Here is a 57,671-nt window from a genome sequence, read left to right as displayed (position 1 = left end):
GGGAAGCTCTCGGAGATCTATGCGGCGCCGCCCGTGCTGAGGCGCAAGGACGATCAGCAGGTGCTGTCCGGACCGATCGCGCTGCTCGACGCGGTCTTCGCGGCCGGCCGCAAGGGCCTTAGCATGCAGCGCTACAAGGGGCTCGGCGAAATGAATGCCGAGCAGCTCTGGGAGACGACGCTCGACCCGAACGCGCGCTCGCTGCTGAGGGTCACGGTCTCCGATGCCGTGGATGCCGGCGATCTCTTCACTCGCCTGATGGGCGACGAGGTCGAGCCGCGCCGCGAGTTCATCCAGGAGAACGCGCTGTCCGTCGCCAACCTCGACGTGTAGCGCGCTGACAAAGCCGCCCTCAGCTATTCAAGGTCTCCATGCAGCAAGATTGCGCTCAGCCCATTCTTCCGAAGGGCTATTCGGCAGTTCCGGACGGACATATCGCTGCAGTCGTGACCAGTCTGGAAATGCTCAAGCGTCCCGAATGCCTCGCCCAGCGCAGGTTCCCGCCCGGCTTCTCTCTGGTGTCTCTTGGTCAACCTTCCTTGGACAGATACCGCGCACTCTATCGTGAGGTCGGTGAGGATTGGCTGTGGTATTCCAGGCTGGTGATGCCCGATGACGGACTTCGGGCGATCCTCGACGATCCTCGCGTAGAATTTTTCGCCCTCCAGGACGGAAGGCGCGATGTGGGCATCCTGGAACTCGATTTCCGGGAGCCAAATACCTGTGAACTGGCATTCTTCGGCCTGGCGGGCGATGCCATCGGCAAAGGTGTCGGGCGGACCCTGATGAACGAGGCAATCAAACGCGCATGGTCGCGGCCCATCGAGCGTTTTTGGGTGCATACGTGCACGCTCGACCATCCGGCGGCGCTGGGCTTTTACGTCCGCTCGGGCTTCACCCCCTGTGGATTTCAGGTCGAGGTCGATGTAGACCCTCGCTTGACCGGGGTCATACCTCGGCATTGCGCGCCGCATGTCCCGCTCATCGATTAAAAGATTCCGTCGCCGCCTGGAGGTGTAGCGCACGCCTCAGTGGTTCCAGGCACCTGCGGCGCCGCCGGTCAGAACTTATAGCCGATTGAAAACTCGCCGGTTTGGGTCGTGCTGTCGGCTCCAAAGCTGCCGCGATAACCGCCGCTGAAGGTCAGGCCTCGGTCGAAGGAAAGGTCGAGCCTGGCTTCCAGTGCGAGGCGGTTGCCGTCGAGATCCACGCCCGAGATCGTGTATCCCGGTCCGACGACGAAAGCCAGGCTCTGGTCGGGCGCGCCGCCAAAGCCGCGCTCGTAGGCTGCGCCCACTTCGGCGCTGAGGCGCGCCTCGCCATCGAGTTGCCATTGCTGGCCGAGAGCCAGGCCGGCGGCCAGTGTCCCAGCGGCGTAGTCTGCCGGATCGATGGTGAGGTTCAGCACACCGGCGCCCGACTCTGTCGCGCCGTTGCTGTGCACATAAGCCGCGTCCACCCCGGTGAAGGGCGAGACGGTCAGGTTCCCGACCTCGAGCCGGTACCGGGCCGCAGCCGACACGCCGAGGCTCTGTGCGCCATAGCTGGCGGTGGCCGTGCCACCTACGCCGCCGATGACCGCATCGCGGCTGGTTTCCAAATTGTGCAGCCCGAAATGCGTGGCAGCCGTCAGCAGCAAAGGGCCGCTTTCCATCGCCGCGTAGACGCCGACATGACCGCTATCGACCTCGGCATCCGACGAGAGCTGCGAAGCCCGCGTGTGCACATAGCCGAAGGCGAGGCCCGCGGAGAAGCCCGAATCGCTTTCCAGGATTTCGGCTCCCGCCGCAACACCGCCGAGCGTGAGGTCGAGATCTGCAGCAGCGCCATCGCCATCGATCGAGGCGCTGCCGGCGATCATTTGTCCCCACAGGCCATGGGCTGCGCCCGATGCGGCCGGAGGGAACGGCGCGCCGGTCCCGCGCACGGCCAAAGGAGTCGAAGCATAGGCCAGCGGCTCTCCGGCGGGCGTGACTGTCGGCGGCAGGCCGGCATGCATGCGCAGTACCCGGCCGAAGCCGATGCTGGAGTTCGCGAGCGCCGTCTGCAAGTCCGCATAAATCTCGCCCGATGCGGCGTCGAAATCGGCTTGCGCCTCCTCGGCTGTCCGGGCGAACAGGATGCTGTTGTAGACGCTCTGGGCATCGGGATCGGAACTCCCGCCAAAAGCGAAAAGGCTGCGGGCAACTGCCGCTTGATTGGCGGTTGCCGCCGCGCTGTCGAACGAGGTGACGTCGGTCTCGATCGCCACCTGTGTCGGCGTGTTGGCAAAGGCGAAATCGAGGAATATGGAGTCGAACCGCTTCTCGATCCGATCGAATCCGCCCTGGAGCCCGCCGGCGGCATCCAGGATAACGAAACGCTGTCCGTCGACGAATACCCCGCTCGAGGGAACCGCATTGACGACGACCGTGCCTCCATCAACCGCGGCACTACCGGCCGCGATCCTGTCGGACTTTCCGTTCGCCGCTACATCGACAAGGAAGCGGCTGCCGGCCCCGAAATCGGCTGAGCCTTGGGACGTGAGAAGGCCGATTTCGCCCGCCTTCCCAGGCGCTGCCGTCGCACCCGAGCCGAACACGAAGGAACCTGCGGTGCCGTCGCCGGCGAGGGTGGCTCCGGAGCCGACGGCAAAAGTCATGCCCGGCAGCCGCGCGTTCAGCGCCACAGTGCCTTGGTCCACCGCAAAATCGGCGACGCCATTATTGCTGCCCGTCAGCTCGAGGACCGAAGTGCCCGTCTTGGCGAAGGCGTCGAAGCCTAGGAAATCCGCACCCGGAACCCCTGTTCCTCCGATGTCGACACGCGTCATGTCGAAGGCCATATCCGCGCTTCCGGTTCCGGCAGCCGAACCGCCGAAAGCCAGCGTGTCGAAGCCGAGACCGGCGTCCACCTTGCCTTTCACCTCCCAGCCCGGTTGCAGCTCGAGCCGGTCGTCGAAGACATTGGCCGTGTCGAAGCGGATCGCGTAACCGCCGCCTCCCATTACGGATCCGGCCACCGTTACATTGGCCTGGCCGCCAATCTCGATCGCGTCGTCGTCGGTAGTCGTTCCCTGGCTGGTGACGGTCGCGCCCCTGAGGATCGACAGCCGGCTCCCCTGGCCGCCCGAAAGAAAGATGCCGTCATCCCCCGAACCTAGGACATCTCCACCGATGGTCACCGTCGTGGCGCCCGTGCCCGTGTTGACGGCGCTGATGCCGCTAACGCCCTCGATGGTCGACCCTGCGGCCGTGGAAACTGTGAGATCGGTGGCGGTGACTCCATTGCCGACATTGACGGCTACGCCGTATGTCGATGTGATGTGGCCGGCCAATGCAACCGTCGTGCCACCTGTGCCCGTGTTGAAAGCCGATATGCCGGCCAATCGGCCGCTGATCGTGCTTTGGGCTCCCGCGGTGACAATCAGATTACTTGCGCCGGCGCCGTTAAAGGCCCGCACGCCCGAGTCGGTAGTGCCGATCACGTCTCCGTTGACGAGGATCTCCGTCTCGCCTCCGGCATCGTTCTGCGCGTTGATGCCGTATTTGTTGCCCGCGACGCGCCCCGATCGGCCAACGGTCACGGCGATACCCGCGGCGCTGCCGGAATTGTGGACGTAGATGCCGTGCTCCAGGTAGGCGCTCACATTGCCGTTGACGGCAACGGTCGAAACCCCGGTCCCGCCGTTCGAGACGATGATGCCGCTCGAACGGCCTTCTATGTTGCTGCCCGCCTGCGTGATGACCGTGGCATCTCCGGCGTTCGCTCCATTGCTGACGACGACAGTGCTGTCGAACGTATGGTTGGACAGAACGTCGCCGCTGACCACGACCAGCGAGTCGCCCCGCCCGCGATTGTCCAGACTGATGCCCCTGGCTCCGGTAACCACCGAACCGGCAGCCGTGGTGATGACGAGGTCCCCCGCGTTGTTCTGACCCCGCAGCAGGACGCCGTACTGGCCCGTGCCGGTGACCTTGCCGCCGACATCGATCCGCGCCGTCCCCGACCCGACGTGCCTGGCGAAGATGCCTGTAAGGCCCAGGACCTCGGAATCGGCGCCGGTCGTGATCGACATGTCGCTGCCGAGCGGGGTGTTGATCACGGCGATCGCCTGTCCGGCGGACCCGACATAGCCGTCGACTTTCACGACCGTCGGACCGCTGCCGGTGTTGATCGCAGAAAGCCCGGATGTATCGCCCGTGATATAGGCGTTTTTCCCGGCGGTGATGAAGAGGCCCCCGGCGCTCGCCACGCTGCGCGCACTGAGGCCGACATTAGTGCCGATAGCCGTGCCGTCGAAGTGGATCGTGGCTGCGCCATTGCCGTAGTTGACGGCGTTGATGCCGTATCGCCCGACAAAATAACCGCTTGTCTCGACGAACACCGAGCCGGGCGTCGTTCCGATATCGCCCGTCGAGATTATGCTGAGGCCATTGGTCTCGCCGGAAAGGACAACATAGCTGCCGGGTGAGCTGACGAACCGGATATCGCCGCCGCCGGATATGGAAATAGCGTTGCCGCCGTTTCCTCCCTTGACCGGATCGGTCTCGATGACCACCGAGTTTCCCGCCTCGACGTTCGCATTATCTGATATGATCGACTGGGTGTCGCTGCTGGTCCCTTCGCAAAGATAGTGCGTGCCACCCGCCGGCAGGCATATTGGTTGCGCATAGGCTTCACGCCCATATTTGGCAGAGCTTCCTGCCAGAAGCGAAACGGACAAGAGAAGCTGCCTTCGGCGCATCGCGTCGATGCGCAACCGGTCCATGGCCAGAAACGTCATTGCCCACCCTGGTTACAGAAACCGGCCGGGTGTCGACGCGACCCTCAGCCCCCTACCATGTAGAACCATTTTTTCGATAACTCGTAAAGGGATTGGATGCCCTTTGATGGCTTTGCACACGCCACATATACGCGTGTTGCCGCCAGGGATCCGATGCCTTAGAGCAGGATGAATTGGAGCGGACTCACGGAGTGATTCATCCCACTATAACTCTTTGTTTTCTCAGATGATCTTAGCCAAGAGCTCCGCAACTTTCCGCTGCGCTGGCCTTCGGTTCGGGATCATGCTTTAGCTTGCGCGACAATGGCAGACTACAGCGAAGTTCTTCGCCTTTTTCCAGCATCCCGCCACTACGTCCGCCAGCGCCGCTGGGCGCGGCGCGGCGACGTGCTGGCTTACGCCGCCAACCTCGAGACAGATGTCTTTTCGACCGACGCCTACGGCTTCCGGCACGGCGACATGGACGGTCAACGCTACGGGCTTGCCACAGCCCTGTCGGGAGCCCCTTACGGGCTTGTACTGGGTGCGTCGAACGTCTTCGGCTTCGGGCTGGAATCGGACGCACAGACCATCCCCTCCCGTCTTTCGCAGCTATCCGGCCTGCATTACCTCAATATCTCCTTCCCGGAGGCCGACCTGCGCACCCTCCATGCGGCCGCGACACGCATCGTCTCGGAAACCCCGCGGATGCCGGCATTGATCGTCTGCTTTGCCGGCGGGACGCTCTCGCGCTACGGCTATGGGCGCCGCTGCGATCCTCTGTTCGGCTCGCCCGATTTCCTGAGCGAAAACACTGGGAGCCCCCCGTCCGGCACGCCCGAGGAAGCGGTAGCCTTCGCCAACCTGCTCGTCTTTACGCGCTTCTGGCTCGAACAAATCTCGTCTCTAGCGGGCCGATGCGGATGTCCGCTCGCTCTCTACGACGAGACCTCGGCTTTCGAGAAGACGCGGCTCAACGAGGAGGAGTCCGCCTGCGCTCTGACGCAGCCTGGCAGCGAGGATAGGGAACGCTTTGCCACACACCGCCTGCGCTACACGGCGTTCCGGCAAAACCTGCTCACGGGGGCGAAAAACGGAATTCACGTCGTTTCGGGCACTCCCGATGAGCTTTCCTTCATCGACGAGTTCCACTACACGGCGGCGGCATCCGAGCGCATAGCTCGGGACATCGCACGGAGCTTGCAGTGCGCGGCGGATCGGGGCGTGGTGGATGCCTGAGCGGAATACTTACGGCATAGAAGCTCAGCCGGCCGAACCCCTTTCGCCAGCCAGCCAGCCGACCCCAGAAGTCCGGTATTCGGCTTCGCCGGGGCTTGCGGCTTTCCTGGCACAGCAGGATGTTTCGCTGGCCTTTTCTTCCTATCAGTCGGGCAAGCTCTATCTGCTCGGCAGCCATCCAGACGGCAGGCTCCATGTCAATGAGCGCTTCTTCCAGAAAGCCATGGGCATCTGTGTCCAACACTCGGGCACGGGCCCGTCGATCCTCTTGGCGACCCTTTTCCAGATCCTCTGGTTCGAGAACGCCTTAAATCCCGGCGAACGCATCAACCACCAGCAGGATGCCTGCTTCGTGCCGCGCCGCAGCTTTGTGACCGGCGCGCTCGACGCCCACGATATCGGCGTGCTGGAAGACGGCCGCCCGGTTTTTGTGAACACGCTCTATAATTGCCTCGCCGTTCCCTCCGAGCGCCATTCGTTCAAGCCGGTCTGGAAGCCGCCTTTCATCTCGCGGATAATCCGCGAGGACCGCTGTCACCTCAACGGGCTGGCGATGGAAGCCGGGCGCCCCGCCTACGTCACCGCGGTCAGCCGATCGGACACGATCGACGGATGGCGCGATCGCCGTAGCGATGGCGGGGTCGTGATCGAGGTAGCGACGGGCCGGATCGTTGCGGAAGGCCTTTCGATGCCGCATTCGCCGCGCCTTCACCGGGGGCGGCTATGGGTGCTCAACTCAGGCACTGGCGAACTTGGCTGGATCGATAGCAACGCCACCCCGGCTGAAGCCTTTCGGCCACTGGTCTTCTGCCCGGGCTTCGCACGCGGCCTCGCCTTCCACGGCAATTATGCAGTGGTCGGGCTCTCCCGTCCTCGTTACGAGCGCTTCGAAGGCTTGGCGCTCGACCAGCGCCTCGCCGAAGTGGATTCCGAACCCTGGTGCGGTCTGCAGATCGTCGACCTTGCCACAGGCACTTGCGTGCACTGGTTCCGCATCGACGGCGCCGTCACCGAACTCTACGACATCGGCCTGCTTGCTGGCATTGTCTGCCCGATGGCGCTCGGCTTCGCCAAAGACGAAATCCTGAACTTTCTCACGCATGAGCCGCTGGAGGACTAGAGCATGATCCCGAAAAGTTGCAGACTTTTCGGGCAAGATCATGCTGCAAACAAGGAGCTAGAGCAGGATGAATGACTCTGCTTCAATTCATCCTGCTCTAGGGATTCCGCCCGGGACTGCACGCCGGCATGATCGGCGGCCGGCGCAGACTCCCTGAAATCATCACACAAACGTCACATTCCGCATATTGCCGCGCCGCAGCAAAGCGCCATGTGAAAGGGCTCTTGTGCCTCTGCTTAAGCACTTGCTTAAGCATTGGTGCTCGAAGCGAGGCGGTACTCGTCAGCCGAACGCTTAAGCGTCCGTGAGACGGGCTGGGCCTCCAGGATCCCCCGACAGCGAGCAAGCCGTCGGTTGGATCGATTGAACTCAATGGTCGGGCGGGGTGTAAGTGAGGTGTTCCTTGGCGGACCAGACGCCTGTCTCGATCATCATTTCGAACTACAATTATGCGCGCTTCCTCGGCCGCTCCATCGACAGCGCGCTGGAGCAAGGCCATCCGGATGTCGAGGTCATCGTCGTCGACGACGCTTCGACAGACGATTCAAGCGACGTCATAAACTCATACGGCGACAGGATTCGCCCTTGCCTGCGCGAGACCAATGGCGGTCATGCAGCGGCATTCAACTCAGGCTTTATCGCGTGCAAAGGCGATGTGGTCTTCTTCCTGGATGCCGACGACTACCTCTATCCGGAGGCCGTCTCGCACGTCGTGCACGCCTGGCGCGACCGGACCGCCGAATTCGAGTTCAGGCTGCATCTCGTCGACGAGGAAGAGCAAGTCAAGGATGTCTTCCCGCCGCCGGAAGCGCCTTTCGACCAGGGCGACGTGACGCCGGAACTGCTTCGACGGGGTCGTTACCAGACGACCGTCACCAGTGGCCTCGCCTTTGCGCGCTCGGCGCTGGAGACGATCATGCCCATACCGGAGACGGATTTCCGCCAGGGCGCGGACGGCTATCTGGCGACCCTCGCCCCGCTGCATGGCGAGGTGCAGGCCCTCGACGAGTGCCTGGGCGCCTACCGGATGCACGGCGCCAACCATTCGGTGTTCGGGCAAAAGCTCGCCGAACGGGCGAGGTGGCGCGTCGAGCACGACTTCCACCGCCTGGAGGCGCTGTCCGCGGAGACGGAGAACATCGGCCTGAAGATGCAGTCCGATCCGGCGCTGCACGATCCGGTCCATCTCGAGGAGCGCCTCGCTTCACTCTGCATCGACGAGTCCTCGCACCCGGTGCAAGGTGATTCCCGCTTGCGATTGGGTGCAGCAGGGGCGGCCGCCAGCCTTGCCATGCATTATTCGCTGCGCAGGCGCACAGTCCAGGCAGCGTGGTTTCTGGCCGTCGGCCTGCTTCCACGAGAGCCCGCCAAGCGGATACTCGCGTGGAAGCTCGACGTGTCGTCGCGTCCCGCGTGGCTGGAGCGGCTGTCGAAGGCTATCCGCCACGCAATGGGCTGAATTCACTACCCCTCGCCAGATCTCCACGGCCGGTCGCGAGAGGGTGTCTGGTTCTGAGGGCCGCGTTTGCCGGGAATGCTGGCGATCAGCACGGCGAGGATGCCGGTAACGAATATGCCGTCGAAGGTCCCGGCGCCGCCGATGGAGGCGACCGGAGCGCCGAGCCCCTGGAGATTGCCGAGATTGAGCAGGTCGGCCCCGATCAGCGTGCCAAGGCTGCCGCCGATATAGGCGAGCGGCGCGGCGTATTGCCGGGAAAGCAGCAGCGCCACGACGCCGGTCACGATGGCGGGAACGAATACCGGAAGCGCAATGCCAAGGCCCGGAACCGGACGGGCCAGCCAGTGGCACACGGCAGCGACTGCTGCGGTCGCCAGGATCCCGCGGCCCCACAGCTCGTTCCGGGCGAGCAGGTAGAGCGACATCAGGGTGGGGATCAGCGCGCCGCCGACATTGACCGCTATCACCGTGCCTGGCCAATCGACCACCACCGGCACGACGTAGCGCATCCCGAAATAATCGATCACTTCACGCGACAGAGCCTGCTGTCCGGGCAGTTCCGCAACCGGCAGATTGATGTAGCTGCCGATGAGAGACGCGAATAGAAGCAGGAGCGCGGCGCGGACGCTGATGCCGAGGCGGGTGTAGGCATAGTGCAGGGCTCCGAACTGGAGCAGCGCCACAAGCAGGAGGAACAGCAGCACCAGCAGCGAGAAGAACGGCGCCGAAAGGGGCAGATAATGGAGATGACTGGCGTGCATCGATTTCTCGCCGGGATGCCGCATAGTAGGTAGGGTCGGCGCGGGTGGAAGTCATCCGCTCGCCTGTTTGCGTAGACAAAAGGATGATCGAGGACCGCTGCCCGCGTCCTTTCACGTACCGGCGATTTCGGGGTCGAGCGTGAAAAGCTCCTGCGCCCGGCTGACGCCGCGCAGCGCGAAGCGGCCGACCGAGACGAAATCCTGCCGCTCGTCCGGCGACAGCCATTGCAGGAAATCCGAGGACAGGAGGAAATTGCGGCCGACGGAACTGCACATTGACGAGATGCGATGCGTCTCGTTGACGGCCGGGCCGACCACAGTGAAATCGAGCCGGTTCTTGGCGCCGATATTGCCGTAGAAGACGTCGCCTATGTGAAGCCCGAGATAGATCGAGGCGACCGGCGCGCCGGCTGCTGCACGACGTTGTTCCAGGGCCGCGAGACGTGAGCGCATGTCGCGTTCGGCCGCGAGCGCGGAGCGGCAGGCAGCAGTTGCCGATCCGCCCGCAGCAAATATCGCGAGCACACCGTCGCCGATCAGCTTCAGCACGTCGCCGCCGGCCCCATGAATAGCCGAGATGACAGCTTCCGCGTAGTCGTCGAGCAACGGGATCAGCTGGTCGGAGGGGAGCTTTTCCGAAATGGCGGTGAAGCCCTGCATGTCCGAAAACCAGAGCACGGCGTTGATGCTCTTTGTGGTGCCGCGCCTAATACGACCCTCCAGCACCCTGCGTCCGGCATCGCGCCCGAGATAGGCCTCGACCAGCGACTGGGCGACGCGCGCAAGCGAGCGCGACTTGATGGCGAGCCCGAGCGCCGCCGTAAGCCTTCTCAGCGCCGCGACATCGGCCTCGTCGAACCCGCCGGGCTGGTCGGTTACCCAGCGTGCCATGAAGGAGTCCATCTCGCCGATCACCGTTTCTTTCCCGAAACGGAAAATCAGCGCCAGGTAATCCGTTTGGCCCTCGGCACGAAGCTCCTCGACTGCCTCGAAGCTGCCGGTTTCGCCTTGCTCCACCAAGTCGCCGGTCTCCCCTTGCTCCAGGCGGAATCGCAGTTCGGATCTGCCGGTCGACCAGAGATAGAAGAACGGACTTTTCCGCCACGCCTCGGCGGCCGGACCTTCGCGGGTCGGCTCATAGGCCGAGACAGGGTTTTCGAGTTCCTTGTCGCGGCGCCAGGAGAAGACACGACCCTCATAGACGGGATCGAGCGTGTCGATAATGGCGACAGCGCGTGAGAGCGAGAGGCCGGCCTCGCAGCAGTACTCGCAAACGCCGTCGAGAAGCGTGATCTCATCGTCGCCGGCAAGCCCGCGAATGACGATCCAACTGTTGATGCGCTCGACACTTTCCGCCGCTATTGCCATCCCGAGCCATTCCTTCGAGCGGCGTGCGTTCAAGTTGGATCGCCAGGCCGCTCCATATCTTTATTTACGCATCGGATGGAGAAGCGCCTACTTATAGGGATCGGCCGCGTCTCTGAGCCCGTCTCCGAGAAAATTGAAGGCGAGGATGACCAGCACCACCGGGACCATCGGGAAGAGCAGCCAGGGGTAGAATGCGATCACGCTGACGTTCCTCGCCTCCGTGAGCAGGATGCCCCAGCTGGTGATCGGGGGGCGGAGGCCGAGGCCAAGGAAGGATAGCGCCGTCTCGCCGAGGATCATGCCGGGGATCGAGATTGTCGCAGTGGCGATCAGGTGCGACATGAAACCGGGGATGAGGTGCCGGCCGATGATGCGGCTGGTCCCCGCGCCCATCAGCTGCGCGGCCAGCACATAATCCTCCTCGCGCAGCGACAGCAGCTTGGATCGCACGGCGCGCGCGAGCCCGGTCCAGTCCAGCATGCCCAGGATGATGGTGATGCCGAAATAGACGATGATCGGGCTCCATGTCACCGGCATGATGGCGGCGAGCGCCATCCATAGGGGGATCGATGGCAGCGACTGCAGCACCTCGATGATGCGCTGGACGATGAGGTCGAACCAGCCGCCGTGATACCCGGCGAGCCCGCCGATCACGATGCCCAGGATGAAGCTGATCGAAATGCCGATCAGGCCGATGGTGAGCGATATCCGCGCGCCGTAGATGATGCGCGAGAGCACGTCACGGCCGAGCCGATCGGTGCCGAGCAGGAACATGTGCCCGCCTTCCGCCGGACAGACGAGGTGCAGATCGCTTTCCCACAGCCCCCAGAATCTGTACTTGTCGCCGCGGCAGAAGAAGCGGATGGGCTGCACGTCGGCGGTATTGTCGCTGTAGTTCCGCTTCAGCGTGTCCATGTCGAGCTGCATTGTGCGGCCATAGACGAACGGCCCGACGAAGCTGCCTTCGTGGAAGAGATGCACGCGCTGGGGCGGCGTGTGGATGAAGTCCATATGCCTGGTGTGCAGGTTGTAGGGCGCCAGGAACTCCGAGATCGTGATCATGGAGTAGAGCACGATAAGGAAGATCCCAGAGGCCAGCGCCAGCCTGTGGCGCCGGAATTTCCACCACATCAGCTTGAGTTGAGAGGCGAGGTAGACCTGGCTCTGCTCGTCGGTCGCAGCCTCGATCGACATGGGGTCGAAGGGGGCCGTCGAGATGTAGTGCGGCAGCGGCGCGCCGGGTGCGGGGATCGGCGAGGTCGGCGAGTTCATTTCCGGGCTCCGCCTTGTAGCCTGATGCGCGGATCGAGCACGGCGAGCGCGAGATCAGAGATGAGGACGCCGATAACGGTGAGAAAGGCGAGGAACATCAGGAACGAGCCGGCGAGGTACATGTCCTGACTCTGCAACGCCTTGATGAGCATCGGGCCGGTCGTCTCGAGCGACAGCACGATGGCGGTGATTTCGGCGCCGGAGATGATCGCCGGCAGGATCGAGCCGATGTCCGAGACGAAAAAGTTGAGCGCCATCCTCAGCGGATATTTCACCAGTGTTCTGAACGGGTGAAGCCCTTTGGCGCGGGCGGTCATGACATATTGCTTCTGCAATTCGTCGAGCAGGTTCGCGCGCAACCTGCGGATCATGCCGGCTGTGCCGGCCGTGCCGACGATGATGACCGGTATCCACAGATGTGCCAGGATCGATTGGGCTTTTGCCCAGCTCATCGGCTGGTTGAGAAATTCCGGCGCCATCAGATGGCCGATCGAGGTGCCGAACCAGACGTTGGCGAAATACATGAGGATCAGCGCCAGCATGAAATTGGGGATGGCGATGCCGATCAGGCCGAGAAAGGTCAGCCCGTAGTCGCCCCAGCTATACTGATGGGTGGCGGAATACATGCCGATCGGGAAGGCGATCAGCCAGGTGAAGACAATGGTTACGAAAGAGACGAGGACGGTCAGCCATAACCTGTCCCCGACCACGTCGCTCACCGGCAGCTCGTACTCGAAGGAATAGCCGAAATCGCCGTGGAGCATGCCGCCCACCCAGCGGAAATATCGGATCACCGGCGGCTGGTCGAAGCCATATTCCTTGCGCAGGAATTCGATCCGCTCCTGGTCAACCGTCTCGCCCGAGGCACGCAGGTCGGCAACGTAGCTCTCGAAATAGTCGCCGGGCGGCAATTCGATGATGGTGAAGACCAGCGCCGAGATGATGAGCAGTGTTGGCACCATCACGGCGATACGCCAGAGGATATAGCGCAACATGGTCAGCTCTCCTCCTGCTCGCCGAGCCAGAAGGTATCCGGCATATAGACGCCAAGGAAGGCGGTCGGCTCGAAGCCGAAGAGCCCCTTGTCGGGCAGGTTGTGGAGCCGACGGGCGGACACGATCGGCTGCAGAGTCGCATTCACGATGCCGATCGAGAAGACCTGGTCCGTGTAGAGCGCCAGCATCCGGTGCCAGACCGCCCTGCGTTCCTCGAGCGTTGTGCTTTTGCGCCATTTCTTGAGCAGCACGATCAGCTCGACGACTTCGGGGATGGTGGGCGCCGAGCCCTTCTCGCCATGCGTCAGGTAGTTGTTGCCCCACACCGGCCATTGCAGCTGGTCGTCATGGGTGGGCGCCAGCCATTCGGGGTTCATATCCGCGGTCGGCACGCCATTGTCGATGCCCGACCAGATCGCCATCATGATCTCGCCGCCCATGGCCCGGCTGCGGAAGACATCGCGCTGCGAGGTGCGCACGAAAAGTGCGAGGCCGATATCGCTCCAGTGATCGGTGATCAGCTCCAGCACGTCCGTCTCGAGCGTGTCCTCACCCGAGGATTCGACGATGATCTGGGCACGCCGCCCGTCGGGCAGCAGGCGGATGCCGTCACTGTCACGCTTGGTGAGGCCGATCTCGTCGAGCAGTGCATTGGCCCGATCGGGGTCGTGGGCAATCCAGGCGTTCTGGTATTCCGGCTCGTAGAGTGGGCTGTCAGGCAGGACGGCGTCGGCGCTTACCGTGGCTAGGCCATAGAAGACTGCCTTGTTGATTTCCTGTCGGTCGATGCCAAGTGAAAGCGCACGGCGGAAGCGCACGTCCTGCAGCAGCTTCCGCCATACGTCGTCGGCGCAATTGAGGTTGGGCAGCAGCGCGATGCGCGCGCCCTGCGTGCGCTTCCAGAGGTTCACCCTTATCGGAAAGCGCTTCTCGGCTTCCTTCAGGAATGTGTAGTCTTGAAAGTCGATACCAAGGAACTGAAGGTCACTCTCGCCCGCGCCGGTCTTGGCGGGAATGATAGCCGATGAGCTGACATTGAGGAGCCACCTGTCGACATACGGCAGCTGCAGCCCTTTCTCGTCGACTCGATGGAAGAAGGGGTTGCGCTCGAACACGAACTGTTCGGCCGGGGGCTTCGTGGTGTTGAGCCACGGATCAAGCGTGGGAAGGTCTGGATTCTCCGGGCGATATTGCCTGGCCATTCGCATATGGAGCGAAGCCCAGTTCTTGACCTTGCTCTTCTTGACCATCGCCTTGAGCTTGTCGGCGTCCTGGTACTTCTCGTGAAACTGCTTCATGTAGTGAGCCGGCAGGGTGAGGTAGAGCGGCTGCCCGCCTGCCAAGGCCGGAAGGAAATTCGGGTTCGGCGAGTCCCAGGAGTAGCGGACGGTGAGCTTGTCGATGACCTCGAAAACAGCGGGCTTGTCGTCGACCGTCAGCGCTGGTCCGTAACCGCCGGGCGACAGGTCCTCATGCGCCAGCACGTCCTCCCACATGTAGCGGAAATCTTCCGACGTGAACGGCTCGCCGTCGGACCATTTATGGCCGTCGCGGATCTTCAGCGTGTAGACGCGGTCTTCGACGGTCTCGAAGTTTTCGAGTATGTCCGGCTGGAAATTGAGCTTCTCGTCGAAGCCGACAAGGCGCGCATAGCCGTTGATCGTCATCAGCCGGATATCGCGCTGTCCGCTGATCAAGCTGCGTATGTCGCCGCCGTATCTGCCTGTCTTGCGGCCCATCGCCGAGAGATTGACGACACGCGGATTGAGGGGAAGTCGCTGCGCAAGCGCCGGAAGCTTGCCGGACTCGATGAGTGGCTTGAGGAAAGGCGGCTCGCGATCGTCGGCGCGGACCGCGACGGGGAGCAGCGTCGAGCCGAGCATGGCGAGCGCCGTGCGCCTGGTGATGTTCATGGTCGCAGCTCCCGCACATCGACCGATTTGCGGGCCAGCACGAGATGGCCGCCGCCGAGATCGGCCGGCAGCAGCGTACCTTCGCCGTCGTCACGGAACTGCGGCGCCCAGGCGCTGCTGTCCGAGGCGCCGCCAGGCTGCAGCGTCTTGTAGTCGAGCGGACGGTCGAGGTCAGGAAACGGCACTGCCGCAAGCAGCGAGCGCGTGTAAGGGTGGATCGGTCTCCTGAGGAGTATCTCGCGCGGTGCGAGCTCGACTATGCGGCCGCGCCACATCACCGCGATGCGGTCGGCCATATAGTCGACCACGGCGAGATTGTGCGAGATGAAGAGGTAGGTGAGCCCGAGTTCTTTCTGCAAATCCTTGAGCAGGTTCAGGATCTGCGCCTGTACGGAAACATCCAGCGCCGAGACGGGCTCGTCGCAGATGAGCAGTTCGGGGCCGAGCGCCAGCGCTCGGGCTATCCCGATACGCTGCCTCTGCCCGCCGGAGAAGCTGTGCGGGTAGCGGCTGAGGTGGCGCGGGTCGAGGCCGATGGCTCGCATCAGTCCCTTCACCGCGTCCTCGCGGCTCTTGGCGCCGCCACGCGCGTGAATTTCCAGCGGCTCGCTGAGGATGTTGCGCACCGTCATGCGCGGCGAGAGCGAGGAGACCGGATCCTGGAAGACCATCTGTATCTTGGTCCTGAGGCTCTGCAGCTCTTCGCCCCGGGCTGAAAGCACATCTATCGGCCCGTCGCCGTTATCGAACGTCACGCTGCCCGCTTCCGGCGTGACGGCCCGCATCAGGATCTTGCTGACCGTCGTCTTGCCGCAGCCGCTCTCGCCGACGAGCCCGAGACACTCGCCGCGCCTGATATCGAAGCTGACGCCGTCCACTGCCCGTACTGGCTTCTCGGCACTGGTTCCGAACCAGCCGGATTTCCGCGTGGAGAAGGATTTGGTGAGATCGCGCACCGACAGCAGGATATCCGGCCTGTTGCCGCTGCCCTGGTTTTGCTTGCCGAGCAGGCTGCCAGCGTCAACCGAAACGTCGCGCAGCCCCTTGAGCCGCTCGCCGGGTTTCATGTCGAAATGTGGCACGGCGGCCATCAGTCCCTTGAGATAAGGGTGGCTCGGTCTGCGGAAAATCGCCTCGACGGGCCCGGCCTCCATGATCTCGCCGTGATAGATGACGACGACCTCGTCGGCGGTATTGGCAACGACGCCCAGATCATGGGTGATCAGGAGCATCGCCATGTTGAGCTTTGCCTGCAGGTCCCGCAGCAGCTTCAGGATCTGGGCCTGGATCGTGACGTCGAGCGCGGTTGTAGGCTCGTCGGCGACCAGCAGGGCCGGCCGGCAGATCAGCGCCATGGCGATCATGGCCCGCTGGCGCATGCCGCCAGACAGTTCGAACGGGTACATGTCATAGGCGCGGGCCGGATTGGAAAAGCCGACCAGCCCGAGCATCTCGATGGTGCGCTCGCGTATTTCGGCCTTGTCGAGCGGGGTATGGATCCTCAGCACCTCGCCGATCTGGTTGCCGACCGTGTGCAGAGGCGAAAGCGATGTCATCGGCTCCTGGAAGATCTTGCCCATGCGGCTGCCGCGCAGCTCCCGGATTTCCGGACCGTCACGCGATAGCGTGAGGATGTCTGTCGTCGCCCAGTTCTTCTTCGGGTCGGAAAACAGGATGCGGCCGGTGACGGTGGCGGTCCTCGGCAGGATGCCCATCACCGCCTGGCTGATCACCGACTTGCCGGAGCCGGACTCGCCGACCAGCGCCGTCACCTTGCCAGGCAGGACGCGAAGATTGGCGCGCCGTACGGCCTGGATGCGACCGCCCAGCAGAGCAAAGGTGATGCTCAGATCCTCGATCCGCAACAGGTCCGAACCTGCACCCATACTCGCGTCGCCCTCCAGCGAGCGCGCAACTGCGCGCCCCTCCTTGGTCGGGAACGACACTAGCTCAGCATCTGCCGCGTGCCTAGAGCGAGTCGCGCGCAGCCGCACGCTCCTCGAAATCCGGGTGGACCGAGGTGAGTCGGTGCTGCGCAGCGGCTAGCGCCGGCTGCAGCTTACTGCAGCGCCTTCTTTGCGGGAGGTTCGTGCTCCGGGCTACGCTGGTCGCGATGCAACAGGATGACGTTCTCCGCGTCGGACAGCCCGTCATAGGCGGGCTCCGGAATGCTCTCCTCTTCTGCCGCCGGTATGCTCGTGATGTCAGGAGCAAGAATGGTGATCGCCTCGTCGACGCCGCGCAGCCTTTCCTCGCCGAGCGTCGTCCAGGCGCCGCCGCAGTAGTCGGCGAAGGCGCTGCTGGCGATGACGTTCTGTCGGTGCTTTTTGGTGAGCTCCTGCAGGCGCTGCACCTCATTGACCGAAGCGCCGAAGGCCGAGAAGGTAAGGCGGTCCTTCAGCCCGACATTGCCGAACATCACGTTGCCGACGTGCAGTCCGATGCCGTAGCCGATGGGGCCGAACCCATCGCGCTTTCTCTGCGCGTTGAGTTCCTGCATGCGCTTCGTCGCCTTGACGACGGCAGAGAACGCCGCCTGGCACGCGACCTGCGACGGTTCCTTGTGGCGGCCGCAGGGGTAGACCGCGAGGAAGCCGTCGCCGAGGAAGCTCAAAATTTCACCGCCGCCGCGATTGAACGGAGCGGCGATCGCATCGAAGAACTGGTTCAGCGTGTCGATATAGGTCTGGCGTCCGTCACGCTCCGCGAGCGCGGTCGATTTGCGCATGTCGGCCATCACGAGCGCGGCGCGGATAGTCTCGCCATCGCCGCGCTTGGTCTGGCCGGAAAGGACGCGCTTGCCTGCCCCGCCGCCGAGATAGGTGGTGAGCATGTTGTCGGCGAGCCGTCCGAGCACTGCCATCTTGGCCGCGACCGCCAGATGGTTCTGGACCTTGAGGAGGCCGCCGATCATGTCGTCGCTGAAGCCGTTGGGGTGATCGGTCGACCAGGAGCCGACCATGCCGCGCGACATGTCTCTCCCGAAGGAGTGGATGAACGCCATATAGTCGGTGACGCCCATGCCCTTCAGATCGTCGAAGACCGGGAATTCGGAAGCGGCGCTCGGATCGATGCGCCGTCGCAGATGATCGAGATTGTTGCTGAGCAGGTAGAAATAGGGGCTCTGCAGAAAGCGTTCCGGGCGCTCGGCCGACTTGGTGCGGAACTTCTCGACGCTGATGCCCCCGCCGCGCTCCCAGGTAAAGCCGAGCGCATCATAGAGCGGATGAAGCATCGAGAAACTCAGATGCACACGTCTCATGGGAAGACCCGCGGCGGTGAGCCGCTCGCAAAGGCCGCGCACGATGCTTTCAAGGTCCTCGCCGGCAAGCGCGGATTGCATCAGCCAGTCGGCCACGCGGTCGAGAAGGATGGATGAGACGTCTGCCATTTTATGCTCTTCTCAAGATTTTCGGCGTTGGACCTCGCAGCCAGTTCCCCTCAGGCCTTCACTACGTTCGGACTTGCGATCCCTCGACGAACAAAGACATTGCGCGTGTCGATGACGAGGCGCGCTGCGCGCGCCAACAGGTCATAGTTGATCGAATCGTGGTCGGTGGAAACGACAAGCGCATCATACGCTTCGATCGCAGCTTCGGTCATTGGAACAGACTTCCTGCCCTTGAGAGGCAGATGCTCGCGCGTCGCCGGAATCTCGGCGACGTAGGGGTCGTGATAATCTGCTTCGCCGCCGCGCTCCTCGATGAGCTCGATGATCTTGAAGGCCGGGCTCTCGCGAATGTCGGAAACGTTCTTCTTGTAGGCGAGGCCGACGACCAGGATGCGCGACCTGCCGAGCGCCTGCCGCACCGGCTGTCGAGGACTTCGGCAAGCCTGCCGACGACATGACGCGGCATCTGTGCGTTGATTTCGCCGGCGAGTTCGACGAAGCGCGTCGGCAAATCGTATTCGCGCGACTTCCAGGTGAGATAGAACGGATCGATCGGTATGCAGTGCCCGCCGAGGCCTGGGCCCGGATAGAAAGGCATGTAGCCGAACGGCTTGGTTTTCGCCGCTTCGATCACCTCCCAGACGTCGATGCCCATCGCGTCGTAGATCACCTTGAGCTCGTTGACGAGCGCGATGTTGACGGCACGGAAGATGTTTTCGGTAAGCTTCACGGCCTCGGCGGTGGCGGTCGTGGAGACGGGCACGACCTTCTCGACCACCGCGCTGTAGAAAGCCGAGATGAGCGATGCCGCCTGCGGGCCGTCCCCGGCCACGACCTTCGGAATGGTCGCTGTCTCGAAACGCTGATTGCCCGGGTCCTCACGCTCGGGCGAGAACCCGAGGAAGAAATCGCGGCCCGACTTGAGACCGGTTTCTTCGAGCAGCGGTCGCACGACCTCGTCCGTGGTGCCGGGATAGGTCGTCGATTCCAGCACGACCAGCTGACCGCGGCGGAGTGAGTGGGCGATCGCGCGGCTGGTTGCTTCGACGAAGGACAGGTCGGGGTCGCGATGGCGGCTGAGCGGCGTTGGCACGCAGATGATGATGATGTCGCACTCCGCCAATCCGGAAAAATCCGTGGTCGAACGAAAGCGCTTTGCTGCAGCCTGCTCGGATAACGTGTCGTCCGATACGCCGGCTATGTAAGATTTGCCTCGGTCCAAGGCGACGATCTTGTCAGGATCGATGTCGAAACCCGTGACCGAAAACCCTTTGCGCGCAATCGCCATGGCCAGCGGCAGCCCGACATAGCCGAGCCCGATCACCCCGGCACGCGCTGCGCGCGTCGAAATCCGCTCGAGGAGGCCGTCGAATATGGTGTTGGCGACGTTCAAACGAGTTCGTTCCGTGAAGAGGCCCAGCAGGCAGAGGGTGGCCGGCTATCGAATCCGGTCAAATCACACCCCGACTTTGCTTTTCGTGCGTCAGGTGGGCTCTAAGTTGTACCTCGTCAAGATGCCGAGCTGAAACTGCTGCCAATCGGCGTTCGGCAACCACAGGTTCAACTGCTGAGCGCTGCCTTCAGGTTGCGGGCGGCGACGGCATAGCCGCCGGCCGCGCCGTCGATGAAATGCATGTGATCGCGCGTGAACGGCGACGGTACGATGCAGGTCATCAGCGCCGATTTCTGCCGGTGCAACCCGTAGCGGCAATGGCCGGCGGCTACGGCCTCTTCCAGGCGCTTTTCGATTCTCGACAGGCGCTCGGTGTCGATATCGATCGTCATCTTCAACCCGTCATCGAATTTGCGGAAGTCCGAGTTGGTGGCGACGTCAGCCCTGTAGAATGCCGGGTCGAACCTTCCTGCCCTGAGGCCCAGCCTGCCGAGGACATGGGCGAGGGCAGTCTCCAGATATATGCGGACCCTGCGCCGCAGCCGCCCGCCAGCAGCCACCGCGCGAACCTCGTAGCCGACGCCCTTGGCGACAAGCGGGATCGCTGGCCCTTGCGCGGGCAATGGATGCCCGCCCTGTCCCCCTTCTCCGGCGATCGCCAGGATATCGGAAATGACTTTCTGGAATTCGGCGAAGGTTTCCCAGCCCTGCGGGACCACAATGATGGAGACGATCTCGCCATTGCGCGTCTCGATCGGATTCCAGCGGCACGACAGCCCTTCGAGATCCGGCCTGCTGCCGGGCGGCGCGGCTGCGACCGCGTAGCGGCCAGCCTTCATCTCGCGCTCGGCCCAACTGGCGCCGCCCCCCGTGAACATCGCGTAGGTGACCTCCGGGCCCGCCTGAAAGCGGGCAACGCGCACGTCGAGCCCATCGGCGCGTATGTCGGTCACGGGCACGAGCGCCGCCCGCAAGTCGAGCCCAAGCTCTTCGGCGACCCAGGTTTTCACGGCGGCAAGCGCTTGCCTCGTCGCTTCGATGCCGGAGCTCGGCACGGCAACGAGGGCGCCGTCGCCGCCGAAAGCAAACGGCAGGTCTCGCCGGCCGAGCGCGTTGAGGATCGCCGAGATCACGCCCGCGCCCGCCATGTTGACCACCTTGTAGCGCCCCGCTGCGATCGCCTCGCTGGAATTGACGATATCGGCAGCGGCGAGCATCCAGTCGTCGGGCAACGGGCGATAATTGTCGGCGTCGGCCACCTTCTCGAACTCGGCAAACGCGGGAGCAGTATCGAAGAAGGCGTCGCTGGTTGCTCGGTCGACTTCGGCAGGCAATGCATTCATGACGAGAACTTACCATGTTCTCGATCCGCCCGCGATCGAGATCGGCTGTCGATCGGTCGCCTTGTTGACTTCAAGAGTCGCCCTGCTGATAGGTTTCATCGATGCGGATCGCCTTCTACGCTCCCCTGAAATCTCCGAACCATCCCGTCCCCTCGGGCGACCGGCAGATGGCGCGCATGTTGGTTGCTGCACTCAGGTCTGCGGGACATGACGTCGAGATAGTTTCGGAGCTGCGCAGCTTCGCGGGGAGCCCTGCTTTCGGAGCGCATGACGAAGCCAGACAAGCCGCGGAGGTCGAGATTGCCCGCATTTCAGGGAGCTGGTCGGGCGCCTCGGCCCCCGATCTCTGGTTCTGTTACCATCCCTATTACAAGGCGCCGGACTTCATCGGGCCGACACTCTCGCGCCGCTTCCGCCTGCATTACGTCACCGCCGAAGCATCGTGGTCGCGGCGGCGCGCCGTCGGTGGATGGCGCGACAGCCAGGCTTTCATTGCGCAGGCCGTGCAGAACGCAACGCTCAACATCTGCTTTCGGGAGAAAGATCAGGCCGGGCTCTGGAGCATCGCTCCGGAAGCGAAATTCGCGATGCTCGACCCGTTCATAGATACCGGCCCGTTCCGCAGCGTCGTGCCGGAGCTGACGGGCCGGCGCATCGTGACGGTTGCCATGATGCGGCCGGGCGACAAGCTGGATAGCTACCGTTTGCTCGCACGCGCATTGGAGCGCATCGTGCACCTGCAATGGACCATCTCGATTGCCGGCGACGGACCGTGTCGCGATGATGTCAGGTCCGAATTCGCGCGCCTGGATCCCCTCCGGATAGAGTGGCTGGGCGAAAAAGCATCTGCAGAAATCCCCGAAGTCTACGCGAGGGGATGCCTCTATGCCTGGCCCGGTTTCGGCGAAGCTTACGGGCTTGCCTATCTCGAGGCGCAGGCCGCCGGATTGCCGGTTGTGGCCCAGGCCACCGACGGCGTTCCCAATGTTGTGCGTAACGGGAAAACCGGCCTGCTCACGGCGGCGGGTGACGCCCCTGACTTCGCTGACGCGCTTGCCCGACTGCTCGAAGACCCCCGGCTCAGGCGCTCGATGTCCGTAGAGGCGCGGCGCTTCGCGATCGAGGAGCGATCCTTCGAGGTGGCCGCGGCGCGGCTCGCTGCGATGTTACAGGCGATCGGGGACTAGGCGAAGATGGGGACCGACTGGCAGCCGCTTCACGCCGAGCTCGCATGTTGGGCAGAGGCCGGGCGCATCGCAGATTTCTGGCTGCGCGACGACGACGCGATCGAGCCGACCGCCGCGCTCGACCGGCTGCTTGCGGTATGCGCCAGGCACGCGATTGCCGTGACACTGGCGGTGATCCCGGCCGCCGCACGAAGGAGTCTCGCAGAGCGGCTCCAAGCCACGGACAAGGTCACCGTTGCCGTGCATGGCTGGGCCCATGAGAACCATGCGCCGGCAAACGAGAAGAAGGAGGAGCTTGGGCCGCATCGCCCGGAGCAGGTTGTGCTTCAGGAGCTCGCTGAAGCGAAGGTTATGATCGACCGGCTGTTTGGCGACAGGGCGCTGCCTGTGCTGGTGCCGCCATGGAATCGCATCGACAAAACGTTGCTGCCCGCGCTTGGCCGCCTGGGCTTCGCCGCTGTTTCGGTTTACGGCCGCGCGAGGCCTGCTCCGATCCGTGTCGTCAACACGCATATCGACCCGATCGACTGGCATGGCGGACGAGGCTGCAGGGATATCGGCGCGCTCATCGGGGAACTCACGACGGAGTTGCGCTGGCGACGGGAGGCCGGCAGCAACGAGCCGATCGGCATGCTCACGCACCATCTCGTGCACGACGAGCCGGTATGGGATTTCCTGGATGGCCTGCTCGAGGCTGCCGCTACGAACCCAGCGTGCCGCTGGCTATCGGCGCGCGAACTGATCTGATTTCAGAGTTGCGCGTGACCAGTTTCAGATCTCGACCACCAGATCATCGCGCGCGGCAAAGGCGCCGCTGAAACGTTTGCTTGCGTTTCGCTCGATGACGGCGAGCTGAGCGTCGGTCCGCCCCTTGTCGTGATGGAACAGCGCCAGTCGTCGCGCTCCGGCTGCTTCGCATAGCTTGATTCCCTGTTGCCAGGTGGAGTGACCCCAACCGCGGTAGCACTCCATCTCATCTTCTACGAAATTGGCGTCGTAGATGACGAGATCGGCATTGCTCATCAGGCTGAGCACATTGGGATCCAGGATGCCCGCGACATGCTCGGTGTCGCTGACCAGCGCGACGACCCGCCCCGCCCACTCGATGCGGTAGCCGACGCAATTGCCTGGGTGATTGAGGATGCCGGTTCGGATGGTCACGCCCTCGCGCGGCGTGAGCACGTCGTTGGCACGGAAGTCGTTGCAGGTGATGTTTGCGCGGCAGATGTCGAGCGGCACGGGAAACCATGGCGGCTGCATGAACGCCTTGAGCATCTCACGGGTCGTCATGATGCCGGCCAGATGACCGGACCAGACGGAGACGTGGAAGTTCGGCTTGTAGAGCGGGGCGAAGAAGGGCAGGCCCAGTATGTGATCGTAGTGGCAATGGGTGAAGAAGACGTCGAAATCCTCGATGCCTCGCTCGACCAGCGACCGCCCGGCGGGACGAAACCCCGAGCCGGCATCGAAGATCAGAGTGTGCGGGCCGCATCTTACCTCGATGCAGGCCGTGTTGCCGCCATAACGCAGGAACTCGCGACCGGAGACCGGGACACTGCCGCGCGTTCCCCAGAACCGGACCCAAAACTCATCGCTACTCATACCGTCCAGCTATCCACCTCTCCATCCCTAACATGCTAAACAAATGGTTTCCATTAAGCGAGGGCAGGAAATTCCTTGGATGCGAAGGCGACGATGCGCTGGAGCTGTGCCGGTCGAAAATCGCGAAAAGCGCTTTCTCCCGGCCTATTGCGTGGTCCGATGCCTGCTCCGCTCTTCGCTAAGCTCGGCTGTGGTGTGGCTCAGACGGTCGGCCAGGACACGCATGATCTCGACGGTCATCTCGGGATATTCGGCAAGCATGCGCAGGAAGTGGTCCTTGCGGATGCGCAGCGTCTCGACAGCGCTCATGGCGCGCACAGTCGCCGTTCGTGCCGCATTGCAAAGGATGGCGATCTCACCGACGATCGAGTTGGGCTCGAGCTCAGCCACCTTGATCTGCCCGCTCGGTGAATCGACGAGCACCTCGGCTGTGCCCGAGAGCACGACATAGGCCGCGTCGCCGACCTCTCCCTGCCTGACGATGATCTGGCCCGGTGCGTATGCTACTCGATCGGATGTGAATGCCAGCAGTTTCAGTTTTGCCGGTGCGACGTTCGAGAACAACGGCACCTGCCGCAGCATTCCGACTTCATCCTTGAGCAGCATGGCCGTTATCCCTGTCCCAGTTCCCCATCCACTGAGAAATACTACGCTAGAAGACCTTTAAAAATACCGTTTTGCGTTGCAAGCGCTTCATGCGTGCCGTCTTCGGCCAGCATGCCGCGGTCGAATACCACCACTCGATCGAAGAATTGCGACATGGCGGGGTTCGACAGTACCCAGATGATAGCAGGCCTCTGCCCGTTCGGTCTTGCCTCCTCGAGCTTGAGGATGTTGCGCAGGATCTGATCCTGGACGCGCTGGTCGATGACGCTCATCGGCCGGTTGAAGATCTCATAATCGGCTCGCTTGATCAGCGCGCGCGCCACGTCGATCTTCTGGCGCTGCGCGACGGTGAGACGGCGGCCGCCCGAACCGACGTTGAAATCCATGCCGACACCCAGCACGTCGTCATAGAGGCCGAGCTTGTCGATCAGGTCGCGAACGATGTCTCGGATGCGCTCCGGTCCGTCTGCGTGCTGATGACCGATGCGGCCGAACAGCACGTTGTCCATCAGGCTCGCCGCGGCCGCAAAACGTGTCGGATCGTATCGCTCCAGCGCGCCCTGCAACTCGGGCGGCAGGCCTTCATAGATCGTGTTGCGCGCTTCGACGATCTTCGTCATGAGCTCGGGCGTCAGAAGACCAAAGCGGTGACGCGGCTCGATGTAGGCGAAGCTCAGTGTGATGATCCTGGCGCGATCCTCCTCGGAGACCGCGTCGTAGCTCTTACCCTGCAATCGCTGCAGCAGCGCCTGGTAGGCGGGAATGTCCTCCGGCGCCATGAAGGTCAGCTGCTGGAACAGCGGGTTGTCCGGCGCCAGGTCGGCGAAGAGCTCGACTGCGTTGGAGGCAATCTCCAGACCCATTTCGTAGAAGGTCTGGTCGAGCCCAGCTGCTTTGAGCACCGACATGACATAAGGGTTCGACGCCAGCGCCTTGTCGGAAAGCGCCGGCCCGGTGGCCGTGCCGAAGCGCAAATTCTCGCCGATCGTGGCCTCGGTGTTGTAGCTGTGCGGCTCGAACGGCACGACGAGGCTGCTCAGACCTTCCTCGTTCAGTCGATGCCGCAGCGCCGTCCTGAGCTCGACCATGCGGCTGACCAGAGCCTCGAAGCGCGACGGGTCCACCGACGAGCGCAGCGCGAGGTCGACAATGTCGTGCGACAACATGGTGGCGTCGAGCACCGGCCGGATCGCTTCGATCAGATCGTGCCGGCCAGTAGCGCCTGCCGCCTCGTAGTCGATCCAGTCGCTCATGATGTCGAACACGGGATTGCCGGCCTTCTGCGCCTCGTCCATCTCCCATTTTCGCCTGGTCGCGTCGGTTCCTTCCATCTCGGGGGTGCGGAACGGCGCATGCTTCAATCCGTAAAACAGATTGTCGCCAAGAGTTCCCTGAAACAGCACGACGTCCGAGGAAGAGTATGAGATGCGGCGACCGGTGACTGATTCCGGGATGTCGAGAATGTCGTGGTCGTTGATGGAGAACCTTCCGCTCTCGGGCCACGCGAGCCGCGCAAGCCCCTCCGCAAATGCCTCTGCGCCGCTCGCGGCGGTTCCCACGACGGCGAGCGTCTCACCGGGTTTGATCTGGAGGGAAACCCGCTCCAGGATCCTTGCCCCACTGTCGTCGACGAGCGAGACATTGACCGCGCCGAGCGGCTCGGTAATGGCCGTGGCGCGGTCCGGGGTCACGGCCTGGATCCGCGGGTCGATGATCGTCTCGACGCTGAACTGCTCGACGACCTGCTGATATTTGACCTGCACGTCCTGGCGCTGCTGATCCCAGTCGATCAGGTCCTTCAGCGGTCCGGGAAGGTCTTTATAGGCGGCAATCACGGCCACGAGCTGGCCGATGTCGAGATTGCCCTTGAGCGCCTGATAGCCGCCGATGGCATAGAACAGGAAGGGCGTCACGGATGCGAGGAAGTTGTTGAGGAACTTGACCAGGAACTTCCACTGGTAGAGGTCGTAGCGGATCTTGAAGATGCGCCCGAGCCGGGCGGCGATGTCGGCGCGCTCATAGTTCGACGTGTCATGGATGTGGATCGTGCCGATTCCGTCGACGATTTCGCCGACACGGCCGGAGAGCTCGCGTGCCGTCAGCTGACGCTCGCGGCCGAGGCGGATGAGCCGCTTGCGCATTCGCGGTATGATTACGGCTTGGACGGCGACGATCGCCACCGCGATGGCGCCAAGCCAGAAATTCTGCAGCACGATGAAGACCAGCGCCGTCAGTGCCTGCCCGCCGAGCAGCGCCGGTTGAACGAAAGCGTCGCCTATGAAGCCGCCGAGCGGCTCCACTTCGTCCTTCACCATGGTAGCCACTTCAGCCGCTTTCACGCGCTTGAAGACGCCTGGCGGGAACCGAAGCACACGGTCGACGAGCTCGAAGCGGATGCGACGCAGCATCCGCTCGCCGAGCCGGCCCTTGTAGGTATTGATGTAGAATTTGAAGAGGCCGTTGATGACGACCAGGCCCAGGAACACGAAGCTCAGCGCAAACAGCATGGTCGTGCGGTCGAGCTGGACCCCGTTGAACAGCTTCACATGGCCGAAAAGCGGTACGTCGAACGCAATCTTCATGAAAGTTCGGGTAGCGCCGGGCTGCTCGAAGCCGTTGCCCTGGATCGGCCCGTTGACGATCTGCTTGGGCAGGTCGAACGACAGGAAATAGGGGATCATCGAGACGAAGACGATCACGAGGATCCAGACCTGCTGTCTCCAGGTGTTCTTCCAGATGTAACGGGCGAGGCTGTATTCCATCGCTTGGTCAGCCCCTCGCGGCGACGGGGCGCAGCACGTGGAAGCGCCGCCTTGCGTAGGGCGTATCCCTGATCTCCGGATCGTCGATCGTGATGTCGAAGCTGCAGACCATCTCCAGCGACGGCCGCGTCAGGATCGACGGTACCTGCGAGGAGGCGCGCTCCAACGCAGGTGGATATTCGAGGACCACGATCCCAGCGTTGTCGATCAACCCGAACAGCAGTTGGCCGAGGGGCTCGCGGCTGCCGAACGGCTTCAGCGAATAGCCGAGCAGCACGAGCCCGTAGCTGCCGGGCGCGTAGTCATAATCCACTTCCTGGAATTTGCGCGCCAAGTGGCGCACGCGGCAGGGCCGGCCGTTGAGCTCATCGGCCTCGAGAGGCGGAGTCTTCGGGTCTACGGAAAGCACCGAAAGCGGTGCATGCGTCAGATAGTCGGTGACTGGCCGGATATGGCCTCCGATCTCGACGATGTGCGGGCAATCGCGCACGAAATGCGCGGCCAGTACCTGCCTGATGGCCGCACCTGGCCCTGAAAGGTGAGGAATGTCGTCGGGGAATGCACGCGTGGAAGAAGCCGCGTCGGCCGTAGTCGAACTCATAAATCCATCTTGCTTTTGTTGCGCCACCGCTTTGCCGAGTCTACATCACGGTCATGACGGAAGCTACCTGTCCTGTGGGCGTGGAGGGTGACTGGCGCAGCCGCGCTTTCGACCTCGTGCGCGGCATTGCTGCCTATGACGGCTGTCCTCTTGTCGGCGGGCTCGCGCGCGTCATAGCGCAGCATCCGGAGGCCCTGATCGACAACGCCTTCAACCACAAGCAGGTCGCCTGCAAGACGTGGGCACGCGATCAGCTATACGGAAGTCTCGGCGGTAAGTTCGATCGTCTCGCCATCCTGGGTGGCTGGTATGGCGTGCTCGCCGCAATGCTGCTGGATGACCCGCGCTTCGAGATCGGCGCGATCGAAAGCATCGATATAGATCCGTCGGTCGCGGCGGTTGCCGAAACGCTGAATGCCGGCGCAAACGGGCGCTTCAAGGCTGTAACCGGCGACATGTACAGGCTGGACTATGCGGCGCTTGCCGCCGGCCTGATCGTCAACACGAGCTGCGAGCACATTGCCGATCTGCGCGGCTGGCTCGATCTGTTGCCCAAGGGCACGAACGTGCTTCTGCAGTCTAACGACTATTTCGGCGAGCCCAGCCACATCAGCTGCGTCGAATCGGCTGACGCGTTCGAGCGGCTGGCAAGGCTGGCTACAATCAAGTTTTCGGGTGCGTTGCCGATGAAGAACTACACCCGTTTCATGCTGATCGGGACGGTGTAGGCGGTTGGGGACCTTCCGGGGACAGTTTACTTTTTGCCGCGGAAAGGCAGCGGCTGTGGCGAGTGCGTGCAGGCGGCAAAAAGTAAACTGTCCCCAGCGCCTATCCGGCGCCTAACCAACCAATCGACGCAGGATTGACGCCGACTTCCGCGCACCATCGAGGTCAAGTGCATGCGAAGCCGGCTTTGGCAGGCCCAACTGCCGTTCTATCTCTGCTGCAAGGCGCACCGGCGTAAGCTGCTTTTCCGCTATTGCCACCGAGAGCCTGAGGCGCGCCAGCCGCTCGGCACGGACCGTCTGTTCGGTCTCGCCGCCAGCCGCGAACGGCACGTAGATCGCGCGACAGCCGGCCTGCAGCACGTCGCAGACCGTGTTGTATCCGGATTGCGAAATGGAGAGCTGCGCGGCGGCGAGCAATGACGGGAAATCCTTGCGGAAGCGGAAGATGTCGAGGCCTGTCGGCGCCGATGCGACCGCTGCTTCGAAATCGGCCGCAGGAAGATTGGGGCCGGTGATCAGGCACCAGCGCTTGCCTGGCGAGACCAAGGCGGACGCTCCCACCGCGGCTTCGACCAGGAGCCGACCGGCCGCGCCACCGCCGGCCGAAACGATGACGTCGTAGGCTTCGGGCGAGGGCGCGGGGCGCGGCCCGGCGACCATGCCGGTATAGGCAATCTCCGCCCGGATCGACGAAGCAAGCGGGAAGGTGTCGGCGAGGGTGGCGAATTGCGGGTCGCCATGCGCCATCACGAGGTCGAACTGGCGGTTGAGGATGTCGAGTGTCTCCTCGTTGCGGCCAGGCTTTACGCGTTCCTGCAAGATGTCGCGGACTGAGGTGACGAGCGCCGGCCTCGGCGCCATGACGGCAACCGCTTCGAGAAGCGGCAGTAGCTCGAAGCGCATCTGCCTGCGGCCGAAGGGATAAGCCTCGATGATGACGATCGCGGGGCGGATATCGTGAAGGGCCCGCACCAACAGATCGCGGCGACGCGCCTTGAACGCATCGTCGACGGGCCTGCCCGACAGGTCTGTGAGGTCTGAGAAGCCCTGATCCGCGGCCGCGACCGGCGGCAGCTCAATTGTCTCCACGCCTGGTCCGGGAAAGCCTTGCGCAGGGACGCCGCCCGAAACCATCGTCACGGCGAAACCGTCATCCGCAAGCGCGGTCGCGATACGGCTCGCACGGGCAAGATGGCCGATGCCGAGCAAATGCTGGACATAGAAGAGGACGCGCGGACCTTTCATGCGGCTGCCTGCCATCCCTTTTCGAAGAGCTCCGTCAATTGCCGCACGCTGGCGTGGTAATCGAACGAGCCCCTCACCTTTTGCTCGGCCGCCGCGCCAAGCCTCTTGCGCAGCCCCGGGTCGCGGATAGCGCGCTCGAGCGCGCCTGCAAAGGCTGGCGGATCGTCCGGGGGCACAAGCAGCCCGTTCTCGTCGTCGCTGATCAGCTCCGGGACGCCGGAAATTTCGGTCGATACGCAGGCGAGGTTCTGGCTCGACGCTTCGACCAGAACGTTGGGCAGGCCGTCGCGGTCGCCATCCTCCCCGATTCGGCAGGCCAGCGCGAAGATGTCCGCGCTCCGGTAGGCATCGAGCACCTCTTGCTGCGCGAGCGCGCCCTTCCAGGCGATCCTGTCGGCGACGCCCAGTTCTTCAGCCCGAGCCTTGAGCCTCGGAAGCAGGTCTCCGCCGCCGATATGCTCGAAACGCCAGTGAAGACCGCGCGGCAGCAAGGCAAGCGCCTGGAGCAACACGTCGTAGCCCTTCTTCTCGACGGCGCGGCCGACGCTGATGATGCGCACCGGCTGATCCGGGTCTGATCCGTCGCGTTCGGAGTGATCGCCTGTGAACGGGTCAAAGCGGGCGAGGTCGAGACCGTGGTAGCTGAGGTGCACGCTGCCTTGCCCGTTGGCAAGCCTCCTGAGATGGGTGAAGCCGGACGCCGTGCAGGTCACTGTCCAGCGGGCCGAGGCAAGCTTGTCGGAAAGCTCCCAGTCCGGCGAGGTCCATATATCCTTGGCATGTGCAGAGCAGGTCCAGGGGATGCCGAGCATCAGGCTCGCATAGCGCGTGGCGGAGGCGGGCGTGTGGATGAAGTGGGCATGCAGCCACTCACCGCCCTTCGGCCATTCCGCCGCGAGCACGAGCCCCTGACCGAAGCGGCGAAAACGGTTGCGCGAGAAGTCGCGCGCGAGGTCCGGCAGGAAGGCGCGGAGCGAACGCCAGAAGCCGGCGCGCGGAATGCCCGCAATCAACGCACGAAGGACGCGCCATGGCTCCTCATGTAGATATTCCGGCAGGTAGAAGACAGGAGCCTTGATTTCGTCATGGATGGGATGGCGCTTGCCGTCCGTCGGGCGGCGCAGCGAGGCGATGACAAGCTCGATCCCCGCCCGCTCGAGACCGAGCAGCTCCTGGGCTATGAAGGTTTCCGACAGCCGCGGATAGCCCTTCAGCACGACGACGGTCTTGCGCCGCATGTGTTCGCTTGCCGACCTTACAGAGCTTTCGGCCGCGAGGAAACGGCGCGAGAGTGTGGGTCGAGCAGCCGCGACATGAAAAGGATCCTTCCCGATTCGTCAGCGTTCGCCCGGCTGTCAATCCCTGATCTGCCGGGTCGGCATTTGCGCTGCGCAAAATGGGCTTGCCGCGCCGGCCGGTCAAGCCGGATGTCCGAGCCGCCTCCGGCGAAAGAGGGCGTTGACCTAAACTCTATGCGCCGTCATGTAGGTCCATGGCCGGATTGGCCCCGGAGAAGGCAACATGACCAGATTGACGAGGCTCGAGAAATTGCTCTTCCGTCTGGAGGCCCAGCACGTCTGCCTTGATTGGGCCTTCCGCGAAATAGCGGGCCGCCCAGGCATCGTCTTCGAGATGGGCCTGGGGCACGGCCGGACCTATGACCATTTGCGCACCAATCTGCCGGATCGGGAAATCTATGTCTTCGATCGCGAGGTTGACTCCTACGAGGATTGCACACCACCCGCCGATCGTATGATGCTCGGGGAAATCACGGAGACGCTTGACGACGCTGCAAGCCGCTTCGGCGCCGAGGTGGTCCTTGCACACGCAGACATGGGCTCGTACGACAGAGCCCATAATATCGGGATGAGCGCCAAGCTTAGCCGCTATCTGCCGCCTGTTCTCGCGCCTGGGGCAATTGTGCTTTCCGACCTGCCGCTCGAACTTCCCGGAACCCGGGCGCTGCCGCTGCCTCCCGGCGCTCGTGAGGGCAGGTATTTCCTCTACCGCAACGAACTCTAACCTTCGACCACCGAGAGATGGCGGTGCTGGCGCTGGTCGAGCCAGCCACCGACGATTTCGGAAATGTGGCCAAGGCCCTTAAGCCTGAGGTTGGGATTGCTTTTCGAGGGCGGGTCGCGATGAGGGAGCTCCCTCAGCGCCGCGGCAAATTTCAATGAATCCTCCGCCTGTTCCGGCAGGAACATCTCTATGAGCCCGAGCTCGGAAGCGCGACGGGCGCGGATCAGCTGCTCCTGGCGCGGCACTACGCGCGGCACGATGAGCGCCGGCTTGTCGAACGACAGGATCTCGCAATAGGTGTTGTAGCCCCCCATCGCCACCACGGCCTTGGCGCCGGCGATCAACTCCTCCATCCGATTGTCGAATTCGATCATCTCGATGAGCGGAATGCGTGCACCCTTGCGCATCAGTTTGCGCCGCTGCTTGGCCGGCATATAGGGACCGAGCACGATCAGGGCCCGATGATCGAGGCCGGGATCCTGCTGATAGGCGTGGATCACGTTATGAATGAGGTCGGCTCCGTCGCCGCCGCCGCCGGTGGTGACCAGGATGTAGTCGCCCTTCGGGCGGTGGTCGGGTTCCTCCGTCTTCGACAGGCTTCGCTGCAGGAAGCCGACAAACTTCATCTTGGCCCGCACATTGGCGGGCACGTCGAGGCCCGTGAGCGGGTCGTAGAAATCGGGGGGGCCGTAGACCCAGACCATGTCGTAGAGCATGCCGATCTTGCGCATGACATCGTTGCGCTTCCATTCGACATCGAGCAGCTCCGGCGCGTCCATCACCTCGCGCAGTCCGAGGATCAATGTCGTTCCGCGGGTCTTCAGGTAAGACAGCGTCTCCTCGATTTCGCCGCGCAACCCCATCGGCTCCTTGTCCACGATGAAGATGTCCGGCTGGAACATCTCCGCAGTGGACCGGATGATCGAGGAGCGCATCTTCAGGGTGTCATTGATGTCGATGTGCCGCTCCATCGACTGATACTCTCCGTTGCGGAGCTTGATGACGCTGGGAATTTTTACGAAGTCGACGCGCGCTCGGTAGTCGAATGCACCGGCGATGGTCGCGCCGGAGATGATCAGGACCTGAAGGCCGCGGAAATCCTCGACCAGCGAATGCGCGATGGCGCGGCAGCGGCGCAGATGGCCAAGTCCGAACGTGTCGTGGCTGTACATGAGGATCCGCGCATCTTCGAGACGCCGCAACATGGACAAACCCTTCCTTCGTTCGGCCAGGACGCCGGCCGGATGACGGCCGCCGCCCGTGCCCAATCTCTTTACCTGGACACAATGGTCGATGCGGCCGGCATTCGGCCGCTCGAGGAAACCCGAATGCTTGGATCTACGGAAGGGGACATGAACCCTCGCTCAATACATCGGCGCAATGCGGCGAACGCCTGAAATGATCATAGTAAAGCGTCCAATCGTCACTATGGCCGGCCCGATAGGGGCCGAACTTGAAGTACTGGTTGTTCCCGAGGCCGTGGTCGGCGTGACCTATATGCCCCTCCACAGTGACGACCGGTTTGTCGTTTGCGAAAATCTCTATGCGGCCGGTGCCGTCCGGCCCAGGCTTGGTAAAAACCTCGAAATCGATCCAGCCGGATGACGGAAGCGGCAGCTTGTTGCCGTGGTCTATCACCCGGATGGCTTTCGTGCAGCCGTGATATAGGTCGTTGTCCTCAGCCGTCCAGGCGGAATCTGTCGCAACCAGGGCGCGCATCTGGTTGGTCTCCGGCCTGAACCAGACCGGCGCCGCGCCTTCGGGACAGCCGGCTTCGTCGGTTTGCGCCGAAGCATGTTGGGGCGACAACTGCATCTTGCCGCCGCAGCATGACGAGGAATCTTCTGTTTGTGCGGAAGCGTCGGGCGCGACGTAGTTGGTCTCGACGGTTGCGAACAGCTTTCCGTTGCGCAGCCTCAGCGCCAGGAACGGACTGAAGTCTCCCTCTGCGCCGGGAATAATCTCGCGCTTCCACTGCGCGATCAGGTAGCGATGATCATCGATCGGGATCGGATCGCCGAACTTGACGGCGAACCCATACCAGACGCCCTGATCGTAAGGCACGCGCAGTGCGGTCTTCTCCCAGATCTCCGCCCGCTCGCTGCAACCGTCATCGTCGGTCGGGCACAGCGCCTTGACGCTGAGCTTCAGCGCACCCGCGCCGCTCAGCTTCACCGCCTTCTGGAACTCGACCGTGCCGGCGCTTTGCTCGAAATTCTCGCGATAGTAGAGCCCGCCGGCGGGCGAGAAGTCCGACCCGTCGAAGCCGTCGAAGAGCGGTTTGGCCCAGTCCTCGGCCTGTGCCGCTCCACATAACAGAAAGGCCGCAAGCCCGGCCCATCGGATTGCATTTTTCATCATGTTTGCAACGTCAGGATCGCGGGCTCACCGCGGTTTGGTCGGCGGCCTTTGCAATGCCTGGTTGCGGTCCGGATGGAGCGCCGGAATTGGAAAGGCGACAGAGGTAAAGATTGCCCCGCAGTGCGGCAGCACGTCAAGTTTTTACAGTAAATTACGGGGTTCGTTCCGCTGGCTCCCTTGAAGCCCGGTGGTCTTGTCTGCCGAGGACATATCGCTACTGTTACGGCAGGTGCGATATGGTCAGCTTCGCCCGCCATCCACGCCTTCGGTATTGTCGGTTTCTTAACCGTCGCACATAATCCCGAAACGATGCGCTCGCATAGCGAGCGATGGCAAGAAGCTCTGATGCACTCGTTCATCTACACTGCACTGCCCGGACGCGTGGTGTTCGGCAGCGGGGCGCTGAAGCAGCTCTCCGAGGAAATAGGACGGCTCGGCGCAAAGCGTGCGCTTCTCCTCACGACGGCGAACCGGAAGGCGAATGGCGAGGCGCTTTTGGCTTCGCTCGACGGATCGGCTGCCGCCCTTTACTCCAAGGCGACGATGCACACGCCGATCGACGTCACCGAAGACGCCCTTGCCGAAGTGCGGCGTGTTGAAGCGGATTGCTTGGTTGCCTTCGGAGGTGGCTCGACCATCGGGCTTGCCAAGGCGATCGCCCTGCGAACGGGCCTGCCGCAGATCGCCATTCCGACCACCTATGCCGGCTCCGAGATGACGCCGATCCTTGGCGAGACCAGAGACTGGAGGAAGACCACGCAGAAATCGATGAAGGTGCTGCCCGAGGTCGTGATCTATGATGTCGAACTGACGCTGACCTTGCCGAAGCGACTGTCGGGAACGTCCGGCATCAATGCCATCGCACATTCGGCCGAGGCCCTCTACGCTGAGGATGCCAATCCCGTCGTCAGCGCGCTGGCCGTGGAGAGCATCGCCGCACTCGGCAGCGCGCTGCCGCGTATTGCCGAGAACCTGGCCGATCGTGATGCCCGCTCCGATGCGCAATACGGCGCGTTCCTTGCCGGCGCCTGCCTCGGGTCGGTCGGCATGGCGCTGCATCACAAGCTCTGCCATACGCTCGGCGGCCTGTTCGACCTGCCGCATGCCGATACGCACTCCGTCATCTTGCCGCACACGCTTGCCTACAACGCGCCGGCCGTGCCGAAGGCAATCGCCAGGATCGCCGGAGCGCTTGGCGTGGCTGACGCACCGCAAGGTCTGTTCGAGCTGTCGCGGAAGGTCGGCGCGCCCCGCGCGCTGAAGGAAATCGGCATGCCCGAGGAGGGCATCGACCAAGCGACCGACCTCGCGCTCTCGAACCCGTACTGGAACCCGCGACCGCTCGAGCGGCAGGGCATCCGCAATCTGATCGCAGGCGCCTGGGCCGGGGAGGAGCCGTTTGCCGTTAATGAAGGCGACGGATAGCACACTGAAGCTTGGCTTGCCGTGCAGGAGGCACGCTCATGGCCGACACTGTCTATTTTTCCGAGGAGAAGTCGGAAGAGGCCGTCATTGCCCGCATGGACGAGGCCAAAGTCGAACCGCGCCTCCATGAGGTGATGTCCGCGCTGGTGAAGCATCTGCACGCCTTCATTAAGGAGGTCGAGCCGACCAACGAGGAGTGGGTGCAGGGCATCCGGTTCCTAACGAGGACCGGGCAGATGTGCACGGACTGGCGGCAGGAATTCATCCTGCTTTCCGATACGCTGGGCGTCTCGATGCTGGTCGAGACGATCAACAATCGCAAGCCCACCGGCGCGACTGAGACGACAGTGCTCGGTCCGTTTCATGTCTCGGATGCGCCGCGCCACCCGAACGGCGTCGACATCTGCCTGGACGGCAAGGGCGAGTCGCTTCTGGTGCGCGGCCGCGTGACCGACCTCGAGGGGCGACCGATCGCGGGCGCGCTGCTCGATGTCTGGCAGGCCAATGACGAGGGCTTCTACGACGTCCAGCAGAAAGGGGTGCAACCCGATATGAACCTGCGCGGCGTGTTCACGACCGATGCGGAAGGGCGCTATTTCTTCAAGTCGGCGAAGCCGCGCTTCTATCCGATCCCCGACGACGGCCCCGTGGGCATGATGCTGAAGGGCTCGGCCGACATCCTTTCCGGCCGGCGCACATTCATTTCATCGTCGGCGCGGAAGGCTATAAGCCGATCACGACGCATGTCTTCGATCCGGACGATCCGTATCTTTCGAGCGATGCGGTATTCGGCGTGAAGGAGAGCCTGATCGTCGATTTCCGCAAGGATGATCCCACGGAGATCAAGCGCAACGGGTTCGGCGGGCCGTACTGGGAGACGGTGTGCGACTTCGTGCTGGCGAAGGCGTAAGGAAGGCGCGACGCTGACGACCCCCTCCCCCCTTGTGGGCAGGGATTCAGGGTGGGGGTCCGACGCGCGCCATGGCAAGCCGGAGATGCCGCCCGCGCTTCAGCTACCCTTGAGGGGTAACCTCGAGCCACCCTGAATCCCTCCCGACAAGGGGGAGGGGGGCACCGGCGCCGCGCCAGATTCAACCCCTGCCTTGGCGAAGAGAGCGTGAAAGGGCAGCGCCAAACCATCAAGGGTTTGAACCCATATCGCCTCTGGCACTGGGCTTGGACGTAAATTTCGACCGGCAGCAGTCGCTTGAGTTGAATTGACGCATCGTCAATGCGAACTGTCCCCTTGATATTTAATCAATCGAATGATTAAATCAGCCATATGAACAGGACATCGAGCCACACCCCCAGTCCGCTGCCTGCCTCCGCCGAACAGACGAGGCAGGCGCTGATCCGCGCCGCGCTGAACCTGTTCGGAGCCAAGGGCTTCGACGGCACCTCGACGCGTGAGATCGCGGCGGAAGCAAATGCCAATATCGGCTCGATCGCCTATCATTTCGGCGGCAAGGAAGGGCTGCGCAGGGCCTGCGCCGGCTTCATCGTCGAGACGATCCAGCGGGTCGCGAGCCAGGCACTCCAGGCTGATGCCGGTGGACCGATGGGCAAAGCCGAGGCGGTTGACCGGCTGAATGGCGCGATAGACCGCATGGTCAACTTCATCGTCGCGGCGCCGGAGGCGGGCGAGATCGTGCAGTTCCTGCTGCGCGAGCTCGCGCATCCCACCGCGGCGCTCGACCTTGTCTACAACGGTGTGTTCGAGCCGGTTCACCGCCGGCTTTGCCAGATCTGGGCCGAGGCGACGGGTGAAGAGGCCGAGAGCGACGGCACCAAGCTCCGTGTTTTCACGATGATCGGCCAGGTCATCTATTTCCGCATCGGCCGGGTCGCGGTGTTGAGGCGCATGGGCTGGCCCGACATCGGCCCGAAGGAGGCGGCGGCGATCATCGCAGTCGCCAAGGACAATCTGGCGGCGATGCTCGCTGCCCATGAAGGCGACAAGCCATGAGTCTCCTTTGTTCGATACCGTTCGCGGCCTGGCTGTTTTCCGCCTGCGCAGGGCCGCCTCCGCTCGCGGTCGGCTATGTCGAAGGCGAATTCGTGCTCCTCGCGCCCATCGACGTGGCGGATGTCACGACGGTCGGCGTTCGGCGCGGCGACCGTGTCACGGCCGGCGAGGCCGTCGCGCAGCTGGAGAACAGCGATGCGACCATTGCCGTCGCACAATCCGAAGCCGCGCTTGCCCAGGCCGAGGCCCAGCTCGCCGATCTCCAGATCGGCAAGCGGCCGGAAGAGATCGCCGTGCTCGAAACGACGCTTACCTCCTCCCAGGTGCAGCAGACGGAAGCCGAGCGCGTGGTTTCGCGCCTTTCCAATCTTCTGGTGCGCCAGATAGCCACCCAGGCCGACTACGACAATGCCGAGACGCAGCTCAATGTGGCGAAAGCCATGGTCGCGCAGGCGAAAGCCAATCTGGCGGTCGCCAAGCTGCCGGCGCGGCCGGAGACGATCAGGGCCGCCGAGAACCAGGTGAAGCAGACCAAAGCCGCGCTGGAGGACGCCCGGTGGCGGCTTTCGAGGCGCACGATCACGGCGCCCGCGCCCGGCCGCATCAACGATATCATCCGCAATCCGGGCGATGTTGCTGGGCCCACCGCGCCGGTCATCTCCATGCTCCCGGACGGCGCTGTGAAGCTGAAGCTCTATTTGCCGCAGGAAAGCCTTTCCTCCGTCAGCATCGGCGCGCTGCTCGACGTGCATTGCGACGGCTGCCAGCCGGGGCTGACCGCGCGGGTGAGCTACGTCTCGCCGGACCCGGAATTCACGCCCCCCGTCATCTACTCCCTGGAGACGCGGCAGAAGCTCGTTTTCCTGATCGAGGCGCGGCCGGAAGGCAAGGCAGGGCCGTTGAAGCCGGGGCAGATCGTGGATGTGGGACTAAGGCAATAGGGCAATAAGGCAATAGGGCAGTAGGGCAATAGGGCAGTAGGGCAATAGGGCATGAGTACTGATCGATGCGGTGGCTTGCGAGAACGTCGGAGCTTCTCCGACCTCTTCGCCTATTGCCCTGTTGCCCTACTGCCTTACTGCCCTCCGCAGCTATGAACGCCATCGAAGTCCACGACCTCGTCAAGCGCTTCGGCACCAGGACAGTCGTCGATCACGTGTCGATGAACGTCGCCGAGGGCGAGATCGTTGGTTTTCTCGGACCCAACGGCTCGGGCAAGACGACGACGATCCGCATCATGTGCGGGCTGCTGACGCCGGACGAAGGCTCCGGTCAGGTGCTCGGCTACGACCTCAGGACCGAGAGCCTGCAGATCAAGCGCGAAGTCGGCTATATGACCCAGAGGTTCTCCTTCTACGAGGACCTGACAATCGCGGAAAATCTGGAATTCGTGGCGCGGCTCTATGGCCTGAAGCCGGTGGCGCGATTTGTCGACGACACGCTGGAGGATCTGGGCCTGACGTCGCGTCGCGGCCAGCTCGCGGGTACCTTGTCCGGCGGTTGGAAGCAGCGGCTGGCACTGGCGGCCTGCATCATGCACAAGCCGCGGCTGCTCCTGCTCGACGAGCCGACTGCCGGCGTCGACCCCAAGGCGAGGCGCGAATTCTGGGACGAGATCCACCGGCTGGCGCGCGGCGGTCTCACCGTGCTCGTCTCGACCCACTACATGGACGAGGCCGAACGCTGCCATCGCATCAGCTACATCTCCTACGGCAAGATGCTGGCGGCCGGGACCGTGGACGAGGTGGTGCGGAACGCGCATCTCACCACCTTCGTCATCGAAGGGCCGCGGCTCGACCGGGTGCAAGCAGCGCTCAAGGGCAAATCGGGCGTCGACCAGGTGGCGCCATTCGGCAACACGCTGCATGTCGTTGGCTCGGACGAGGGGAGGCTCGCGGCCGCGCTCGCAGAAATCCGCACGATTGAGGGCATCACGGTCGAGCGCGGTGAGACCAGCCTCGAGGACGTGTTCATCCAGTTCATGGCTGGATCGAAGGACAACATGTCATGAGAAAGAGCCTCTCCTCCATCTTCTCCTTCGGCCGGCTCGGTGCACTGCTGATGAAGGAATTCATCCAGATGCGGCGCGACCGCATCACCTTCGCCATGATGCTCGGCGTGCCGCTGATGCAGCTGCTTCTGTTCGGCTACGCCATCAACAACGATCCGAAGGGCCTTCCGGCTGCGCTGGTCGCAACCAGCAACGACCGCTTCACCCGCGCCATCGTATCGGCGTTGCAAGTCACCGACTATTACCGTTTCGACCATGTGGCTGAGAGCGCGACCGAGGCCGAAGAGCTGATGGCGCGCGGCGACGTGCTGTTCATCGTCACCATCCCCTCCGACTTTGCACGTCGGGTGGAGCGCAACGACTACCCGACCTTGCTGATCGAGGCAGACGCAACCGACCCGGCCGCGGCAAGCGGAGCCATCTCGACGCTCTCGACGGTTGCAACCCAGGCGCTGCTGCGTGAGCAGGGCATGCAGGCAGAGGCCAGGGAGAACGAGCGCAACCAGGTCCAGATCGTCGTGCACCGCCGCTACAATCCCGAAGGCATTTCGCAATACAACATCGTGCCAGGCCTGCTCGGCGTCATCCTGCAGATGACCATGGTGATGATGACGTCGATGGCGCTGACGCGCGAGACGGAGCGCGGCACAATGGAGAACCTGCTTGCCATGCCGGCGAGCCCGGCCGAGATCATGCTCGGCAAGGTTCTCCCCTATCTGGTCGTGGGCGCGGTGCAGGTGGCGGTGGTGCTCACGGCGTCGAAACTCCTGTTCAACGTGCCCTTCATGGGCTCGCTGTCGCTGCTGCTCTCGGCGGTGCTCGCCTTCGTGCTGGCGCTCGTGCTGCTCGGCTATTCGATCTCGACCATGTCGCGCACGCAGATGCAGGCGATGCAGCTCACCTTCTTCTTCTTCCTGCCCTCGATCCTGCTCTCCGGCTTCATGTTTCCTTACCGCGGCATGCCGGGCTGGGCGCAGTCTTTCGGCGAAATCCTGCCGCTGACGCATTTCCTGAGGATCATTCGCGCGGTCATGCTGAAAGGGGCCGACTTCCAGGCAATCGCCGCCGAGGTCACGGCGCTCATCATCTTCATCTTCGCCTTTGCCGGCTTGGCGCTGTTCCGCTTCAGGCGGACGCTGGATTGAGGAGAGGCGCTGGGGACAGTTTACTTTTTTCCGCAGAAAGGCGAGGCCGTTTCAAGGTCAGCGCTGGCGGAAAAAAGTAAACTGTCCCCGGTGCTAACTCACGCTCCGCCAATGATCCCGGCATAGGCGTCGTAGTCGACATTGCCACCCGACAGCACGACGGCGACGGTCTTGCCGGCGATGTCGATCTTGCCGGAAGTGATAGCAGCAAGGCCCACGGCGCCGCCCGGCTCGACGACGAGCTTCAGGAAGGCCATGGCGTCGCGGATGGCAGCCTTGACCTCACTATCGGAAACCGCAACGGCGCCCGACAGCGTCTTGCGGTTTATCTCAAAAGTGAAGGCGCCGGGCTCCGATACCATCAGGGCGTCGCAGATGGAGGTGTGGCCGGGAGCGTTGGAGACGCGACTGCCGGCAGCGAGCGAGCGGCCCGTGTCGTCGAAATTCTCCGGTTCCACCGCCCAGATGGAGGTCTCCGGCAACGCGTCCTTGACGGCAAGCGAGATGCCGCCGATCAGTCCGCCGCCGCCGCAAGGCGCGATGACCGCGTCGAGCTTCACGCCGAGCCTTTCGGACTGCGCGATCAGTTCGAGGCCGATCGTTCCCTGCCCGGCGACGATCGCCGGATCGTCATAGGGAGGAACAAGGACACGACCTTCTTCGAGATAGGGCTTCACGAATGTCATCCGGTCGTCGCGGACGCGGTCGAAATGGACCACTTTCGCGCCGGCCTTCTTGACATTGGCCACCTTGATCGCCGGTGCGTCGGAGGGCATCGCGATCAGGGCATCGATGCCGAACAGCGCCGCCGAAGCGGCAACGCCCTGTGCATGGTTGCCCGACGAAAAGGCGACGACGCCGCGCCTGCGCTCCTCGTCCGAAAGCGACGAGATCTTGTTGTAGGCGCCGCGGAACTTGAAGGAGCCGGTGCGCTGCAGGACCTCCGCCTTGAACAGGATTCTCGCGCCGTAACGCTCGTTGAGCGCCGGCGATTCGATCAGTGGCGTCTCGACGGCAAGGCCGCGCAGCCTGTCGGCCGCGCTGCGCATGTCGGAAACGGTAGGCGGAGTCTGGGTCTGGACGGTCATGGCGCGCTCGAAGTGTCGTTGCGGGGGACTATCGAGCATGTGAAGCAGCAGCGCGCCAGCGAAATTATGTCATGGAGTCAATTGGTGGAGGGGGCAGTAGGCACCTGCTCCTGGCGCTTCTGGGGGAACACAGACGCAATGGGCTGGCATCAATGAAGGAACTTTGCGAAATCAGACGCCTCGCGCGCTTATTCACGGCGCCACTGCCGTTGGTCGACATGTCAGCTTCATCTCTCGTCGTGGTCTGGCAATACAGTCAAAATCAGCACCCTGCGTTGCCCCCCTCTGTCCTGCCGGACATCTCCCCCGCAAGGGGGGAGATTGGCTGTCATTGATGGTTTCGCCAAACTGCAACGTCGGCGATTGGCGAACCGAACCGGCCGTCGAATCTCCCCCCTTGCGGGGGAGATGTCCGGCAGGACAGAGGGGGGCGCAAAAGGGCGCCAACGGACGTGATTCCTGACTGCCCACTGCCACTGCCTATCCTCGTCCCAGCGCTTTGCCTTTGGCAAAGAAATCCGCCCAGGGGTCGGCAGCGCGCAGGCGCTTCTTGAGAGCGTCGCTGCCGATCGAGAAATCGGCCGGGCCGAGCCCGTCGGCGATCATCTCCCAGGTGACCGGCACGGAAACCGTCGCCCCCTTCTTGGCCCGCGTCGAATAGGGCGCCACCGTGGTCGAGCCGCGGTTGTTCCTGAGATAGTCGATGAAGATCCTGCCCTTGCGCGCCCTTTTCGACAGAGTTGCAGTGTAACGGTCGGGGGCGGCCTGAACCATCGCCTCGGCGAAGTCATGGGCGAAGCCTTTCACTGCCGCCCAGTCCGCCTTGGGCTTGAGCGGCACGATGATGTGGTAGCCCTTGCCGCCAGAGACTTTCACGAAATTCGACATTCCCAGCTCGTCGAGCTTACCATGGATCTCGAGGGCGGCCTTGCGGACCGCCTCCACATCCAGCCCTTCGTCCGGATCGAGATCGAAAACGAACTGGTCGGGCGTGTTGATCTCATCGACCGTGCAGCCCCAGATATGCACCTCGACGACACCAAGCTGGACGAGCGCGGCGAGCCCGTCGAAATCCCTGATGTAGAGGATTTCCTCATTGTCCTCGGGATCGTGCGACTTCAGGATCGAGGCCGACATGCCCGGCATCGAGTGCTTCTGGAAGAAACGCTGCCCTTCGATGCCGTCCGGAGCGCGAACGAGGGCCAGCGGCCGATTGACCACGAACTGCTCCATGCGCGGCCATACCAGCGCATAGTGATCGAGCAGATCCTGCTTGGTGACATGCTCGGCAGGCCACAGCTGCTTGTCGGGGTGGGAGAGCTTGACCGGAGTCTGCTTCGCGGCAGCCTTGCCGGCCGCCTTTTCGGCCGGAGCCTTCGTGCTCCTGGGCTCCTCCACCTTCCCGGGCTTCTCCATGACGATCTCCGTGGCCGGCTTGTCCTCACGCAGGCCCTGGAACGAGGCCTGCCGGATATTGCCGCCTCTCGTCCAGGAACGGAACTCGATTTCGGCGACGAGCTCCGGCTTCACCCAGACCACGCCCTTCTCCTTCGCCGCAGCACCCGAGAACGGCGCCGATTTGGTTTTCAGTGGATCGAGCTTCGATTGGAGATCGGTCAGCACGCGGCCGGTGAAGCCGGTGCCGACGTGACCGACAGGCTGAAGCTTGCCGTCCTTGTAGTAACCCATCACCAGCGAGCGGATTCCCCTGCCGGTCTTGTCAGACGGCGCATAGCCGGCGATCACGAATTCCTGGCGCAGCGTGCATTTGGATTTGACCCAGTCGTGGCCGCGGCCGCTGCGATAGGGCGCGTCAGCCCGCTTGGAGACCACGCCTTCGAGCCCCATGCGGCAGGCATGTTCAAGGATCACCTTGCCCGTTTCCGCGAAATGCTCGCTGAAGCGCAGTGGCCCTTGCTCGTCGAAGCCCTCCAGAAGATCGCGTAGCTTTTCCTTGCGGTCGATCAGTGGCTCTCGCCTCAGGTCCTCGCCGTCGAGCCAGAGAAGATCGAAGGCATAGAAGATCATCTTGTCGGAGCGCCGCTCCGAAAGGGCGAGTTGCAGTTCCGAAAAAGTGGCGACGCCATCCTTTCCGAGCACGACGATCTCCCCGTCAATGACGGCAGATTTCACGCTGAGCCCGGCGAAAGCATCGGCGATCTCCTTGCCGAAGCGCTCCGTCCAGTCGAGGCCGTTGCGGGTATAGAGCGTCACGTCGCCGCCTGCGAGATAGGCGCCGATGCGGTAGCCGTCGAACTTCACCTCGTGCAGCCACTCGTCGCCGGATGGCGGGCTCTTTTCGAGCGTAGCCAGGCAAGGCGCGATGAAACTCGGCAGCTTGGCTTCCCCGGGGCTTGCCTTGCCGGTTCGGGCTCTGGTTCGGGTGGGCGCTGGCTTCGGCTTGGCTGTCTTTGCCGACCGGCCCTTTCGGTTCGAATGCCAGCGCCGGGCGTCCGGCTCTTGGCCCATCTCGTCAATGGTCAGGCCCGACTTCACCGATTGCGGAGCATCTTCGAGAATGTCGTTCTTCCTGTCGGCATATTCGTCGTCCGACTTGATGAGCAGCCAATTGTCACGCTTTTCACCGGGACGCGGGCGAAGCCGAACCAGGTGCCAGCGGCCCTTCAGCTTGTCGCCACGGATCTCGAAATCGATGTGGCCCTTCTTCATCATTTTATCGGGGTCGCCGTCCGGCTCCCATGTGCCTTCGTCCCAGACGATGACCGAGCCGGCCCCGTACTCGCCTTCCGGAATGATGCCCTCGAAAGACGCATACTCGACCGGATGGTCCTCGACATGGACCGCAAGCCGTTTCTCGGACGGATCGAGACTGGGGCCGCGCGTGACGGCCCAGCTCCACAGCACGCCGCCATGCTCCAGCCGCAAATCGTAATGGAGCCGCGTCGCGTCATGCTTCTGAATGACGAAAATACCGCCTGTCGCTTTCGACCGGCTCTTCTTGCCGCGCGGTTCGCCGGTGACACGGAAGTCGCGCTTGGCGTGATATTGATCGAGGCTTGGCATCGATCAAGCCGACTTGCGATGCTGCGCCCGGCCGCCGGATTTGCGTGCGGCTGCAGGCCGCGAGCGCGCCGGCGGTTTGCGTTTCGTCGCCGCGGTCTCGCTGCCGCCTTCCGAAGCCAGGCTCTTCTTCAACGCATCGAACAGGTTCACCACATTGGAAGGCTGTTCCGCAGGCCTTGCGACCGGCGGCTTCTTTCCAGCCTGCTTGGCTTTCACGAGCGCCTGCAGCGCTTCCTCGTATTTGTCCTCGAATTTCGACGGGTCGAACTTCATCTTCTTCCTGTCGATGATGCTGGAGGCGAGGCCGATCATCTCCTCGTCGGTCTGAACCTTCTCCAGGTCACTGAAGACCTCTTCGGGTTTGCGCACCAGCTTCTCGAAACGCAAGGTCGTCAAGAGCATGCCACGGTCGCGTGCCTCGATGACGACCGGCCGCTCTCGACGATAGAGGACGATGCGCGCCATTCCCGCCATCTTCTTGGCCGCCAGAGCCTCACGGATGACCGCGAAAGCCTCCTCCGACACCTCGTCGGCCGGCGCCAGGTAATAGGGGGTGTCGAGATAGATCGGGTCGATCTCGGATTTCTGCACGAAACCGTCGAGGTTCAGCGTGTGGTTGGATTCGATCTGGACCGACTCGATCTCGTCCTCCTCGACCAGGAGGTACTCGTCGTCGCCCACCTCGTAGCCCTTGACCTGGTCTTCCTCTTCAACCGGCTTGCCCGTGCCGGCGTCGACATATTGGCGCCTCACCGTATTGCCGGTCTTCCGGTTGATGATGCGAAACGACAGCTTCTCCGAATGGGTGGTGGCATTGAAGAGCTCCACCGCGCAGGTGACGAGCGAGAGCTTCAGATATCCCTTCCAGGCTGACCGCACGGCCATCAGCGACTCCTCGGTTCGACACGCCATGCAGATGGATTCGCGTGCATGCCATGGAACGCTGCCGGGTGAGCCGGGTTCCCCCGATGCGGCAAAACGCCGGAGAGCGTCGTTGACGATCAGCGCTTCGCGGCATAACTTAGAACTATTCTAAACTAGAGAAACCACCTCATGCTTTCCCGAGTCTTTGGCTTTGGCCGCCGTCCCTTCTCGTCCCTCTCTGAACAGGAAATCCTGGCGCTGGCGATCTCTTCGGAAGAGGATGACGGCCGCATCTATCGCGCCTATGCGGACGGCATCCGCGAGGAGTTCCCACAGTCGGCCAAGGTATTCGACGAGATGGCCGACGAGGAGGATGTCCACCGCGCCCGCCTCATCGAGCGGCATCGGGCGCGCTTCGGCGAAAGCATACCCTTGATCAGGCGCGAGCATGTCAGCGGCTACTATGAGCGCAAGCCGGACTGGCTGGTACGACCGCTCGGAATCGACAAGGTGCGAGCGCAGGCCGAGAAGATGGAGGCCGACGCCCAGCGTTTCTATACGGAGGCCGCAAAGCGCACGACCGATGCGGAGACACGCAAGCTGCTCGGCGATCTTGCCATCGCCGAGCAGTCGCATGAATCGCTGGCACGCCGGCTCGGTATGAAATACGCGCCGGCCGATGTGAGGAAGGAGGAGGCGGAAACCGAACGCCGGCAGTTCATCCTGACTTATGTGCAGCCCGGGCTTGCCGGACTGATGGACGGCTCAGTGTCGACGCTGGCACCGATCTTTGCCGCCGCGTTTGCCACTCAGGATACCTGGCGGACCTTCCTTGTCGGGCTGTCCGCCGCAGTCGGCGCAGGCATCTCGATGGGCTTCACGGAGGCCGCGCATGACGACGGCAAGCTGTCAGGCCGCGGCTCGCCGCTGAAGCGCGGTATCGCCAACGGGGTGATGACCACGCTCGGCGGGCTCGGCCACGCGCTCCCCTATCTCATCCCGCAATTCTGGACAGCGACTACGATAGCCGCGATCGTCGTCTTCTTCGAGCTTTGGGCGATTGCCTTCATCCAGAACCGCTACATGGAAACGCCGTTCCTGCGAGCTGCCTTCCAGGTGGTCGTGGGCGGCGCGCTGGTGTTCGCAGCCGGCGTGCTGATCGGCAGTGCCTGACTTAGTATCGGACCGAAAACTGCATAACGGTTTTCGGACCAATCCGACGCGTGAGCAACAATTGGATCGGCGCCGCGATTAACGAGATCGCATGCCGCTCAGAGCTTCAGCACGACCAGGCCGCTGGTGATGAGCGCCACGCCGAGGACGCGCATCAGCGTCAGCTCCTCGCCCAGCACCGCGATGCCGACGAGGAAGGCGCCGACCGCGCCGATTCCGGTCCAGATCGCGTAGGCGGTGCCCAGCGGCAGCGAGCGCATGGCGATCGAGAGCAGGCTGAAGCTGGCGATCATGGCGGCGATGGTGATTGTCGTCGGCCAGGGCCGCGTGAAGCCTTCCGACAGCTTCATGGCATATGCCCAGACGACTTCGAGAATGCCGGCGGCGAAAAGATAGATCCAGACCATGGAACGGCCCCTTTCAGTCGGGTCGTCCCGATCGTTTAAACCTATAGGGGAGGTCGTCCTCGCCTTTCGTGATGTAGGGAGAACCACGACCGATCGCAAGGATGGATCAGGAGTGCGGGGTCCTGCTGCGGGCCAGAGCTTCATCCTGCTCCGCCATGCCACGGTCGCACAGCACATGAGGGATCCACGGAGATTTCAAGCACAGTAGTTCATGTTTTACCGGCCTTCAATTGTTCGATCGCCATCGAAGCATCGCTTCGCACGACGGTGATAGGTTGAGGCCATACCACTAGCTCGACGAGGATGCTTCGATTAGGATCGAATAATGCGTGAGGGACCTGATATCGCCCACATCGCCAGCCTGGTCGGCGACCCGGCGCGGGCGAACATGCTCACCGCCCTCGTCGGCGGGACGGCGCTGACGGCAACCGAGCTTGCATTGGAAGCCGGCGTGACCTTACAGACCGCAAGCTCGCATCTTTCCAAATTGACCGAAGGTGGCCTGCTCAAGCTCTCGGTGCAGGGCCGCCATCGCTATTTCGCGCTCGCCGGACCGAACATTGCGGCCATGCTCGAGGCGATCATGGGCGTGGCCGCGGTTGTCGGGACACGGCGTGTGCGGCCCGGCCCTCGCGACGACGCAATGCGCGAGGCGCGCGTGTGTTACGACCACCTTGCCGGCGAACTCGCGGTCGCCATGTTCGACCGGCTGCTGGCCGAAGACGCCATAGCGGAAACGGCGGACGGGATTCGGCTCGGCCGCAACGGCCATAGTTTCTTTGCGGCTCGCGGGATCGATGTGGGCGCATTGCAAGGCCTGCGCCGGCCGGTCTGCCGAGCCTGCCTCGACTGGAGCGTGCGGCGTTCGCACCTCGCGGGCTCGCTGGGGGCCGCTATCCTCGACGTGCTGTTCAAGGAGAGATGGGCGAGGCGCCAAAAGAAGGGCAGGACAATCACGTTCTCGCCTGAAGGCCGCCGGGCTTTCGCACAGGCGTTTTTGCCCGAAGCGGTGCCTCCTTGGCCGGAGGAGCAGCGTTTAGTCGCTTCCATATGAAAGCGCCGGCGTCATGCGCCGGCGCTGCCTTCGAGGGTAGTCGTAAGTCCTACTCTGCAGCCTGCATATTGACTCTCGATTCCGCCATCTCCGTCAGTTTCTTGTCCGTCGCCTTCTCCTCGGCGAGGTTCTGTTTGAGGATCGTGGCGCAGTCGCTCCGTCCGAGCTGATCCGCCCAGGCGATCAGAGTGCCGTAGCGGGTGATCTCGTAGTGCTCGACGGCTTGCGTGGCGGCGATCAGCGCAGCGTCCATGACCTGCTTGTCGTCAATCTCGCCCGAAATCTCCTCGGTCTCTTCGATAATGCCGTCGATGGCGGGGCAGTCGACGCCCTTCGCTTCGACGCCGTGCAGTTCGAACACTTGCTCGACTCTCTTGATGTGACCTTCCGTTTCCCTGAGGTGCTTTTCGAAGCCTTGCTTCAGGGCGGGATTGGTCGCCTTGTCGATCATGTTAGGCAGCGCCTTCACGATCTGGTTCTCGGCGTAATAGATGTCGCGCAGCGTATGCACGAAAAGGTCGTCGAGCGTTTTGATGTCCTTCGAGAATAGTCCCATGGTTTGATCCCTTCGGTTCGCGTGAACTTCTTCGCGGGACCCGCCGTCTCGACGGGTCCGCGTGCGCTCAGGTCAGCCTTCGAAGCAACGCGACGGCGAGAATGGGGTTCCGAGAAAAGTGGCCGCCAGCCGGCATTTTGAATAGTGCGCCGGCACGAGCCCGGCGCCGAATTTGTGTCCAAAAAGACACAGTCGTCATCATTGCCGCTCGCAGCACCGAAAGGCCGTGAAAGCTCCGCATTTCAGCCACGCTCGACGCGTTTTTCGGGGAAATATTAACATCGCGTTCACCGACGATTCACCGGTGAGGCGTAGAGTGCTCCCAGTCGGAAGGGACGTCCGACATTGCAGGGAAATTGGGTCATGGAACTTTGGGCTCGCATCGCGCAGCTCGCATCTGCGTTACGCGAATTTGTCAGGCCGAGTTATCGGCCGGAACGTCATTATATGCGCGGGCCGGGGCCGGCCTGCGCTCGTCGAAGCGCATCATTTGAACCAAGGTTTCATTGATCATGAGCACCACACGGCCTCACGACAGCCGGATCGCCCGGCCTATCTCCGAACACCGCACAACGACCTTCCGCGCAGAGCGTCCAGCCTTGGCCCGTCGCGTCTGATGCGGCGAGGACCAGTTGTTGCTGCGGCCGCAGGTCAGGCCGCCAAACCAACCAGCCACCCCTGAGCTCGGCTCCGGCCTGCGGATCCACACCGGCGCCGGAGCCTTTGACGCGTGCCTCGGCGAGCTTCAGCCCCGCTGCCGTCACCTGCCACTCTTCCTCCCAGCGCGTCTTCTCGATCGAATGCGTCCAGGCGAGCGTAAAAGCTATGGCGGCGAAGGCCGTCATCTGGCCGGCGGCAAACAGGCAGATCACGGCGCGGTCGCTCCTTGCGTGCTGCCTCGTGTCCGCCACCAATGCTGGCCGATTACGAGCGCTGCGAGAGCAAATCCCGCCTCGTCTGTGAGTGGCAGCGCGAGGACCAAAAGCAATCCGGCGGCAAGTGCCGCGGCACGCTCCCATAAGGCGATCGGCCCAAACAGGTAGCCAACGACCGCGGCACCCCAAAGCATGATGCCGACGCAGGCTTTGAAGATGACATACACCACCTCGACCGGATAGCCGAAGCTCGCGGCGATCGCACCGCCGTCCTGGAGCATCAGCGCCGGCGTGTATACCGCCATGAACGGGACGACATAGCCGGCGATGGCGAGCTTCGTCGCCTGCAAGCCAATCTTCATGCCGGAGACCTTTGCCATGGGGGCGGCAGCGAAGGCGGCGAGCGCCACGGGCGGCGTCAGGTCTGCCATGATGCCGAAATAGAACACGAACATGTGGCTGACGATGAGCGGCACGCCGAGCTCGAGCAGCGCCGGGCCGGCGAGCGAGGAGGTGATGATGTAGTTGGGGATCGTCGGAATGCCCATGCCGAGCACGAGGCAGGTGATCATGGTGAGCACCAGCGACAGGAACAGATTGTCCTCGCCGACCGAGATGATCCACCCAATGAAGGTCGAAGCGATGCCGGTCAGCGTCAGCGTGCCGATCACGATCCCGACGATGGCGCAGGCGATGCCGACGGGAAGCGCGTTCTTCGCGCCTTCGGCCATCGAGTCCACGCAGACCAGCAGTGTCTCGCGTCCGCCTTCGAACAGCAGGCAGGCCGCCACCAGCACGCCGATGACCAGCGCAAGGATGTTCACTCCGAATTTCATGAAGGCCGCTGCGGCGAAGCCGAGCGCGACCCAGAAGACGACGCGGAAAGCGAGTGGGCCGATCAGAGCTGCGAGCGGCATGCCAAGGATCAGCACCACCGTGAGCGCCAGTCCCATTGTGCCGGCGAAGATCGGCGTATAGCCGGCAAACAGAAGATAGACAAGCGCCGTGAGCGGCAGCACGAGCGGCCAGTGCTGGCGAACCGCGTCCCAGGGATTCGGCAGGTCTTGTTTGTTCATCCCTCTCAGCCCTGCTTTGCCGGCTTCGAGATGGACTTGCCAGAAGCAGGCTCCGAAATAGAGGATCGCCGGGATGATCGCCGCCTTGACGATCTCGGCATAGGGCACGTTGAGCGTCTCGGCCATGATGAAGGCGACCGCTCCCATGACGGGCGGCATGATCTGACCGCCCATGGAGGAGGTGGCCTCGACGGCGCCGGCAAAGGCGGAGCGGAAGCCGAACCGCTTCATCAAGGGAATGGTGAATTGCCCGCTCGCCACGACATTGGCGATACCGGAGCCGGAGATCGTCCCCATGAGCGCGGACGAAAGTATACAGACCTGCGCCGGCCCGCCTCGCGCGCCGCCCACGAGCCCTAGCGCGAAGTCGTTGAACAGCGCGATCATGCCGGCGCGCTCGAGAAAGGCGGCGAAAACGACGAAGATGAATATGTAGGCTGCCGACACATAGATCGGTGTGCCGTAGATCCCCTCGGTTCCATAGGCGAAGTTCTCGACGATCTGCGCGAAATCGTAGCCGCGATGGATGAAGGGCGGCGGCAGGTAGTTGCCGAGGAAGCAGTAAGCGAGGAAGACGCCTGCGATGACCGCGAGCGGCGCGCCCATCAACCGCCGCGCCGCCTCGAAGACCAGGACGACAAGCACGGTCCCGACCGCCAGGTCGAGCGGGGTCAGGAATCCGGAGCGCTGGATCAGGTCGGCATAGAAGAGCCAGTTGTAGATGCCGGTCAGGAAACCTGCGATGCCGAGTGCCCAGAGCACCGCCCTGCCGGCGGCCGACTTCGCCTTGAGGTTGGCCACTAGTCCGAAGCCGAGCAGCAGCAGGAAGCCGACATGCATAGCCCGCACGATCTGGCTGGGTAGAGTTCCGTAGGCGGCCGTCCAGAGCTGGAAAGCCGTAAAGGCGATAGCGACAAGAAAGGCGACGCGGCCGGCAATGCCTTGGCCGAAGCCGGGCGGGAGGCCTTCGAGATCGTCTGCGGCAGAAGGGGGCGTGAGTTCCGCCGTGGTCATGGCTTGCTCGCTTCTTCGCGGAGGAGCTGACGCCCTACGTTGCCCCCCTCTGTCCTGCCGGACATCTCCCCCACAAGGGGGGAGATTGGCAGCTTTGATGGTTTCGCTTTGCATGCAACGCTGGCGATTGGCGAAAGCAAAGCGGCCGTCCAATCTCCCCCCTTGTGGGGGAGATGGCCGGCAGGCCAGAGGGGGGCGCGACGGGGCATAAGCAATGCCGAAGGAGCGCCCGCAAAACCTACTTCAGCAGCCCCTTCTCCCTGTAATAGCGCTCGGCACCTGGATGCAGCGGGATCGGCATGCCATCGAGCGCCTTGGCCGGGTCGATGGCCTTGGCCGCGGCGTGGGCGGCAACGAGCTGGTCGAGATGCTCGAAGAGCAGCTTCGTCATCTGATAGGCCGTCTCTTCCGAGACGCCTTCATGGGTGACCAGGAAATTGCCGATCGCCGCCGTCTCAACGTCGCCGGCTTGGCCTTCATAGGTGCCGGCGGGAATTGTCGTTGCGAGATAAGGTTCTCCGACCTTGCCGACCGTGTCGGCAGGGACGGCGACGACGTTGATCGGCACCGAGGTGGCGAGGTCGCGGATCGAAGCGACGCCGAGGCCGGCCGATTGCAGCGTTGCATCGAGCTGGCGGTTCTTGATGAGTTCGACCGATTCGGCAAAGGGCAGGTACTCGACCCTTCCGAGGTCTTCATAGCTCATGCCGGCCGCGGCGAGGATTGCGCGGGCGTTGATTTCGGTGCCCGACTTCGGCGCCCCGACCGAAAGGCTTTTGCCCTTCAGATCGCCAAGCTTCTCGATGCCGGAATCCTTCGCCGCGACGATCTGGATATAATTGGGATAGATGGCCGCAATACCCCTGAGCTTGTCGAGCTTGGTTGGAAAACCGGCTTCCGCATTGCCTTCCCAGGCAAGCTTCAGCGAATCGCCGAGCGTGAAGGCGATCTCGCCTCGGCCCTTCTGCAAGAGGTTGAGGTTTTCGACCGACGCCTTGGTCGCCTGGACCTGGGTGCGTGCGCTCTCGATGCCCTTGCCGTAAATCTCCGACAGCGCGACACCGAGGGGATAATAGACGCCGGACGTGCCGCCGGTGAGCACGTTGATGAATTCCTGCGCCACGGCCGGCAGTGTGCCGAGGCCGATTGAAAGGGCGACCGAGCCCACCGCAAGAAGCCTGGTCCTGAAAGCAAGCATCTGAAAACCTCCCTAGTGTCCGAATAGTTTTAGGCAGGGGAGACAGAATGCCAAGTGTTAAGTCAGTCCTTGGAGGATAAACCCGAAACACTGCAGTACTTTAGGTGCTGCTTAAACAGCAAGGCGCTTGGGGTGAACCGATGGTTCTTGCCGTTATTCTTCCTAGCCGGCGAGTCCCTCGAACAGGATGGTCGACAGGTAGCGCTCGGCGAAAGACGGTATGATGACCACCATGTTCTTGCCGGCGTTTTCGGGGCGAGAGCCGATCACGGTCGCCGCCTTCAGCGCTGCACCCGAGGAGATGCCGACCGGTACGCCTTCCAGGCGGGCCACGAGGCGGGCATAAGCTACGGCATCCTCGTTGGAAACGGTGACGATCTCGTCATAGATCGACGTGTCGAGGATCGTCGGGACAAAGCCCGCGCCGAGGCCCTGGATCTTGTGCGGGCCGGGATGGCCGCCTGACAGCACTGGCGAGGCTTCCGGCTCGACCGCGACGATATGGATGCCGGGCTTGCGTGATTTCAATACCTGGCCGGCGCCGGTGATCGTGCCGCCGGTGCCGATGCCGGAAATCAGGATGTCGACGTCGCCATTGGTATCGTTCCAGATTTCCTCGGCCGTGGTGCGGCGGTGGATCTCCGGATTGGCCGGATTTTCGAACTGCTGCGGGATCACCGCATTGGGGATCGACTGGATGAGCTCTTCGGCCTTTGCGATGGCGCCCTTCATGCCCTTGCTGCCGTCGGTCAGCACCAGCTCGGCACCGAGCAGCACCAGCATTTTGCGGCGCTCGAGCGACATCGTCTCGGGCATGGTCAGGATCAGCTTGTAACCCTTGGCGGCGGCGGCAAAGGCGAGCGCGATTCCGGTATTGCCGGATGTCGGCTCGACCAGGGTCGTTTTGCCGGGCGTGATCTTGCCGGCAGCCTCCATTGCCTCGATCATCGCCACACCGATGCGATCCTTTACGCTGCCGATCGGATTGAAGAATTCCAGCTTGGCCAGCAGGCTGGCGACGATGCCCGTCTCCCTGGCGAACTTGTCGAGGCGCACCAGCGGCGTGTCGCCGATCGTGTCGGTGATCGAGTTGAAGATGCGGCCGCGGCCTGGCGTCGTGGCGACGGGCTTGTCCATCTGTTTCGCTCCCGGATTAGCTTTGATAGGCAGGATAGCCAGCGGAGGATCGACAGGCCCTCCGATGCGCCGTGCGGCTGTTCTAACAGGGATAAGGGGCGGGAACCAAGGCCTAGAGCGTCGGACCGAAAAGTGCGTAGCGGTTTTCGGACGAATCCGATGCCTACACAAAGAGATAGAGCGGCGTGACGGTTCAATTTAACGCACGCCGCTCTAAGCATGTTGCAGCCAAGCGGAATTGCTTGGCGTTGCACAAATGCGGCAAAAACAGGCAGATGGAGCGGCAGCCCGGATTTATCCGGGCGTCACCGCTCTATTGGCGGGCGGCGATCGCCGCAGCCGCGCCGGCCATGAAGCCGGCCGCCGTACGGTTCAGCGCCTTCAATGCGGGCGGTGTCCTCAGGAGCCAGCGCGCCTTGGCCGCGAGCGCGAGATAGGGGACGAGCACAACCAGCAGCACGACGACAGTGCAGGCGGCGAGCATGCCGTAGTCCGCGGCCGTCAAATTGTGCAGGTCCACCAGGGTTGGGACGAGCGCCAGATAGAACACCATCGTCTTCGGATTGCCGAGCGTGACGGTCAGCCCGGCAACGAAGCTGGAGAACAGGCCGCCGCGGCCTTTCCTCGCCTCGATCGTCTCAGGCGAGATGCCGGCGGTCCAGAACACATAGGCGAGATAGGCAAGATAGGCGACGCCCAGCCATTTGATGAGGAGGAAGACCGTGCCGAAGGTCTGGGCGATGAAGGCAAGGCCGAGCACGACCGCGGTAAGATAGGTGAGGTCGCCGAGCACCAGCCCGAGCGCCATGAACAGCGATGCGCGGAACCCTGAACCGAGCGCGCGGGCGACCAGCGCCGCAATGCCGGGGCCCGGAATGGCTGCTGCGATGGCAAGCGCGCCGCCATAGGTGATGAAGCCTGCAAGGGTCATGACGGTGCCCGAAGAAGTGTGAGCCATGCATGTGCCATGCTGCAGCCATCGTGAAAAGAGGTGAGCAAACTGCTCAGTGCCATATAATGTCCCGAGACTGTCATGGAGGTGTTATGCGGAGGAACTACGGACCGGCTTGCAACGAACAGTAGCCAGCTTCAGCAAGCAAGAGGATCCGACGATGATCAAGGACCACGATTCGTCCCCCTTCCGGACAAGCCTCCTCGAAGAGAATGAAGGCCCCGGCACGAACCCTACTGCCAATCCGACGATGGGCGAGATCATCTCGCGTCGCTTCTCCAGGCGCGGCTTCCTGCAGGGCTCCCTCGCCGTTACCGCGATTGCCGCCACGGTGAGCCCGATCGCGCTGCTGACCGCCGAGAAGGTGCATGCCGAGGGTCAGTCCGCCTTCAATTTCGAGGAGCTCGAGGCCGGCGTCGACGAGAGGCACCACGTCGCTGAGGGCTATGACGCCGATATCCTGCTGCGCTGGGGCGACCCGCTATTCCCCGATTCGCCCGAGTTCGATCCAACCAGACAGACTGCCGCGGCGCAGGCCAGGCAGTTCGGCTACAACAACGACTATGTAGGCTTCATCCCGCTCGATGGGGCCGCGGATCATGGCCTGCTCGTGGTCAACCACGAATACACCAACCCGCATCTGATGTTCCCCGGTATCGTGAGCGTCGTCGAGAAGGAGGGCAAGAAGAAGCTCGAGCTGAAGCCGCTGACGAAAGAGCAAGTCGACGTGGAGATGGCTGCGCATGGCGGCACGATCGTCGAGATCCGCAAGGACGCCGGCAAATGGCAGGTCGTCCGGGAGGGCAAGCTCAACCGTCGCATCACCGCCAATACGGAGATCGAGATCACCGGGCCGGCCGCCGGCAGCGATCGCCTCAAGACCAGCGCCGACCCGACCGGCACGAAGGTGGTCGGCACCGTCAACAACTGCGCCGGCGGCGTCACGCCCTGGGGCACCTATGTGATGGCCGAGGAGAACATGAACGGCTACTTCTCGGGCGAACTTGCGGCTGGACACAAGGAAGCCGCCAACTACAAGCGCATGGGCATCCCTGAGGGCGCTTATGAATGGGCCGCCCACTACGACCGTTTCGACCTCTCCAAGGAGCCGAACGAGCCGAACCGCTTCGGCTGGGTCGTCGAGGTCGACGTCGACGACCCGACCTCCACGCCGAAGAAGCGAACGGCGCTTGGCCGCTTCAAGCATGAGGGCGCGGAGTCAATCGTCGCGAAGGACGGTCGCGTCGTCTTCTATCTCGGCGACGACGAGCGCTTCGACTATGTCTACAAGTTCGTCACCTCGGGCAAATTCAACCCGAACGACCGCGCTGCGAATATGGACCTGCTCGATAGCGGCACGCTCTATGTCGCGAAGTTCGATGCGGACGGCTCGGTCGCATGGCTGCCGCTGGTCCACGGCCAGGGAGCGCTCACGGCCGAGAACGGATTCGCCTCGCAAGCCGACGTGCTGATCGAGACGCGCCGTGCTGCCGACCTGCTCGGCGCCACCAAGATGGACCGGCCGGAGGACGTGCAACCGAACGGGACCAACGGCAAGGTCTATGTCATGCTGACCAACAACACGAAGCGCAAGCTCGATCAGGTCGATGCCGCCAACCCGCGCGAGGAGAATGTCTTCGGCCATATCATCGAGATCGCCGAGGATGGCGGCGACTTCACCGCCACCAAAGGCAAGTGGGAAGTGTTGCTGAAATGCGGCGACCCGTCGATCGCCGAGGTCGGCGCGTCCTTCTCGACCGCTACCACGGCCAATGGCTGGTTCGGCATGCCGGACAACTGCGCGATCGATTCGGTCGGTCGGCTCTGGGTGGCGACCGACGGCCAGGGGCCGAAGGCCACCGGCCGGACCGACGGGCTCTGGGCCGTCGACACGGAAGGCGAAGCACGCGCGACCTCGAAGCTCTTCTTCAGGGTCCCGGTCGGAGCTGAAATGTGCGGCCCGCAGTTCACGCCGGACGCCGAGACCGCCTTCGTGGCCGTCCAGCACCCCGGCGACGGCGGCGACGATTGGGAAGGCTTCGGCCGCCTCTCCTACTATGAGGATCTGTCGACCCGCTGGCCGGACTTCAGGGACGACATGCCGGTGCGCCCCTCGGTGGTGGCGATCACCAAGCAGGGCGGCGGCAAGATCGGGGTGTGAATTGAGTGCATTGCTGGGGAGGGGCAAACGGCGGTTGGAGCCTTTCTTTAGCTGGCCGCCCCTTACAACGGTTGATATCGGCGGCGATAGATTTTGACCGTTGGCGCTGCCCCTTGTATCTGCGCGGAAAGATTTCTGTGCGATGGAAGCGACTGAGCCTCGAACCGGATGGCCATCCGGTTCGAGGCTTGGCGAAGTCGCCCGACGCCCCTTCGGCTACAACCGTCGATGAGCATGGGATCTTCGCCTTCGTCACGTACGACCGAATAGTCGCTTGGCTCCAATCGCACGCACAAGGCAGGTTATCGTGAACAACAGCATCTGTGGAGTGGATGTTTCGAAAGAGTGGCTCGACGCGCATGTCGAGCCGAGCGGGGCGGCGAGCCGCTTCCGCAACGACGCGGCAGGCATCGCCGATCTCGCCGGCTTCTGT

44 protein-coding genes and 2 pseudogenes (1 of these 46 running past the window's edge) are annotated in these 57,671 nt (G+C 63.1%); 18 read left to right on the top strand and 28 right to left on the bottom strand.

What is annotated here, in order from left to right; all coding sequences use genetic code 11:
* Together gyrB and SAZ10_RS28060 are read left to right on the top strand one after the other, a co-directional pair.
* Nucleotides 1–333 carry the 3' end of a DNA topoisomerase (ATP-hydrolyzing) subunit B gene (gene gyrB, locus SAZ10_RS28065; RefSeq protein WP_318612741.1) on the top strand. Its footprint begins 2,151 nt before the window's first position, so the window shows 333 of its 2,484 coding nt (coding positions 2,152–2,484); its start codon lies beyond the left edge, outside the window; the stop codon is at nucleotides 331–333.
* A gap of 38 nt (nucleotides 334–371) precedes the next feature.
* The gene (locus SAZ10_RS28060) at nucleotides 372–992 is read left to right on the top strand and encodes a GNAT family N-acetyltransferase (protein WP_412535311.1); all 621 of its coding nucleotides are present in this window, start codon (nucleotides 372–374) and stop codon (nucleotides 990–992) included.
* A gap of 68 nt (nucleotides 993–1,060) precedes the next feature.
* On the opposite strand, the gene SAZ10_RS28055 is transcribed toward SAZ10_RS28060, so the two are convergent.
* Nucleotides 1,061–4,765 (bottom strand): autotransporter domain-containing protein, encoded by a 3,705-nt coding sequence (locus SAZ10_RS28055; RefSeq protein WP_318612738.1) that lies wholly within the window; start codon nucleotides 4,763–4,765, stop codon nucleotides 1,061–1,063.
* Between the two features lie 303 nt (nucleotides 4,766–5,068).
* Between SAZ10_RS28055 and SAZ10_RS28050 the strand changes: the two genes are divergently transcribed.
* The 3 genes from SAZ10_RS28050 (at nucleotide 5,069) to SAZ10_RS28040 (ending at nucleotide 8,562) form a co-directional block, all read left to right on the top strand.
* Nucleotides 5,069–5,983 (top strand): hypothetical protein, encoded by a 915-nt coding sequence (locus SAZ10_RS28050; RefSeq protein WP_318612736.1) that lies wholly within the window; start codon nucleotides 5,069–5,071, stop codon nucleotides 5,981–5,983.
* Complete coding sequence (locus SAZ10_RS28045; protein WP_318612735.1) at nucleotides 5,976–7,103, top strand: TIGR03032 family protein; 1,128 nt, start codon at nucleotides 5,976–5,978, stop codon at nucleotides 7,101–7,103. The genes SAZ10_RS28050 and SAZ10_RS28045 overlap by 8 nt, the downstream gene beginning before the upstream one ends.
* Before the next feature lie 403 nt (nucleotides 7,104–7,506).
* Nucleotides 7,507–8,562 (top strand): glycosyltransferase family 2 protein, encoded by a 1,056-nt coding sequence (locus tag SAZ10_RS28040; protein WP_318612734.1) that lies wholly within the window; start codon nucleotides 7,507–7,509, stop codon nucleotides 8,560–8,562.
* A gap of 5 nt (nucleotides 8,563–8,567) precedes the next feature.
* On the opposite strand, the gene SAZ10_RS28035 is transcribed toward SAZ10_RS28040, so the two are convergent.
* The 9 genes and pseudogenes from SAZ10_RS28035 to SAZ10_RS27995 all read right to left on the bottom strand — a co-directional run bounded on the left by SAZ10_RS28035 (nucleotide 8,568) and on the right by SAZ10_RS27995 (nucleotide 20,998).
* On the bottom strand, nucleotides 8,568–9,323 hold the full coding sequence (locus tag SAZ10_RS28035; protein ID WP_318612733.1) for a DUF1614 domain-containing protein: 756 nt from the start codon (nucleotides 9,321–9,323) through the stop codon (nucleotides 8,568–8,570).
* A 111-nt stretch (nucleotides 9,324–9,434) separates the two neighbouring features.
* Entirely contained in the window at nucleotides 9,435–10,685 is a 1,251-nt protein-coding gene (locus tag SAZ10_RS28030) for an adenylate/guanylate cyclase domain-containing protein (RefSeq protein ID WP_412535314.1), read from the bottom strand.
* A 93-nt stretch (nucleotides 10,686–10,778) separates the two neighbouring features.
* On the bottom strand, nucleotides 10,779–11,963 hold the full coding sequence (locus SAZ10_RS28025) for an ABC transporter permease (protein ID WP_318612732.1): 1,185 nt from the start codon (nucleotides 11,961–11,963) through the stop codon (nucleotides 10,779–10,781).
* Nucleotides 11,960–12,958, bottom strand: coding sequence for an ABC transporter permease (locus tag SAZ10_RS28020; protein WP_318612731.1), 999 nt, complete (start codon nucleotides 12,956–12,958; stop codon nucleotides 11,960–11,962). The genes SAZ10_RS28025 and SAZ10_RS28020 overlap by 4 nt, the downstream gene beginning before the upstream one ends.
* A 2-nt stretch (nucleotides 12,959–12,960) precedes the next feature.
* Nucleotides 12,961–14,871 (bottom strand): ABC transporter substrate-binding protein, encoded by a 1,911-nt coding sequence (locus SAZ10_RS28015; RefSeq protein WP_318612730.1) that lies wholly within the window; start codon nucleotides 14,869–14,871, stop codon nucleotides 12,961–12,963.
* Nucleotides 14,868–16,757 carry an ABC transporter ATP-binding protein gene (locus tag SAZ10_RS28010; protein WP_318612729.1) on the bottom strand — a complete coding sequence of 630 codons (1,890 nt, stop codon included), beginning with the start codon at nucleotides 16,755–16,757 and terminating at the stop codon, nucleotides 14,868–14,870. The genes SAZ10_RS28015 and SAZ10_RS28010 overlap by 4 nt, the downstream gene beginning before the upstream one ends.
* 173 nt (nucleotides 16,758–16,930) lie before the next feature.
* Entirely contained in the window at nucleotides 16,931–18,262 is a 1,332-nt protein-coding gene (locus SAZ10_RS28005) for an adenylate/guanylate cyclase domain-containing protein (RefSeq protein ID WP_318612728.1), read from the bottom strand.
* Nucleotides 18,263–18,312: 50 nt separating this feature from the next.
* A pseudogene (locus SAZ10_RS28000) lies at nucleotides 18,313–19,655 on the bottom strand (nucleotide sugar dehydrogenase).
* A 167-nt stretch (nucleotides 19,656–19,822) separates the two neighbouring features.
* On the bottom strand, nucleotides 19,823–20,998 hold the full coding sequence (locus SAZ10_RS27995) for a DUF3095 domain-containing protein (protein ID WP_318612726.1): 1,176 nt from the start codon (nucleotides 20,996–20,998) through the stop codon (nucleotides 19,823–19,825).
* A 101-nt stretch (nucleotides 20,999–21,099) separates the two neighbouring features.
* Here SAZ10_RS27995 and SAZ10_RS27990 point away from each other — a divergent pair, with 101 nt between their 5' ends.
* A complete protein-coding gene (locus SAZ10_RS27990; RefSeq protein ID WP_318612725.1) occupies nucleotides 21,100–22,185 on the top strand; it encodes a glycosyltransferase family 4 protein in 1,086 nt (361 codons plus the stop codon).
* 6 nt (nucleotides 22,186–22,191) lie between these two features.
* Nucleotides 22,192–22,932, top strand: coding sequence for a polysaccharide deacetylase family protein (locus tag SAZ10_RS27985; RefSeq protein ID WP_318612724.1), 741 nt, complete (start codon nucleotides 22,192–22,194; stop codon nucleotides 22,930–22,932).
* A 24-nt stretch (nucleotides 22,933–22,956) separates the two neighbouring features.
* Here SAZ10_RS27985 and SAZ10_RS27980 read toward each other — a convergent pair whose 3' ends face one another.
* From SAZ10_RS27980 to SAZ10_RS27965, 4 genes are all read right to left on the bottom strand, one after another.
* The gene (locus SAZ10_RS27980; protein ID WP_318612723.1) at nucleotides 22,957–23,787 is read right to left on the bottom strand and encodes an MBL fold metallo-hydrolase; all 831 of its coding nucleotides are present in this window, start codon (nucleotides 23,785–23,787) and stop codon (nucleotides 22,957–22,959) included.
* Nucleotides 23,788–23,931: 144 nt separating this feature from the next.
* Nucleotides 23,932–24,393: a cyclic nucleotide-binding domain-containing protein gene (locus tag SAZ10_RS27975; RefSeq protein WP_318612722.1), complete on the bottom strand. Its 462-nt coding sequence runs from the start codon at nucleotides 24,391–24,393 to the stop codon at nucleotides 23,932–23,934.
* A gap of 41 nt (nucleotides 24,394–24,434) precedes the next feature.
* A complete protein-coding gene (locus SAZ10_RS27970) occupies nucleotides 24,435–27,155 on the bottom strand; it encodes an ABC transporter transmembrane domain-containing protein (protein ID WP_318612721.1) in 2,721 nt (906 codons plus the stop codon).
* A 7-nt stretch (nucleotides 27,156–27,162) separates the two neighbouring features.
* Nucleotides 27,163–27,756 (bottom strand): hypothetical protein, encoded by a 594-nt coding sequence (locus tag SAZ10_RS27965; RefSeq protein ID WP_318612720.1) that lies wholly within the window; start codon nucleotides 27,754–27,756, stop codon nucleotides 27,163–27,165.
* A gap of 53 nt (nucleotides 27,757–27,809) precedes the next feature.
* On the opposite strand from SAZ10_RS27965, the gene SAZ10_RS27960 reads away from it, so the two are divergent.
* Entirely contained in the window at nucleotides 27,810–28,484 is a 675-nt protein-coding gene (locus tag SAZ10_RS27960; RefSeq protein WP_318612719.1) for a class I SAM-dependent methyltransferase, read from the top strand.
* 111 nt (nucleotides 28,485–28,595) lie between these two features.
* Here SAZ10_RS27960 and SAZ10_RS27955 read toward each other — a convergent pair whose 3' ends face one another.
* Together SAZ10_RS27955 and SAZ10_RS27950 are read right to left on the bottom strand one after the other, a co-directional pair.
* Nucleotides 28,596–29,729 (bottom strand): glycosyltransferase family protein, encoded by a 1,134-nt coding sequence (locus tag SAZ10_RS27955; RefSeq protein ID WP_318612718.1) that lies wholly within the window; start codon nucleotides 29,727–29,729, stop codon nucleotides 28,596–28,598.
* Complete coding sequence (locus SAZ10_RS27950) at nucleotides 29,726–30,967, bottom strand: glycosyltransferase family 4 protein (protein WP_318612717.1); 1,242 nt, start codon at nucleotides 30,965–30,967, stop codon at nucleotides 29,726–29,728. Before SAZ10_RS27950 ends, SAZ10_RS27955 begins: the two co-directional genes overlap by 4 nt.
* 283 nt (nucleotides 30,968–31,250) lie before the next feature.
* Between SAZ10_RS27950 and SAZ10_RS27945 the strand changes: the two genes are divergently transcribed.
* The gene (locus tag SAZ10_RS27945) at nucleotides 31,251–31,751 is read left to right on the top strand and encodes a class I SAM-dependent methyltransferase (protein WP_318612716.1); all 501 of its coding nucleotides are present in this window, start codon (nucleotides 31,251–31,253) and stop codon (nucleotides 31,749–31,751) included.
* Here SAZ10_RS27945 and SAZ10_RS27940 read toward each other — a convergent pair.
* On the bottom strand, nucleotides 31,748–32,956 hold the full coding sequence (locus SAZ10_RS27940; RefSeq protein WP_318612715.1) for a glycosyltransferase family protein: 1,209 nt from the start codon (nucleotides 32,954–32,956) through the stop codon (nucleotides 31,748–31,750). The genes SAZ10_RS27945 and SAZ10_RS27940 overlap by 4 nt on opposite strands.
* A 133-nt stretch (nucleotides 32,957–33,089) precedes the next feature.
* Complete coding sequence (locus tag SAZ10_RS27935; protein WP_412535313.1) at nucleotides 33,090–34,109, bottom strand: polysaccharide lyase; 1,020 nt, start codon at nucleotides 34,107–34,109, stop codon at nucleotides 33,090–33,092.
* 345 nt (nucleotides 34,110–34,454) lie between these two features.
* Here SAZ10_RS27935 and SAZ10_RS27930 point away from each other — a divergent pair, with 345 nt between their 5' ends.
* From SAZ10_RS27930 to SAZ10_RS27905, 6 genes and pseudogenes are all read left to right on the top strand, one after another.
* Entirely contained in the window at nucleotides 34,455–35,537 is a 1,083-nt protein-coding gene (locus SAZ10_RS27930) for a maleylacetate reductase (RefSeq protein ID WP_318612805.1), read from the top strand.
* 38 nt (nucleotides 35,538–35,575) lie between these two features.
* Nucleotides 35,576–36,447 (top strand): annotated as a pseudogene (locus SAZ10_RS27925) (intradiol ring-cleavage dioxygenase).
* Nucleotides 36,448–36,819: 372 nt separating this feature from the next.
* Nucleotides 36,820–37,503, top strand: coding sequence for a CerR family C-terminal domain-containing protein (locus tag SAZ10_RS27920; RefSeq protein WP_318612713.1), 684 nt, complete (start codon nucleotides 36,820–36,822; stop codon nucleotides 37,501–37,503).
* Nucleotides 37,500–38,444, top strand: a complete 945-nt coding sequence (locus SAZ10_RS27915) for an HlyD family secretion protein (protein WP_318612712.1) — start codon at nucleotides 37,500–37,502, stop codon at nucleotides 38,442–38,444. The genes SAZ10_RS27920 and SAZ10_RS27915 overlap by 4 nt, the downstream gene beginning before the upstream one ends.
* A 152-nt stretch (nucleotides 38,445–38,596) precedes the next feature.
* Entirely contained in the window at nucleotides 38,597–39,514 is a 918-nt protein-coding gene (locus tag SAZ10_RS27910; RefSeq protein WP_318612711.1) for an ABC transporter ATP-binding protein, read from the top strand.
* Entirely contained in the window at nucleotides 39,511–40,659 is a 1,149-nt protein-coding gene (locus tag SAZ10_RS27905) for an ABC transporter permease (RefSeq protein ID WP_318612710.1), read from the top strand. Before SAZ10_RS27910 ends, SAZ10_RS27905 begins: the two co-directional genes overlap by 4 nt.
* Nucleotides 40,660–40,757: 98 nt before the next feature.
* On the opposite strand, the gene SAZ10_RS27900 is transcribed toward SAZ10_RS27905, so the two are convergent.
* The 3 genes from SAZ10_RS27900 to SAZ10_RS27890 form a co-directional block, all read right to left on the bottom strand.
* Entirely contained in the window at nucleotides 40,758–41,747 is a 990-nt protein-coding gene (locus SAZ10_RS27900; RefSeq protein WP_318612709.1) for a threonine/serine dehydratase, read from the bottom strand.
* Between the two features lie 480 nt (nucleotides 41,748–42,227).
* Nucleotides 42,228–44,771: a DNA ligase D gene (ligD, locus tag SAZ10_RS27895; protein WP_318612708.1), complete on the bottom strand. Its 2,544-nt coding sequence runs from the start codon at nucleotides 44,769–44,771 to the stop codon at nucleotides 42,228–42,230.
* A 3-nt stretch (nucleotides 44,772–44,774) separates the two neighbouring features.
* Nucleotides 44,775–45,656: a Ku protein gene (locus tag SAZ10_RS27890; RefSeq protein WP_318612707.1), complete on the bottom strand. Its 882-nt coding sequence runs from the start codon at nucleotides 45,654–45,656 to the stop codon at nucleotides 44,775–44,777.
* A gap of 168 nt (nucleotides 45,657–45,824) precedes the next feature.
* Between SAZ10_RS27890 and mbfA the strand changes: the two genes are divergently transcribed.
* Nucleotides 45,825–46,808 (top strand): iron exporter MbfA, encoded by a 984-nt coding sequence (gene mbfA / locus SAZ10_RS27885; RefSeq protein WP_318612706.1) that lies wholly within the window; start codon nucleotides 45,825–45,827, stop codon nucleotides 46,806–46,808.
* Between the two features lie 98 nt (nucleotides 46,809–46,906).
* Here the strand turns inward: mbfA and SAZ10_RS27880 are convergent, their stop codons facing one another.
* The gene (locus SAZ10_RS27880; protein ID WP_318612705.1) at nucleotides 46,907–47,215 is read right to left on the bottom strand and encodes a multidrug efflux SMR transporter; all 309 of its coding nucleotides are present in this window, start codon (nucleotides 47,213–47,215) and stop codon (nucleotides 46,907–46,909) included.
* A gap of 325 nt (nucleotides 47,216–47,540) precedes the next feature.
* Between SAZ10_RS27880 and SAZ10_RS27875 the strand changes: the two genes are divergently transcribed.
* Nucleotides 47,541–48,269, top strand: a complete 729-nt coding sequence (locus tag SAZ10_RS27875) for a helix-turn-helix transcriptional regulator (RefSeq protein ID WP_318612704.1) — start codon at nucleotides 47,541–47,543, stop codon at nucleotides 48,267–48,269.
* Nucleotides 48,270–48,318: 49 nt separating this feature from the next.
* Here SAZ10_RS27875 and SAZ10_RS27870 read toward each other — a convergent pair whose 3' ends face one another.
* The 6 genes from SAZ10_RS27870 to SAZ10_RS27845 all read right to left on the bottom strand — a co-directional run bounded on the left by SAZ10_RS27870 (nucleotide 48,319) and on the right by SAZ10_RS27845 (nucleotide 55,056).
* The gene (locus tag SAZ10_RS27870; RefSeq protein WP_318612703.1) at nucleotides 48,319–48,825 is read right to left on the bottom strand and encodes a ferritin-like domain-containing protein; all 507 of its coding nucleotides are present in this window, start codon (nucleotides 48,823–48,825) and stop codon (nucleotides 48,319–48,321) included.
* A gap of 503 nt (nucleotides 48,826–49,328) precedes the next feature.
* Entirely contained in the window at nucleotides 49,329–49,697 is a 369-nt protein-coding gene (locus SAZ10_RS27865) for a DUF1850 domain-containing protein (protein WP_318612702.1), read from the bottom strand.
* A complete protein-coding gene (locus SAZ10_RS27860) occupies nucleotides 49,694–51,790 on the bottom strand; it encodes a TRAP transporter permease (protein WP_318612701.1) in 2,097 nt (698 codons plus the stop codon). The genes SAZ10_RS27865 and SAZ10_RS27860 overlap by 4 nt, the downstream gene beginning before the upstream one ends.
* Before the next feature lie 238 nt (nucleotides 51,791–52,028).
* The gene (locus SAZ10_RS27855; protein WP_318612700.1) at nucleotides 52,029–52,988 is read right to left on the bottom strand and encodes a TAXI family TRAP transporter solute-binding subunit; all 960 of its coding nucleotides are present in this window, start codon (nucleotides 52,986–52,988) and stop codon (nucleotides 52,029–52,031) included.
* A gap of 162 nt (nucleotides 52,989–53,150) precedes the next feature.
* Nucleotides 53,151–54,125, bottom strand: coding sequence for a cysteine synthase A (gene cysK, locus SAZ10_RS27850; protein WP_318612699.1), 975 nt, complete (start codon nucleotides 54,123–54,125; stop codon nucleotides 53,151–53,153).
* 313 nt (nucleotides 54,126–54,438) lie between these two features.
* The gene (locus tag SAZ10_RS27845; RefSeq protein ID WP_318612804.1) at nucleotides 54,439–55,056 is read right to left on the bottom strand and encodes a LysE family translocator; all 618 of its coding nucleotides are present in this window, start codon (nucleotides 55,054–55,056) and stop codon (nucleotides 54,439–54,441) included.
* A 181-nt stretch (nucleotides 55,057–55,237) separates the two neighbouring features.
* Here SAZ10_RS27845 and SAZ10_RS27840 point away from each other — a divergent pair, with 181 nt between their 5' ends.
* Complete coding sequence (locus tag SAZ10_RS27840) at nucleotides 55,238–57,238, top strand: PhoX family phosphatase (protein WP_318612698.1); 2,001 nt, start codon at nucleotides 55,238–55,240, stop codon at nucleotides 57,236–57,238.
* Nucleotides 57,239–57,671: the final 433 nt, after the last annotated feature.

Source organism: Mesorhizobium sp. BAC0120 (assembly GCF_033542235.1).
Taxonomy (GTDB): Bacteria; Pseudomonadota; Alphaproteobacteria; order Rhizobiales; family Rhizobiaceae; genus JAWRCU01.
The sequence above is the reverse complement of the archived record's forward strand: the minus strand, read 5'-3'. Positions and strand labels throughout refer to the sequence as shown.

Excerpts from the sequence above, each read along its gene's own strand:
- SAZ10_RS27880 (WP_318612705.1), bottom strand. The coding sequence starts at position 47,215 with ATGGTCTGGATCTATCTTTTCGCCGCCGGCATTCTCGAAGTCGTCTGG.
- SAZ10_RS28025 (WP_318612732.1), bottom strand. The coding sequence starts at position 11,963 with ATGAACTCGCCGACCTCGCCGATCCCCGCACCCGGCGCGCCGCTGCCG.
- cysK (WP_318612699.1), bottom strand. The coding sequence starts at position 54,125 with ATGGACAAGCCCGTCGCCACGACGCCAGGCCGCGGCCGCATCTTCAAC.
- SAZ10_RS27870 (WP_318612703.1), bottom strand. The coding sequence starts at position 48,825 with ATGGGACTATTCTCGAAGGACATCAAAACGCTCGACGACCTTTTCGTG.
- SAZ10_RS27975 (WP_318612722.1), bottom strand. The coding sequence starts at position 24,393 with ATGCTGCTCAAGGATGAAGTCGGAATGCTGCGGCAGGTGCCGTTGTTC.
- SAZ10_RS28015 (WP_318612730.1), bottom strand. The coding sequence starts at position 14,871 with ATGAACATCACCAGGCGCACGGCGCTCGCCATGCTCGGCTCGACGCTG.
- SAZ10_RS27970 (WP_318612721.1), bottom strand. The coding sequence starts at position 27,155 with ATGGAATACAGCCTCGCCCGTTACATCTGGAAGAACACCTGGAGACAG.
- mbfA (WP_318612706.1), top strand. The coding sequence starts at position 45,825 with ATGCTTTCCCGAGTCTTTGGCTTTGGCCGCCGTCCCTTCTCGTCCCTC.
- SAZ10_RS27860 (WP_318612701.1), bottom strand. The coding sequence starts at position 51,790 with ATGACCACGGCGGAACTCACGCCCCCTTCTGCCGCAGACGATCTCGAA.
- SAZ10_RS28005 (WP_318612728.1), bottom strand. The coding sequence starts at position 18,262 with ATGGCAGACGTCTCATCCATCCTTCTCGACCGCGTGGCCGACTGGCTG.
- SAZ10_RS27840 (WP_318612698.1), top strand. The coding sequence starts at position 55,238 with ATGATCAAGGACCACGATTCGTCCCCCTTCCGGACAAGCCTCCTCGAA.
- SAZ10_RS27890 (WP_318612707.1), bottom strand. The coding sequence starts at position 45,656 with ATGGCCGTGCGGTCAGCCTGGAAGGGATATCTGAAGCTCTCGCTCGTC.
- SAZ10_RS28050 (WP_318612736.1), top strand. The coding sequence starts at position 5,069 with ATGGCAGACTACAGCGAAGTTCTTCGCCTTTTTCCAGCATCCCGCCAC.
- SAZ10_RS27945 (WP_318612716.1), top strand. The coding sequence starts at position 31,251 with ATGACCAGATTGACGAGGCTCGAGAAATTGCTCTTCCGTCTGGAGGCC.
- SAZ10_RS27955 (WP_318612718.1), bottom strand. The coding sequence starts at position 29,729 with ATGAAAGGTCCGCGCGTCCTCTTCTATGTCCAGCATTTGCTCGGCATC.
- SAZ10_RS27980 (WP_318612723.1), bottom strand. The coding sequence starts at position 23,787 with ATGAGTAGCGATGAGTTTTGGGTCCGGTTCTGGGGAACGCGCGGCAGT.
- SAZ10_RS28035 (WP_318612733.1), bottom strand. The coding sequence starts at position 9,323 with ATGCACGCCAGTCATCTCCATTATCTGCCCCTTTCGGCGCCGTTCTTC.
- SAZ10_RS27965 (WP_318612720.1), bottom strand. The coding sequence starts at position 27,756 with ATGAGTTCGACTACGGCCGACGCGGCTTCTTCCACGCGTGCATTCCCC.
- SAZ10_RS28010 (WP_318612729.1), bottom strand. The coding sequence starts at position 16,757 with ATGGGTGCAGGTTCGGACCTGTTGCGGATCGAGGATCTGAGCATCACC.
- SAZ10_RS28045 (WP_318612735.1), top strand. The coding sequence starts at position 5,976 with ATGCCTGAGCGGAATACTTACGGCATAGAAGCTCAGCCGGCCGAACCC.
- SAZ10_RS27920 (WP_318612713.1), top strand. The coding sequence starts at position 36,820 with ATGAACAGGACATCGAGCCACACCCCCAGTCCGCTGCCTGCCTCCGCC.
- SAZ10_RS28060 (WP_412535311.1), top strand. The coding sequence starts at position 372 with ATGCAGCAAGATTGCGCTCAGCCCATTCTTCCGAAGGGCTATTCGGCA.
- SAZ10_RS27935 (WP_412535313.1), bottom strand. The coding sequence starts at position 34,109 with ATGAAAAATGCAATCCGATGGGCCGGGCTTGCGGCCTTTCTGTTATGT.
- ligD (WP_318612708.1), bottom strand. The coding sequence starts at position 44,771 with ATGCCAAGCCTCGATCAATATCACGCCAAGCGCGACTTCCGTGTCACC.
- SAZ10_RS27875 (WP_318612704.1), top strand. The coding sequence starts at position 47,541 with ATGCGTGAGGGACCTGATATCGCCCACATCGCCAGCCTGGTCGGCGAC.
- SAZ10_RS27995 (WP_318612726.1), bottom strand. The coding sequence starts at position 20,998 with ATGAATGCATTGCCTGCCGAAGTCGACCGAGCAACCAGCGACGCCTTC.
- SAZ10_RS27985 (WP_318612724.1), top strand. The coding sequence starts at position 22,192 with ATGGGGACCGACTGGCAGCCGCTTCACGCCGAGCTCGCATGTTGGGCA.
- SAZ10_RS27990 (WP_318612725.1), top strand. The coding sequence starts at position 21,100 with ATGCGGATCGCCTTCTACGCTCCCCTGAAATCTCCGAACCATCCCGTC.
- SAZ10_RS27950 (WP_318612717.1), bottom strand. The coding sequence starts at position 30,967 with ATGCGGCGCAAGACCGTCGTCGTGCTGAAGGGCTATCCGCGGCTGTCG.
- SAZ10_RS27905 (WP_318612710.1), top strand. The coding sequence starts at position 39,511 with ATGAGAAAGAGCCTCTCCTCCATCTTCTCCTTCGGCCGGCTCGGTGCA.
- SAZ10_RS27940 (WP_318612715.1), bottom strand. The coding sequence starts at position 32,956 with ATGTTGCGGCGTCTCGAAGATGCGCGGATCCTCATGTACAGCCACGAC.
- SAZ10_RS27900 (WP_318612709.1), bottom strand. The coding sequence starts at position 41,747 with ATGACCGTCCAGACCCAGACTCCGCCTACCGTTTCCGACATGCGCAGC.
- SAZ10_RS28055 (WP_318612738.1), bottom strand. The coding sequence starts at position 4,765 with ATGACGTTTCTGGCCATGGACCGGTTGCGCATCGACGCGATGCGCCGA.
- SAZ10_RS27915 (WP_318612712.1), top strand. The coding sequence starts at position 37,500 with ATGAGTCTCCTTTGTTCGATACCGTTCGCGGCCTGGCTGTTTTCCGCC.
- SAZ10_RS28020 (WP_318612731.1), bottom strand. The coding sequence starts at position 12,958 with ATGTTGCGCTATATCCTCTGGCGTATCGCCGTGATGGTGCCAACACTG.
- SAZ10_RS27910 (WP_318612711.1), top strand. The coding sequence starts at position 38,597 with ATGAACGCCATCGAAGTCCACGACCTCGTCAAGCGCTTCGGCACCAGG.
- SAZ10_RS27855 (WP_318612700.1), bottom strand. The coding sequence starts at position 52,988 with ATGCTTGCTTTCAGGACCAGGCTTCTTGCGGTGGGCTCGGTCGCCCTT.
- SAZ10_RS27845 (WP_318612804.1), bottom strand. The coding sequence starts at position 55,056 with ATGACCCTTGCAGGCTTCATCACCTATGGCGGCGCGCTTGCCATCGCA.
- SAZ10_RS27960 (WP_318612719.1), top strand. The coding sequence starts at position 27,810 with ATGACGGAAGCTACCTGTCCTGTGGGCGTGGAGGGTGACTGGCGCAGC.